53 protein-coding genes, 2 tRNA genes, 1 other RNA gene and 1 riboswitch are annotated in these 57,671 nt (G+C 40.4%); of the genes, 24 read left to right on the top strand and 32 right to left on the bottom strand.

Annotated elements, in window-relative coordinates; all coding sequences use genetic code 11:
* Nucleotides 1-265: 265 nt before the first annotated feature.
* From BO26_RS24725 to BO26_RS19180, 3 genes are all read right to left on the bottom strand, one after another.
* Nucleotides 266-511 (bottom strand): hypothetical protein, encoded by a 246-nt coding sequence (locus BO26_RS24725; protein ID WP_420864720.1) that lies wholly within the window; start codon nt 509-511, stop codon nt 266-268.
* 194 nt (nt 512-705) lie between these two features.
* A complete protein-coding gene (locus BO26_RS19175; RefSeq protein ID WP_036774332.1) occupies nt 706-1,743 on the bottom strand; it encodes an NADP-dependent oxidoreductase in 1,038 nt (345 codons plus the stop codon).
* 60 nt (nt 1,744-1,803) lie between these two features.
* Nucleotides 1,804-2,067 carry a hypothetical protein gene (locus BO26_RS19180; RefSeq protein ID WP_036774334.1) on the bottom strand — a complete coding sequence of 88 codons (264 nt, stop codon included), beginning with the start codon at nt 2,065-2,067 and terminating at the stop codon, nt 1,804-1,806.
* A 1,655-nt stretch (nt 2,068-3,722) separates the two neighbouring features.
* On the opposite strand from BO26_RS19180, the gene BO26_RS19185 reads away from it, so the two are divergent.
* Nucleotides 3,723-4,133: a hypothetical protein gene (locus tag BO26_RS19185; protein WP_036774336.1), complete on the top strand. Its 411-nt coding sequence runs from the start codon at nt 3,723-3,725 to the stop codon at nt 4,131-4,133.
* A gap of 218 nt (nt 4,134-4,351) precedes the next feature.
* Here the strand turns inward: BO26_RS19185 and BO26_RS19190 are convergent, their stop codons facing one another.
* Complete coding sequence (locus BO26_RS19190) at nt 4,352-4,915, bottom strand: LOG family protein (protein WP_036774337.1); 564 nt, start codon at nt 4,913-4,915, stop codon at nt 4,352-4,354.
* 330 nt (nt 4,916-5,245) lie between these two features.
* Between BO26_RS19190 and rhtA the strand changes: the two genes are divergently transcribed.
* The 3 genes from rhtA to BO26_RS19205 all read left to right on the top strand — a co-directional run bounded on the left by rhtA (nt 5,246) and on the right by BO26_RS19205 (nt 7,581).
* Nucleotides 5,246-6,136: a threonine/homoserine exporter RhtA gene (gene rhtA / locus BO26_RS19195; protein WP_036774338.1), complete on the top strand. Its 891-nt coding sequence runs from the start codon at nt 5,246-5,248 to the stop codon at nt 6,134-6,136.
* 499 nt (nt 6,137-6,635) lie between these two features.
* Nucleotides 6,636-7,142, top strand: a complete 507-nt coding sequence (gene dps / locus BO26_RS19200) for a DNA starvation/stationary phase protection protein Dps (RefSeq protein WP_036774341.1) — start codon at nt 6,636-6,638, stop codon at nt 7,140-7,142.
* A 217-nt stretch (nt 7,143-7,359) separates the two neighbouring features.
* On the top strand, nt 7,360-7,581 hold the full coding sequence (locus BO26_RS19205; protein ID WP_036774343.1) for an alkylphosphonate utilization protein: 222 nt from the start codon (nt 7,360-7,362) through the stop codon (nt 7,579-7,581).
* Between the two features lie 64 nt (nt 7,582-7,645).
* On the opposite strand, the gene dinG is transcribed toward BO26_RS19205, so the two are convergent.
* Nucleotides 7,646-9,775, bottom strand: a complete 2,130-nt coding sequence (gene dinG, locus BO26_RS19210; RefSeq protein WP_036774345.1) for an ATP-dependent DNA helicase DinG — start codon at nt 9,773-9,775, stop codon at nt 7,646-7,648.
* Nucleotides 9,776-10,066: 291 nt separating this feature from the next.
* Between dinG and BO26_RS23750 the strand changes: the two genes are divergently transcribed.
* The 6 genes from BO26_RS23750 (at nt 10,067) to BO26_RS19235 (ending at nt 17,426) form a co-directional block, all read left to right on the top strand.
* The gene (locus BO26_RS23750; RefSeq protein ID WP_165602891.1) at nt 10,067-10,231 is read left to right on the top strand and encodes a hypothetical protein; all 165 of its coding nucleotides are present in this window, start codon (nt 10,067-10,069) and stop codon (nt 10,229-10,231) included.
* A 43-nt stretch (nt 10,232-10,274) separates the two neighbouring features.
* The gene (gene sseA / locus BO26_RS19215) at nt 10,275-11,111 is read left to right on the top strand and encodes a 3-mercaptopyruvate sulfurtransferase (protein ID WP_036774348.1); all 837 of its coding nucleotides are present in this window, start codon (nt 10,275-10,277) and stop codon (nt 11,109-11,111) included.
* Nucleotides 11,112-11,771: 660 nt separating this feature from the next.
* The gene (locus BO26_RS19220) at nt 11,772-12,902 is read left to right on the top strand and encodes a lipase family protein (protein WP_036774351.1); all 1,131 of its coding nucleotides are present in this window, start codon (nt 11,772-11,774) and stop codon (nt 12,900-12,902) included.
* Nucleotides 12,903-13,297: 395 nt separating this feature from the next.
* Complete coding sequence (locus BO26_RS19225; protein ID WP_036774355.1) at nt 13,298-14,416, top strand: lipase family protein; 1,119 nt, start codon at nt 13,298-13,300, stop codon at nt 14,414-14,416.
* Nucleotides 14,417-14,753: 337 nt separating this feature from the next.
* Nucleotides 14,754-15,845: a lipase family protein gene (locus tag BO26_RS19230; protein WP_036774358.1), complete on the top strand. Its 1,092-nt coding sequence runs from the start codon at nt 14,754-14,756 to the stop codon at nt 15,843-15,845.
* A 468-nt stretch (nt 15,846-16,313) separates the two neighbouring features.
* Nucleotides 16,314-17,426 (top strand): lipase family protein, encoded by a 1,113-nt coding sequence (locus BO26_RS19235; protein WP_036774362.1) that lies wholly within the window; start codon nt 16,314-16,316, stop codon nt 17,424-17,426.
* Between the two features lie 83 nt (nt 17,427-17,509).
* On the opposite strand, the gene dusC is transcribed toward BO26_RS19235, so the two are convergent.
* Nucleotides 17,510-18,442: a tRNA dihydrouridine(16) synthase DusC gene (gene dusC / locus BO26_RS19240; protein WP_036774364.1), complete on the bottom strand. Its 933-nt coding sequence runs from the start codon at nt 18,440-18,442 to the stop codon at nt 17,510-17,512.
* Nucleotides 18,443-18,445: 3 nt separating this feature from the next.
* The gene (gene rhlE / locus BO26_RS19245) at nt 18,446-19,735 is read right to left on the bottom strand and encodes an ATP-dependent RNA helicase RhlE (RefSeq protein ID WP_036774365.1); all 1,290 of its coding nucleotides are present in this window, start codon (nt 19,733-19,735) and stop codon (nt 18,446-18,448) included.
* A gap of 55 nt (nt 19,736-19,790) precedes the next feature.
* Between rhlE and BO26_RS25015 the strand changes: the two genes are divergently transcribed.
* From BO26_RS25015 to BO26_RS19270, 6 genes are all read left to right on the top strand, one after another.
* Nucleotides 19,791-19,949 carry a hypothetical protein gene (locus BO26_RS25015; RefSeq protein WP_477707054.1) on the top strand — a complete coding sequence of 53 codons (159 nt, stop codon included), beginning with the start codon at nt 19,791-19,793 and terminating at the stop codon, nt 19,947-19,949.
* A gap of 89 nt (nt 19,950-20,038) precedes the next feature.
* Nucleotides 20,039-20,725, top strand: coding sequence for a transcriptional regulator (locus tag BO26_RS19250; RefSeq protein WP_036774367.1), 687 nt, complete (start codon nt 20,039-20,041; stop codon nt 20,723-20,725).
* A 16-nt stretch (nt 20,726-20,741) separates the two neighbouring features.
* A complete protein-coding gene (gene hlyD, locus BO26_RS19255; RefSeq protein WP_036774368.1) occupies nt 20,742-21,734 on the top strand; it encodes a secretion protein HlyD in 993 nt (330 codons plus the stop codon).
* A 9-nt stretch (nt 21,735-21,743) separates the two neighbouring features.
* Nucleotides 21,744-23,480 carry an ATP-binding cassette domain-containing protein gene (locus BO26_RS19260; RefSeq protein WP_036774371.1) on the top strand — a complete coding sequence of 579 codons (1,737 nt, stop codon included), beginning with the start codon at nt 21,744-21,746 and terminating at the stop codon, nt 23,478-23,480.
* The gene (locus tag BO26_RS19265) at nt 23,477-24,634 is read left to right on the top strand and encodes an ABC transporter permease (protein WP_036774372.1); all 1,158 of its coding nucleotides are present in this window, start codon (nt 23,477-23,479) and stop codon (nt 24,632-24,634) included. Before BO26_RS19260 ends, BO26_RS19265 begins: the two co-directional genes overlap by 4 nt.
* 12 nt (nt 24,635-24,646) lie before the next feature.
* Nucleotides 24,647-25,753, top strand: a complete 1,107-nt coding sequence (locus tag BO26_RS19270) for an ABC transporter permease (protein WP_036774374.1) — start codon at nt 24,647-24,649, stop codon at nt 25,751-25,753.
* Between the two features lie 58 nt (nt 25,754-25,811).
* Here BO26_RS19270 and BO26_RS19275 read toward each other — a convergent pair whose 3' ends face one another.
* From BO26_RS19275 to moaA, 5 genes are all read right to left on the bottom strand, one after another.
* Nucleotides 25,812-26,522, bottom strand: coding sequence for a Bax inhibitor-1/YccA family protein (locus BO26_RS19275; RefSeq protein WP_036774375.1), 711 nt, complete (start codon nt 26,520-26,522; stop codon nt 25,812-25,814).
* A gap of 305 nt (nt 26,523-26,827) precedes the next feature.
* Nucleotides 26,828-27,283 (bottom strand): molybdopterin synthase catalytic subunit MoaE, encoded by a 456-nt coding sequence (gene moaE / locus BO26_RS19280; protein WP_036774377.1) that lies wholly within the window; start codon nt 27,281-27,283, stop codon nt 26,828-26,830.
* A 3-nt stretch (nt 27,284-27,286) separates the two neighbouring features.
* Nucleotides 27,287-27,532 carry a molybdopterin synthase sulfur carrier subunit gene (gene moaD, locus BO26_RS19285; protein WP_036774379.1) on the bottom strand — a complete coding sequence of 82 codons (246 nt, stop codon included), beginning with the start codon at nt 27,530-27,532 and terminating at the stop codon, nt 27,287-27,289.
* Nucleotides 27,532-28,008: a cyclic pyranopterin monophosphate synthase MoaC gene (gene moaC, locus BO26_RS19290; RefSeq protein ID WP_036774380.1), complete on the bottom strand. Its 477-nt coding sequence runs from the start codon at nt 28,006-28,008 to the stop codon at nt 27,532-27,534. The genes moaD and moaC overlap by 1 nt, the downstream gene beginning before the upstream one ends.
* A gap of 39 nt (nt 28,009-28,047) precedes the next feature.
* A complete protein-coding gene (gene moaA, locus BO26_RS19295) occupies nt 28,048-29,028 on the bottom strand; it encodes a GTP 3',8-cyclase MoaA (protein ID WP_036774382.1) in 981 nt (326 codons plus the stop codon).
* Nucleotides 29,018-29,163, bottom strand: a riboswitch (molybdenum cofactor riboswitch). It overlaps the preceding gene by 11 nt.
* Nucleotides 29,164-29,418: 255 nt before the next feature.
* On the opposite strand from moaA, the gene yvcK reads away from it, so the two are divergent.
* Entirely contained in the window at nt 29,419-30,327 is a 909-nt protein-coding gene (gene yvcK / locus BO26_RS19300) for a uridine diphosphate-N-acetylglucosamine-binding protein YvcK (protein ID WP_036774383.1), read from the top strand.
* Between the two features lie 16 nt (nt 30,328-30,343).
* On the opposite strand, the gene uvrB is transcribed toward yvcK, so the two are convergent.
* The 5 genes from uvrB to bioB form a co-directional block, all read right to left on the bottom strand.
* Nucleotides 30,344-32,353 (bottom strand): excinuclease ABC subunit UvrB, encoded by a 2,010-nt coding sequence (uvrB, locus tag BO26_RS19305; protein WP_036774384.1) that lies wholly within the window; start codon nt 32,351-32,353, stop codon nt 30,344-30,346.
* A gap of 758 nt (nt 32,354-33,111) precedes the next feature.
* Nucleotides 33,112-33,792 carry a dethiobiotin synthase gene (gene bioD, locus BO26_RS19310; RefSeq protein WP_036774386.1) on the bottom strand — a complete coding sequence of 227 codons (681 nt, stop codon included), beginning with the start codon at nt 33,790-33,792 and terminating at the stop codon, nt 33,112-33,114.
* Nucleotides 33,785-34,552 carry a malonyl-ACP O-methyltransferase BioC gene (gene bioC / locus BO26_RS19315; protein WP_036774387.1) on the bottom strand — a complete coding sequence of 256 codons (768 nt, stop codon included), beginning with the start codon at nt 34,550-34,552 and terminating at the stop codon, nt 33,785-33,787. The genes bioD and bioC overlap by 8 nt, the downstream gene beginning before the upstream one ends.
* Nucleotides 34,536-35,687 (bottom strand): 8-amino-7-oxononanoate synthase, encoded by a 1,152-nt coding sequence (gene bioF / locus BO26_RS19320; RefSeq protein WP_036774389.1) that lies wholly within the window; start codon nt 35,685-35,687, stop codon nt 34,536-34,538. Before bioF ends, bioC begins: the two co-directional genes overlap by 17 nt.
* Nucleotides 35,687-36,724, bottom strand: coding sequence for a biotin synthase BioB (gene bioB, locus BO26_RS19325; protein ID WP_036774390.1), 1,038 nt, complete (start codon nt 36,722-36,724; stop codon nt 35,687-35,689). The genes bioF and bioB overlap by 1 nt, the downstream gene beginning before the upstream one ends.
* A gap of 95 nt (nt 36,725-36,819) precedes the next feature.
* Between bioB and bioA the strand changes: the two genes are divergently transcribed.
* Nucleotides 36,820-38,091, top strand: coding sequence for an adenosylmethionine--8-amino-7-oxononanoate transaminase (gene bioA, locus BO26_RS19330; RefSeq protein WP_036774392.1), 1,272 nt, complete (start codon nt 36,820-36,822; stop codon nt 38,089-38,091).
* Nucleotides 38,092-38,204: 113 nt separating this feature from the next.
* On the opposite strand, the gene pgl is transcribed toward bioA, so the two are convergent.
* Nucleotides 38,205-39,194 carry a 6-phosphogluconolactonase gene (pgl, locus tag BO26_RS19335; protein ID WP_036774393.1) on the bottom strand — a complete coding sequence of 330 codons (990 nt, stop codon included), beginning with the start codon at nt 39,192-39,194 and terminating at the stop codon, nt 38,205-38,207.
* A gap of 147 nt (nt 39,195-39,341) precedes the next feature.
* Here pgl and BO26_RS19340 point away from each other — a divergent pair, with 147 nt between their 5' ends.
* Complete coding sequence (locus BO26_RS19340) at nt 39,342-40,160, top strand: pyridoxal phosphatase (RefSeq protein ID WP_036774395.1); 819 nt, start codon at nt 39,342-39,344, stop codon at nt 40,158-40,160.
* 111 nt (nt 40,161-40,271) lie between these two features.
* Here BO26_RS19340 and modC read toward each other — a convergent pair whose 3' ends face one another.
* The 4 genes from modC to BO26_RS19360 form a co-directional block, all read right to left on the bottom strand.
* Complete coding sequence (gene modC / locus BO26_RS19345; RefSeq protein ID WP_036774396.1) at nt 40,272-41,336, bottom strand: molybdenum ABC transporter ATP-binding protein ModC; 1,065 nt, start codon at nt 41,334-41,336, stop codon at nt 40,272-40,274.
* Complete coding sequence (gene modB, locus BO26_RS19350) at nt 41,330-42,022, bottom strand: molybdate ABC transporter permease subunit (RefSeq protein ID WP_036774397.1); 693 nt, start codon at nt 42,020-42,022, stop codon at nt 41,330-41,332. The genes modC and modB overlap by 7 nt, the downstream gene beginning before the upstream one ends.
* Nucleotides 42,023-42,039: 17 nt before the next feature.
* Entirely contained in the window at nt 42,040-42,810 is a 771-nt protein-coding gene (gene modA / locus BO26_RS19355) for a molybdate ABC transporter substrate-binding protein (protein ID WP_036774398.1), read from the bottom strand.
* Between the two features lie 249 nt (nt 42,811-43,059).
* Nucleotides 43,060-43,242, bottom strand: a complete 183-nt coding sequence (locus BO26_RS19360; RefSeq protein ID WP_036774399.1) for an AcrZ family multidrug efflux pump-associated protein — start codon at nt 43,240-43,242, stop codon at nt 43,060-43,062.
* Between the two features lie 135 nt (nt 43,243-43,377).
* On the opposite strand from BO26_RS19360, the gene modE reads away from it, so the two are divergent.
* The 4 genes from modE to gpmA all read left to right on the top strand — a co-directional run bounded on the left by modE (nt 43,378) and on the right by gpmA (nt 47,660).
* Nucleotides 43,378-44,169 carry a molybdenum-dependent transcriptional regulator gene (modE, locus tag BO26_RS19365; RefSeq protein WP_036774450.1) on the top strand — a complete coding sequence of 264 codons (792 nt, stop codon included), beginning with the start codon at nt 43,378-43,380 and terminating at the stop codon, nt 44,167-44,169.
* 88 nt (nt 44,170-44,257) lie between these two features.
* Complete coding sequence (gene modF, locus BO26_RS19370; RefSeq protein WP_036774401.1) at nt 44,258-45,733, top strand: molybdate ABC transporter ATP-binding protein ModF; 1,476 nt, start codon at nt 44,258-44,260, stop codon at nt 45,731-45,733.
* Nucleotides 45,734-45,907: 174 nt separating this feature from the next.
* Complete coding sequence (locus BO26_RS19375) at nt 45,908-46,735, top strand: CPBP family intramembrane glutamic endopeptidase (protein WP_036774402.1); 828 nt, start codon at nt 45,908-45,910, stop codon at nt 46,733-46,735.
* A gap of 172 nt (nt 46,736-46,907) precedes the next feature.
* Complete coding sequence (gene gpmA / locus BO26_RS19380) at nt 46,908-47,660, top strand: 2,3-diphosphoglycerate-dependent phosphoglycerate mutase (protein ID WP_036774404.1); 753 nt, start codon at nt 46,908-46,910, stop codon at nt 47,658-47,660.
* Between the two features lie 94 nt (nt 47,661-47,754).
* Here gpmA and aroG read toward each other — a convergent pair whose 3' ends face one another.
* From aroG to BO26_RS19400, 4 genes are all read right to left on the bottom strand, one after another.
* On the bottom strand, nt 47,755-48,807 hold the full coding sequence (gene aroG, locus BO26_RS19385; protein ID WP_036774405.1) for a 3-deoxy-7-phosphoheptulonate synthase AroG: 1,053 nt from the start codon (nt 48,805-48,807) through the stop codon (nt 47,755-47,757).
* 260 nt (nt 48,808-49,067) lie between these two features.
* The gene (pnuC, locus tag BO26_RS19390; RefSeq protein WP_036774407.1) at nt 49,068-49,793 is read right to left on the bottom strand and encodes a nicotinamide riboside transporter PnuC; all 726 of its coding nucleotides are present in this window, start codon (nt 49,791-49,793) and stop codon (nt 49,068-49,070) included.
* A gap of 43 nt (nt 49,794-49,836) precedes the next feature.
* A complete protein-coding gene (gene nadA, locus BO26_RS19395; RefSeq protein WP_036774408.1) occupies nt 49,837-50,889 on the bottom strand; it encodes a quinolinate synthase NadA in 1,053 nt (350 codons plus the stop codon).
* A gap of 905 nt (nt 50,890-51,794) precedes the next feature.
* Nucleotides 51,795-52,709, bottom strand: coding sequence for a tail fiber protein (locus BO26_RS19400; protein ID WP_036774410.1), 915 nt, complete (start codon nt 52,707-52,709; stop codon nt 51,795-51,797).
* 515 nt (nt 52,710-53,224) lie between these two features.
* Here BO26_RS19400 and BO26_RS19405 point away from each other — a divergent pair.
* The gene (locus tag BO26_RS19405) at nt 53,225-54,076 is read left to right on the top strand and encodes an aminoglycoside 6-adenylyltransferase (protein ID WP_036774411.1); all 852 of its coding nucleotides are present in this window, start codon (nt 53,225-53,227) and stop codon (nt 54,074-54,076) included.
* A gap of 277 nt (nt 54,077-54,353) precedes the next feature.
* Here the strand turns inward: BO26_RS19405 and BO26_RS23605 are convergent.
* The 6 genes from BO26_RS23605 to tolB all read right to left on the bottom strand — a co-directional run bounded on the left by BO26_RS23605 (nt 54,354) and on the right by tolB (nt 57,541).
* Nucleotides 54,354-54,486, bottom strand: a non-coding RNA gene (locus BO26_RS23605) — RtT sRNA.
* A gap of 43 nt (nt 54,487-54,529) precedes the next feature.
* Nucleotides 54,530-54,669, bottom strand: a tRNA-Lys gene (locus BO26_RS23610).
* 36 nt (nt 54,670-54,705) lie between these two features.
* Nucleotides 54,706-54,781: transfer RNA gene (locus tag BO26_RS19420), tRNA-Lys, on the bottom strand.
* 147 nt (nt 54,782-54,928) lie between these two features.
* Entirely contained in the window at nt 54,929-55,696 is a 768-nt protein-coding gene (gene cpoB, locus BO26_RS19425) for a cell division protein CpoB (RefSeq protein WP_036774413.1), read from the bottom strand.
* A gap of 9 nt (nt 55,697-55,705) precedes the next feature.
* Entirely contained in the window at nt 55,706-56,206 is a 501-nt protein-coding gene (gene pal, locus BO26_RS19430) for a peptidoglycan-associated lipoprotein Pal (RefSeq protein WP_036774414.1), read from the bottom strand.
* 42 nt (nt 56,207-56,248) lie between these two features.
* Nucleotides 56,249-57,541 (bottom strand): Tol-Pal system beta propeller repeat protein TolB, encoded by a 1,293-nt coding sequence (gene tolB, locus BO26_RS19435; protein WP_036774415.1) that lies wholly within the window; start codon nt 57,539-57,541, stop codon nt 56,249-56,251.
* Nucleotides 57,542-57,671 lie beyond the last annotated feature (130 nt).

Genomic DNA, 57,671 nt, shown 5'->3' on the forward strand with positions numbered 1-57,671 from the left:
CAATATATCTACAAGCTAATATGACATATACCTAAAATTTAGGTCTGATGTGGAAATCCCAATAATATTTAAAAGTTAAATGCCAGTTTAAATCGTGACAAATATAAATTAATAGAAAAGAAATCATAACTTACTATATCCCCTTCATCTTTCAAGTTGCTGCTTTGTTGGCTGCATTCACTTACCCCAGTCGCATTGTTATCTATGCTCCTGGGTCCTATTTTATCGCAGAGAAGCCCCGGGCAACCCGAGGCATTCTTCCAGCTCAAAGACTTGCTTGTAAGATGCAACGGCTAATGTCCAACGTGATATCTCTGTTTGCGCCCAAGTGGGTCATTCCATGAGCTTCTAGCTGTTTCACTACACAATCAATGTCATCAATACCGAGGTTGTAATCCGACAGGCAGGTCTGAACCCCCAGATTTTCGAAGAAACTGCGAGTACGAGCAATAAGGCTCAATACCGCCAAATTCCTGGATAGCTCGGCTAGCCAATGTGTTCTTGACCTCATCCAAAGTCCCAGTTTTCTCAGTACTGCCGTCACCGTAGAGAATCAGAACCCGCGCATCTTGAGGAACTAAGCCGTCAAGACAACCAATAGTCTCTTTACCAAAAACTATTTTAGTTGGGTTGTAATACTCAAAATTTTGCATAATTATCTCGCCATGTTAGTCGGATATAATCTTTTAATCTTCCCCACGGAATTTAATTATCAGGGCCAACCCGGACAACTAACTTACCGAAATTATGACCTTGCAACAGACCAATAAGCGCCTCCGGAGCATTTTCCAAACCTGTCACTATATCTTCACGGTATTTGATCTGCCCTCCAGAGAGCCAAATGGACATATCGTGCCAGAATTCATCAAAACGCAGAGCATAATGATCAGAAACAATGAATCCCTCCATTCGAATTCGCTTCTGTAGCAATTGCGCCATTAATAAAGGCACACGATCTGGCCCTTTAGGAATACGAGTCGCGTTGTAGAAAGACACCATTCCGCAAACCGGAACACGAGCAAAGGTATTTAGCAACGGCAAAACTGCGTTGAAGACCTTCCCTCCTACATTTTCAAAATAAATATCGATACCTTTAGGACAAGCACGGCACAATTGGTCAGCAAAATCTGGATCATGGTGATCAAGACAAACATCAAACCCCAATACATCAACAGCATAACGGCATTTCTCTGTACCACCGGCAACACCAACAACATAACAACCCTTGAGCTTACCGATTTGACCCACCGTAGCCCCCACCGGACCTGTTGCAGCAGCGACAACCAATGTCTCCCCTGCTTTAGGTTGGCCAATATCTAATAGTCCCGTATAAGCGGTAAAGCCAGGCATACCCAGCACGCCTAATGTATAGGACGGATGAGAAGGCGATTGTCCTAAATTGGTAAGAGCACTACCCTCGGAAATGGCATAATCCTGCCAACCACTATCCGCTAACACCCAGTCACCAACCTGATATCCCGAATGATTTGAAGACACCACCCGGCTTATCGTTGAACCAACCATGACATCATCAAGCTCTACTGGTGAAGCATAAGAAGCTTCATCATTCATGCGTCCACGCATGTAAGGGTCCAAGGAAAGAAAAACACTGCGTAACAGAAGTTCGCCTTCTTTAGGCTCTGGAATAGGTTGCTGTTCTAGACGAAAATTAGCGGGTGTAGGGGAACCATGCGGACGTGAAGCTAATACGATACGGCGATTTATCTGTTGTGTTTGAGACATTGATATTTTCCTTCAACATAAAGTTGGTATCTTGAGGTACCTAAAAAGTAGACCAGCCGCCTAATTCTTAGGAATAAAAAACACTAATAAATAGTGGTATCTCCTAAATGTATTTTTATCTTTATATGCATCCAACAAACGCTTCGTAGTCACCAAAGCACTCTGTAACAGTGCACTACTCCGCGTGATCTTAACCATCAAATTAGCGCTCAACCAAATCTGGTATAACGCTTCAGCCAATGGAAAAGTTTCTTCCGCAGTACAATTCAACCCACCTTCACGGACAACACCATTTACCAAAGGCTCCAATCCTGTCAGTACCACATTAGGTTTTCCTTCACAGTCCCTTTACGCACCATGATGTTGTCCATCTTTTCGGGATAATACGTAAAGTAATCTTCAAGCATAGCGGCGCCAAATGTCTCTATTTTTGACGAAAAATAATAAAATGAACTTTTGGCACTTCTGTCGCTTTCAAAATTTCATTGTGTCCGACCACCGCAAAACATTTACACCGAATAATTTCCTGAACGATTTCTAGAATATTCTGACAGATATCTTGGGGCTTTCTATTCGGTGAATCAGTATAGCCTACACATTATTAGACACGTCGTCTATGATCAGGCTAAAATTTTACTTCCGATAAAGAAAAATATAAAATTACATTCTAATTTAACTTATCACAATATTCCCTCTGATTTATAACTTCATTCTGAAACATAATTACCATTCAAAAATTCCATTAATAAAGCAATCTGTTAACAGCGGAAGATTTTGATTTTCACTATTAACCAAATAGAGGGAAGCTCCTTATTTAATTTATATTGTAAATTATAAGGCTATATCGTTATAGACACATATTTAAGGCAAAACGTAACCTTAAATTATAAACAATAAGAAAAATAAATTAGCGGCACACCATCTTATTTCAAAAACATTAAATACTAATAACACTACGTTTACATTAATTTCCCTTTTTCTGATATTTTTATCAAACATGCAATAATACCTACAGTAAATAAATAAGGCTTCATAATTCTGCCACACGTGGCTTTCTTCAACCAATTGTTATACATAGAGTTATATGTTACATAGCGTGTGTAAGGTGTAGCACTATTTTGGAAAGCTATTTATAATCTAGCATCATTATGAAAATTTCTTTGAATCAATAAATTTATAAGCAATAACCCGGATTTATAAAATTAACGTATATGATTATCTCTGCCCTTAATAAATACAGTTTATTGCCAAGTTACACTCATCCAATATCACAATCCATTAACATTTCACCAATAAAATTGCAAACCAATGTTCGATGTATAATAAAATTATTATTAATTAACCATAAACTTAAAAATCTACCTTTATTTGCCATTACAATCATTTTATATATTATCTATTAAAAACATAGATATATTTTATCATCTATATTTATGTTTTTAATTACAAATATATAATTAATCTCTTATTATTTTATAATAAAACTCAAAGGGCAAAAAAATTGACATTCATCTCAAAGAAAAGGTATCTTTTAAAAACACCGAAATTATAGAAACTTTTATTTTCATAGTTAATAATTTTCATAGTTAATAGATAGTTTATTTTAGTCTTTTAAATTAGATGAAAATTATCACTAACTATATTCAAGATGTATCGCGACGGCAAGGGAGCGAATCCCCGGAAGCATAGATAACGATGTGACCAGGGTGAGTGAGTGCAGCCAACAAAGAGGCAACTTGAAAGATAACAGGTATATAATGAAGATGGCTACAACAGTGAGTAAGCAGTCCCAAATAAAAATAAATTTTCTTTAAGGAAGAATCATGAAATGGAATTCTAATAAAGCAGTAAAAAATTAGCCATAAAATATGATCTAGAAGGTCGGTTCCACTCAAGATATTTAGTTAACCCAATGGGTTAAATTATAATCTTGGCATTTATTAAACATATTTTTAAAATTAATTACAAGAGGTAATATCATGTCAGAGATCGAAGCTATTACATTAAAAGCACCAATCAGCGTTATTGCAAAAGTAACTAATAAATCAGTATATAAACTCAAACTTATCCAAGACTCTATTCGTTTGGATCAAGGTGAGTGGACAACTCTTCCTCCTCAAGTAATTAATAGAAGCAATGATAATACGCCAGGAAAAGCTATTTGGAGAAGTGATTCAAATAGTATTCTTAGTGGTGTTGCAGGACGTTGTACTTATGTATTTGTAGATAGCAAAGGAGAAATCTATAGCATTTTTATTACATGGAATAACCCTCTGATTGGCAGCAGCAGCTACTCAATATCAACAGACTATGAAGGTGATGATTTACATCTGTCTTATACAGCAGATGTTGGTAATAACCCAATAGTAGAATATACTATTGTAACCTAATATTTAGTCACTTATATTAACAACCATTCCTGTTAAATTAATATTTATTCAACAGGAATGGTTTATTTATTTGAAAAGGTAACATTTTCCATTTCAATCAAAGACTAATTTACATTATTCTACCCATCGCTAAATAATTCCTTCTTTCACAAGCGGGTTCTATTTGTATTGTTTCCCTATAACCTCATCGATACTACTTTCTTATTATTAAATTGTCATCAATAGGTTTTTACAGATGGCGCCTGGTAAGTGTTAAAACGATTAAGTAAGGTGACAGGATCTTGCTCGATTATTGCCATATGACGATATTTTTCATGTAAAAATTGTTCATCGGCCATTCTATTAATCATAGCAACTAGTGGATCGTAAAAGTTATTAATGTTCAGAATACCACAAGGCTTAGTGTGCAACCCTATCTGGCTCCAGGTAAATACTTCACTAAATTCCTCTAACGTACCAAAACCACCAGGTAAAGCAACAAAAGCATCAGCAAGCTCAATCATCTTATTTTTACGCTGATGCATAGTTTCGACAATATATAATTCTGTCAGATTTTTATGTGATATTTCACGCTCTTCTAACAATGTTGGAATAACACCAATAGCCTTACCACCCTCTTTTAGAACAGTATCAGCAACAGTTCCCATAATGCCCACACTGGCCCCACCATAAATTAAGGTCATATCTCGCTTAACTAATTCCTTCGCAAAGACAATGGCATTTTCTTTATATATTTCAGATGCACCAAGACTTGAGCCACAATAAACAGCAATACTTTTCATTATCTGAGTTCCCGCCACTTCATATCTACTGTAAAAAATACAATTGTACATTATAATAACTATTATACAACTCATTTATGTATAGATATAATATAACTTAAAAAATTAATTATCAGTCATCGATAAATTATCAATATTTCATAATACAATTTGATTTCTCATAGAATGATCCCCTAATACTGAAGAATAATTTCACTATTTGATATAATATAATCTAATGCATGGGAAATATTTATTTAAAATTATATTCTTCAAATCTATTGAGTTATCTGCATTTCACTGAGAAGATTACCAACCAGATCATTTGATTTTAATAGAGGTTTTGCCCGGATGTCTTCTTCCAAGCTCCAAAGGAGTACTTTTCCGTTAATACCTGTAATATTGTTATTACTCTCCATGGCATCAATTCAGAGCGGTGCCTCTCTTGCCAAAACTCTATTTCCAGTCATCGGTGCACCTGGTGTTACTGCTCTGCGACTGGGCCTTGGGACTATCATTCTCTTTCTTATTTTTAAACCCTGGCGTCTGCGTTTTCGCCGAGATTCAATTATGCCACTGCTGACCTATGGTATTGCTCTCGGCGCAATGAATTACACGTTTTATATGGCACTGACGACAATTCCTTTAGGTATTGCCGTCGCTCTTGAGTTCACTGGCCCACTGGCAGTCGCCATGTTCTCATCACGCCGACCAATAGATTTTCTCTGGGTTGCCCTAGTTATCGCTGGTCTGGCTTTCCTATTACCCATTGGTAATAATATTGATGGGCTGGACCCTGTGGGGATTATCTATGCACTCAGTGCGGGTGTTTGCTGGGCACTGTATATTATTTTTGGTCAACGCGCTGGGGCCGGTTACGGAGCGGCAACAGTTTCTATCGGCTCACTTGTCGCGGCCTTGATATTTTTCCCTGTCGGGTTAATACAAACAGGACCAGAGCTGCTATTTGATATGTCGATTATGCCTCTGGCACTAGCAATCGCTATTCTGTCTACTGCGTTCCCATACACATTGGAAATGATTGCTCTGACCCGTTTACCCGCACAAACATTTGGTACTCTGATGAGTCTTGAACCAGCCCTTGGTGCTTTATCTGGTATTATTTTTCTCAATGAACATCTAACTACAACTCAATGGCTGGCCCTATCTTGTATTATTTTTGCCTCTATCGGTTCTACATCAACCATTAAAGGGAAGCCTAAAATCACAGAAGTCGGCTAATAATTTTATTTATACCTGATATCTTTCAAGTTGCCTCTTTGTTGGCTGCACTCACTCACCCCGGTCACATCGTTATCTATGCTCCCGGGGATTCGCTCCCTTGCCGTCGCGATACATCTTGAAATCTATTGGGTATAAAACCGTTATTATTTATCACCAAGCTGGTCATGAGTATTTTCCAAATAATCATTATTTTTTTCTTAATCATTCCATAAAAATATAATTATATTACTTCATTATTAATAAATAGCTTTCCAAAATAGTGCTACACCTTACACACGCTACATAACATATAACTCTATGTATAACAATTGGTTGAATAAAGCCACGTGTAGCAGAATTATGAAACCTTATTTATATCTGCTCTAATTTTTACCTGCAATTTATAAGAATGATCTATTGATTTAATAGGAATAAGCTATGTGATTCAAGATTAATATCAAGTTATATTCATTCCCATAAATGAGAAGCTCATTATTAATATTAAGGGAAAACTATTATGGATACAGCCAAATTAATTAAAACAAAATCATCGACACTTCTTTATACTCGTAATGATGTCGACGATGATATTAAGCAGGAAACAATTGAAATTCTTAACCATATGGTGGTCCATTTTATTGATCTTTCCCTGCTCACCAAACAAGCACATTGGAACATGCGCGGTAACAATTTTATTTCTATCCACGAAATGCTGGATAATTTCTATACTACTATTGTTGAACATATAGATATTTTCGCAGAAAGAATTGTGCAATTTGGTGGAGTAACGCTCGGAACGGTGCAAGCAGTAAATAAACACACTTCACTGAAAAACTACCCAACAAATATCCATAACGTACAAGATCATCTAAAAGCACTAGCTGACCGCTATGCCATTGTTGCTAATGACATCCGTACAACTATTGATGAAATTGAGGACGAAAATACCGCAGATATGCTTACTGCTGCCTCCCGTGACCTCGACAAATTCTTATGGTTTATTGAAGCAAACATTGAGCAATAAAATTAAAGGGCCATCATATAAGAGCCCTGTGTCACCTACAGGACCAGCTAACAATGTGGTCCTGTTTATATCAACATTCCATCATTCAAGACTCTAGCATTGCAAAACATCATAAAACTCCCATCATACAGACAAATTTCGTCATATCCTTTAAAAATAAGCATAAATTGTCTATAATCTATGCTTATTTTCATAAGCAACTTGAGGAAATAATAAAATGGATGCCGAAGTAAAAGATAGCAACGGTACTGTGCTCAATGAGGGTGATTCTGTACAAATCATCAAGGATCTGAAAGTAAAAGGCACATCAACGACTTTAAAACGTGGTACCGTGATTAAAAATATCCGCCTAAACCATCGTGAAGATGAAATCGAATGTAACGCAGACAAAATCAAAGGGTTGGTATTGAAAACCTGCTTTCTGAAAAAAGTAGGATAAACAACCCCTTCTGTCGATTTTATTGATAAAGGATAAATAAATTACAAATTTTCGTGTAAGTTATTTATCCTTTCATTTGTCTGATTTCAGCTTCTGAAGGAATTTTCGGTTGTTCAATAGGGAAAACCGGCAAAGCATTTAGCAACCTCAACCCATATTTTTTACTCAACAAACGCCGGTCATAGATAACCACATCACCATAACATTCATGACTACGAATAAGCCTTCCTACCTGCTGAATAAGGCTGAAAGAAGCACTCGGCAAACTTTGTATTTCAAAGGGATAACGTCTAAGCGATTTCAACCATTCACCTTCAGTAATAATTACCGGATTGTTAACTGGAGGAAATGTGATTTTATGAATGTGAACCTGAGACAAATAATCACCCTTTAAATCCAGACCTTCAGCAAAAGATTGCAACCCAACCAACACACTACATCGCCCTTCATTTATACGCTGACAATGTGTTTCAACTAATCGATAACGTGGCTGATCTCCCTGAACAAGTAACATCAAACGTAAATCCGTCACATAAGTGAGAAAGGTATCCATCGCCCTCTGACTACTGAACAGAATCAACATTCCTTTATGTTGCTGACTCAATAATTGAGTTCTGAAATAACGTGCCATCTCTTCCAAATGAGCAGCTTCATTGTCAATTGTCGGCTCCAGCGACATTTGGGGAATAACCAGTTTTCCCTGCCGCACATGATCAAAAGGTGATGATAACGTGACAAAACGATCACCTGCTTTTTCAGTTAATCCCGTCAATTCCTGAATACGGGAAAAACTATTCAGAGAACGAAGTGTTGCTGATGTCACAACCACATGAGGAATATTACGCCAAAGCAGTTGATTGAGCTGTTCACTGACTCTGATACCTGCACAGTAGAAATAGAGATGTGACTGATTTTTTTCATAGCGGCGTCTCAACCATTTTGATACCGGCGCACCAGATAACTCTTCCAATGAGGCCAATCGCCATAATTTGGTCATATTTTCAAAGTATCCAAGCGTGCGACTCGTATGCAAAATAGACCGATGCAATCTGCCAATATCCTGTTTAGCTGTCCGTTCAGTCAAATCATTAAGTATCGCTTCTGCCAATCCACGTAAGCCATCAGTCAATTTGAACAATTGCTGACAGCAAAGTAGCAAATTATCCGGCAACTTACCCATCTCAAACAAATGCTCATCTATTTCACTTTTTTCAGGTAAAAGTATCTGAGTGATCGTAGCAAGCTCTTTAAAATATTCCCTTATTTTTTCACTATGTTCATTAAGACGACTGGCATTAGCCAAACGCGGAGGCTTTACAGGATGAAATTGCACCAGATATTGCTCAACATGGCGGATAAAAGTATCTAACTGACCATTGAGCTGAAACAGGGTAATTTCCCCTTCAACTTCCAGAGAATCTCGAGCAACATCAGGTATATGATGTCCTTCATCAAGTACTAATAACAAATTCCTGGCATCGGGTAGTACCGATTCGCTCTCCAATGCTGCCATCACCAACGCATGGTTAGCAACCACGACATCCGAATTTTCTATCTCACGACGCGCAATAAAAAACGGGCAACGATGATAATATTGACAATTACGACCAAGACAGTTTGCTTTATCTGTACTCACTTTCGACCATAAAACATCAGACAGAGCCAGTTTATGGTGATCACGCAATCCATCCCAGGCAAAAGTTGTGTAGTCACTGTGCAACTTGCGGCACAGTTCCTTTTCTTCACTGTTAGCAAGTTCTGTTTTGTCCTCAACCAAAAACATTAAATCTATCTGTTCACCATTGTGTGCACAGATGGCTTCAAGATTACGTGGACAGACATAACGCCCACGCCCAAAAGCACCTGTAAATTTCAAATCAGGAATAATTTTGCACAATAAAGGAAGATCTTTACTGTAAATCTGATCCTGCAAAGCGACATTGGCGGTACTTATGACTAAAGGCTTGCTTTCTGCTCTGCCAACCGCAATACCAGGGATCAAATAGGAAAGGGTTTTACCAATTCCGGTTGGCGCTTCAATCACTAAATGGCGCCCTTCTTGACCAGCAAGATTTTTTGCAACTTCAGCAATCATCTGCCTTTGTGGAGCACGGGAAATAAAGCCATCAATGTGTTGAGGTAACGCCTTATACCACTGGCTTATCTGATTTTTTATTGAACTGGAAAGTGCCATTGCGTTCTGCTGTCATAAAACTGATGCGCTATTTTCCCACAGAGCAGAAACGAAATCAGCTCAATATCGAGATTACAAGGTCTAGTCAATAATTTAATACCAAATTCAGTAAATTATCATGCTAATAAGAACCAGGCTAAATGTTCTGACAGTATAAGGTAATGATATTAATTTCATCGATTCATCAATTCAAAGCATTATTCATTATCCATAAAGTAAATTGGTTATTGCCTTGTCAGCTATTCAGAACCCTATATACTTCCTATTTTCTAGATCACCAGAGAATAATAAATGAAAAAACCACTTCTCACTTTCATCGCTATCCTTTTTGCATTTGGTTCAATTGGCGGCGTATTCCTGGCGGGCCTCAACATGTATACCCGCTCAACTACACCGATAGAACCACCAACCAGCCAGCAGCAAGAAACAACCACAGCGCCGGTACAGCAACGATAACGGACCGAGACACTATTTTAACTTTTATATAAATGAGGGCCCCATGAATAATTCATACTTCGTCAGTGCTCAATGGCTAAAAGATCATTTTGATGATGAGAATCTCGTCATCATTGATGCAACCGCACCACCGCCACCTCAACAAATCGATTGCCATAAGCTCTGGCTAGATATACACATTCCTGGCGCCCAATTTTTTGATTTGGATAAAATTGCAGATCATCAAAGCGGATTACCTCATATGTTGCCAGATCCGCAAATTTTCAGTCAGGCTGTTGGGACAATGGGTATTAGCGAGAACCATTTAGTCGTGATTTATGACCAAGGTAATATGTTCTCCGCCCCTCGCGCATGGTGGACATTTAAGGTATTCGGTTGCCACAATGTTCGTATTCTTGACGGGGGTTTACAAGGCTGGCAACAAGCAGGATTTCCAACAGAATCAGGTGAAGTGACACGCAATCCTCAAATTTTTAATACCGATTTCGATACCAGCAAAGTGAAATCACTGGAACAAATTCTGACTTCACTCCATGATCCACAATTTCAAATCGTGGATGCCAGAGCAACAGACCGTTTTCAGGCTAAAGCACCTGAGCCGCGTCCTGGACTAAGGATGGGCCATATTCCTGGTAGTAAAAATGTTCCGTGGACTATGCTGGTAGAAAATGGTCATTTTAAATCAGTAACCGAAATTACAGATATTTTTCGCAAGCAACATGTTGATTTAAGCAAACCTGTTATTACCAGTTGTGGTTCAGGTATGACAGCCGCTGTTTTAGTACTAGGTTTAGATATAATCGGCAAAAAAGATGCTTATTTATATGACGGTTCATGGGCTGAATGGGGAGCAGATGATACCCTGCCACTGGAGAAATAATTAACACCAAAGGGCATATTTATCCTATGCCCTGAAATAAATAAACGACTGAACATTAGCTTTGTAAATAGTATATACCCAATAGATTTCAATATGCATCGCGACGAGAAGCAACTTGAAAGATAACAGGTATAACGACTATTTATTACGAACATTCTGATATGCATTTTCGGCAATCAATAACATCCCATCCAATAATTTCCATATCGTTATTATTTAACTTATTAATTAATGTTGTTTTTATCAAACAAAGTTACATAAAATAATTAAACAAGTATATTTGTAAGTTTAAATATTATTATCATTAACTTAAAATTCAACTCTATATTTTATTTAAAAATAATATTAAGCTATTATTCCAACAAGAGTTATTGTTGCAAGACATTCTTGTTAATAAATCGTAGATATGGACAGCGGGTAGAAACAAGAATAATAAATAAAATATCCTAGTGAAATAGGTTATACCCAATAGATTTCAAGATGGATCGCGACGGCAAGGGAGCGAATCCCCGGGAGCATAGATAACGATGTGACCGGGATGAGTGAGTGCAGCCAACAAAGAGGCAACTTGAAAGATAACAGGTATATAAGAGAGTTGAATATTAATATTCTAACCAGGACATAATATCATTATTTATATCATAAAAACGGAGAATGAAAATGACTATTTCCCTTCAAGATCAAAGAATAAATCTTGCGCTAAGCTTTATTAGTGGCTCAGGAAGCATAACCACCGAGCAATCAGAACCAACTCTCGTCGCAGAAAACATTAAAGAATCATTGGAAAATAGTATAATTACAGCTAATAGATTCTCTATCGTTTGGGGTCCTGCTGTTTTTCGTATTGATAATAGAAAAAATGCCAAGGATAACAAAGACGACCATGTATTATTCATTGTAAAAAACCGTAGATTTCCATATGACTATCGAATCGTTATTCGTGGATCATGGTCTGACGTTAATTGGCAAATTGAAAATTTTGCTGTACACGAAACTGTAAACTGGTCACTTTGGGATACCAATATTCCCGAAGACTTCAAAGACGCTAAGATTTCTTATGGAACACACTTAGCATTAGACTATATTGTTAACCAGGCAAAAAGTAATAATACTCCTGGCTATGGGGAATCACTGATTGACGCAATTGATAAAATTTCCCAAGAAAAAGGAATACACAATATTACTATTACAGGACATAGTTTAGGGGGGGTACTGGCCTCTACCCTTGGATTATACTTAAAACGGTTGTACCTTAATAAAGGAAAAAATCATATCCGTATTAATGTCTGCGCTTTTGCCAGTCCAATTACTGGCAACAATGTTTTTTCGTCCTACATTAAATCTATTTTTAATTCCATATCTACAAAAAGCTATAAAAGTCATTTCTTACGAGTCCATAATCGTAAGGATATCATTTCTTTAATCTGGCATCTCGATGGATTAGAACAAATTCCTACTATCTATGAACCACTGATTAAAATTGATAAAGAATTAATGAATAAATTTCAAAAAATTGTCCTTATTGTAAAAGATAAAAATTATACAAAACTTATTCCAGATTTACCTTTTACTGCACCGCTGTTAGAATCATTACCAGATTTAAATAATCAGGTCGTTTTCCAACATATTAAAGCATACGCTAATCAATATGGTATGAATTTAGTTGAAGTTAATGACGGAACTAAACCACCTATTGATGATATTGTTGTTATTAATGGTAATTTATCTCAAGATATCATCGCCTATTTATCACGTATACCTCTACCTGGCGATGACACCAATATTGCATAATTTAGTTTATATTAATTTCTTATCCAAAAAATGGAGCCTTTATTAACGGCTCCATTAAACATAATAATATTTAATTAAATATAACAATAGAATTATCTCTTTCCAAATAATACTAATTCATTATCATTTATTTAGATATTCATAATAATATTCACATGTAATCATTCAACATATAGTCATTACTATTTGATTTTAATTTTACTATAAATAATTCAAACCTCATCGAACAAAATAATATAAAATTTCCACACGTTTATTTGACAGATTTAGAAGATATCATTAACTTTAAGTTAAATACCACTTTTTACCTGAATAGAAGATTAAAAACATTGATTCTTAATGTTTAAACCTAAGCATCGATTTAACATTTATCATATAAAAAATAGGGAGTAAAAATGACTATTTTTCGTGAAGACCAAAAAGTAAATCTCGCGCTCAGCTTTATTATCAACTCTGGAGGTATAAAAACTGACAAATCAGAACCCGGTATCGTTTCAGAAAATATTCAAAAATCACTGGAAAGCAGCAAGGCCACAGCGAATAAATTCTCTATCGTTTGGGGGCCTGCTGTATTTCGTGTTGACGATATTGATCAGAAAAAAAGTGTTATAGACAAAAAGGACGATCACGTTTTACTCATTGTGCAAAATCGCCATAATCCAAGTGACTACCGTGTTGTCATTCGGGGATCATGGTCTGATATTAACTGGCTTAATGAAGATGTCATTGTCTGTAAAACTAAAGATTGGAAACTATGGGATTCAAACTCACCCGAAAATGCGAAGATTGCTTATGGAACAAACATGGCATTGGATTACATTATTAACCAAATGAGAAGCAACAACCCTCCGGGTTATGGAGAGTCGCTCACTGATGCAATTGATAAAATCGCTCAGAAAGAAGGAATACAAAATATTACTATCACAGGTCATAGTTTGGGAGGGGTTCTGTCTGCTACCATTGGTCTATATCTAAAGAGACGGTACCTTGATAAAGGAAATAATAATATTCGTATTCATGTTTGTGCTTTTGCAGGACCAACTGCTGGTAATGATATTTTTGCATCCTACTCTGAATCTATTTTCAATGAAACATCAGTAGCCGGCTATAAAAGTAATTTTCTGAGAATTCATAATAGCATAGATGTCGTTCCCCTGGCCTGGTATATAAAAGGTTTAGAGGAAGTTAAAGCTATCTATCCAGTATTAACTGTAACAGTTAATGCGCTTATCATTTCTGTCCTTGATAAGAATTACACGCAAATTTTCCCAGATTTACCTATTCACTCACAGATTCCAATATTACCAATAGCGTCGTTTGACGATTTATTGGTTAATATTGGAAATCAACATACTAAAGCTTATACCAAAGAGTATGGAATGAGTTTCATCACTATTGATGATAATTCAAATATACCGACTGATTACGACATTGTTGTAGTTAATGATAGCCTATCCGAAAGTATCGTTGATCTCTTCAAATTTTTAACCAAAGGTAAAATCAGTATTACATGATGAGATAAGTGGAACCTTTATTAAAGGTTCCATTCACTGCAATTAATTAAACAAACATTATATATAACCGTCCAAAGATGTATGGTATTTCCATGAAATTATTTTACACATCATTTTTATCACTCATATTTAATTTCAAAATAAATAGTTTACATGTTGCCAAATAAAATAATATTAAAAAAATCTTTGTACACATTTGACAGATACAAAATTCATTATTAACTTTAAAATTAACTATATTTTCCATTTAAACAGAAGATGCAAAAAATCAAACTGTGATGTTTGAACCTAAACACCAAATCAACATTTATCATATGAAAAAATTTGGGAGGTAAAAATGCCTATATCTTGTGAAGATCAAAAATTAAATCTCGCATTAAGCCTTATCATTAATTCTGGAGAAACCGATAAACCGGACAAAAAAAGCACCATTAAGACAGATATTTATACATCACTTAACAACAGTAAGGCAACAGCGGGTAAATTCTCTATCTGTTGGGGACCGGCTATATTCCGCGCCGATAAAAAATACCATGATAAAAGATATGATCATGTTTTAATGATTGTGCAAAATTGTACTGATTCAAGTGATTATCGCCTTGTCATTCGGGGAACATGGTCTAATATTAACGCGTTTAATGAAGATCTTAATGTATTGGAAACTGTAGATTGGTTAAAATGGGACCCAAAAGCACCTAATAATGCTAAGATTTCTAAGGGAACAGACAAAGCATTAAACTATATTCTCAACCAAGTAAAATATAACCCTACAGACACAGGCCCGGAAGAATCGATAATTGATGCAATTGATAAAATTGCCCAGCAAAAAGGAATACAGAACATTACTGTCATAGGGCACAGTCTGGGTGGTGTAATGGCTTCTACCCTTGGTTTATATCTTAAAAGGCACTACATCAACAATAAAAATATACGTATTCATGCTTGTACCTTTGCAGGCCCCACTGCTGGTAATGATATTTTTGCATCCTATTCCGACTCTTTCTTTAAAGGAACATTAGACTCTGATTCTTATGAAAGTAATTTTCTGAGAATTTATAATATCAATGATATCGTTCCATTAGCATGGGCTAAAAATGATTTAAAGACAATTGAAAAGCTCTATCCTAAGCCAATAGTAATAATTGGCGTTAAGATTTACATCCATAAAACCCGCCATATACACTATACTCAACTCTCCCCAGCGTTATGTTTTCCAAAGAAGTTAGATAAATCACTAAACTTCCCTAAAAGTATAATGGAGCAACATATTAAGGCATATCCCCACTGTTATAACATGTCCTACAAAGAATTTAAGTGTAATTCAAATGTACCTGACAATTACGATATTGTTGTGGTTGACAGTGATTTATCTGAACATATTCCTGACTGTTGTACATCTCTAATTAAAGATGAGAGCGACATGACATAACTTTACTATGTCACATATATTTTTTTAATTCATCATAAATGGAACCTTTATTAAAGGTTCCATTCATTGAAATAAGTTTCGTCTGAATAGAGTAAGCACATTGCTTCTTCCTACATATCACTAAAATTACGCCAATTCACTATCACTCGCTTTTGTAGATACCAATTTAAATCATTTTCCATAGAAAATATCATCACTACTTTCTCCATATGATCATTACTAATAATTAACATAATCTTACAAAAACATAGCGTAATTTTTATCGCTTATTTTAAACCTCATAATAGATAATTTATTTTGTTAAACAAATTAACATTAAAATACTCTATACTTATATGTAGCTAAATTAAAGGTTATCACAAACTTTAATTTTGTTTTTAACTTTTATTTAAAATAAAAAATCGGTTATTAATGTCAATACCGAAACATTAAATTAACATTTATCATATAAAAAAGTTGGAAGTAAAAATGACTATTTCTATTGAAGATCAAAAAATAAATCTAGCGTTAAGCTTTATTAGCAGCTCAGGAAGTATATTAACTTATAACTCAGAACCGGCTATCGTCGCAGAAAATATTAAAAAGTCATTAGAAAGCAGTAAGATAACAGCAAATAAGTTCGCCATCGTTTGGGGACCTGCTGTTTTTCGTGTTGGTAGTGTTGATGTTAATAAGAAAAAAAGTGTTATAGATAAAAAAGATGATCATGTTTTATTCATTGTGAAAAATCTCACAATCCCAAATGATTATCGGATTGTTATTCGTGGATCATGGTCTGATGTGAACTGGCGTGATGAAAACTTTAATGTAGGTACAACTGAAAGCTGGTCAATTTGGGACCCCAAAGCCCCTAAAAATGCTAAAATTTCGAAAGGAACCCACATCGCCTTAGACTATGTTATTAATCAAATAAAGAGTAATAACATACCTGGCTATGGTGAATCACTGATTGATGCAGTTGATAAAATTGCTCAGGAAGAGGGAGTAAAAAATATCACTCTTACCGGACACAGTTTAGGCGGTGTACTAGCTTCTACTGTTGGCCTGTATTTAAAGAGGCGGTACATTGATAAAGGAAATAATAATATCCGTATTCATGTTTGCGCCTCTGCTAACCCAACTACTGGTAACGATATTTTCGCATCCTATGCTGAATCTGTTTTTAACGGAACATTAGTACCGAGTTATAAAAGTGATTTTCTAAGGATACATAATCGTAAGGATGTCGTTACTTTAGCCTGGCACGTAAAAGGGTTAGAAGAAATTAAAGCGCTCTATCCAATATCATTTTTATTAGTTAATGGGCTTATCTATCTTGTGAAGGATAAAAACTATACCCACCTTACCCCAGATTTACCTTTTACTAAATCTCATTCAAAACCTTCTCCAGGATTAATTGAACAACTCGTATTTCAACACATTAATGCCTATACCGAGCAGTATGGTATGAGCTTAGTTTCAGCTAAAGATAGTTCTAATCCGCCTACTGATCATGATATTGTTGTGATTAACGATGGCCTTGCTCGTAATATTGGTGAGCTTTTCTCATTTATAGCCCAAGGTAGCAACGATACTAAATAAATTTATCGTATTGTCCCTCCGCTGATTAAGAAAATGGAACCTGATTAAAGGTTCCATTACAATAATGGGTTCTTAATCAATAATTAGGTTAAAGAAATTACATGTGCTATATCAGCAGACGTTTTTAACTTCCTTATTTCTTCAAAGAGAGCGGTTGCTTCTTCGTATTCTTTCCGTAAATAACCGAGCCATTGTTTAATACGAGCAACATGATATTGTCCGGTATCACCTTGTTTTTCCAATCGAACATATTTTTGCAACAATTGAACAACTTCATGCCAGTGCATTTTTGGCTCGTTATATTTTACTACCCTGCTCAAATTGGGAACATTAAGCGCTCCACGTCCAATCATGACAGCATTACAACCTGTAACATCCATACAATTTTGTGCACTTTGCCAATCCCAAATCTCGCCATTGGCAATCACCGGAATAGAAAGACGCTGACGAATTTCACCAATCGCTTGCCAGTTAATGCGTTCCGCTTTATAACCATCCTCTTTAGTCCGCCCATGAATAGTAATTTCCGTTGCACCCGCTTGTTGCACGGCATCAGCAATTTCAAATTGCCGTTCACCACTATCCCAACCCAGACGAACTTTGACTGTCACAGGCAAATGAGAAGGTACAGCTTCACGCATGGCTTTTGCCCCCTGATAAATCAGCTCCGGATCTTTTAGCAACGTCGCTCCACCACCGCTACCGTTGACCGTTTTCGACGGGCAACCACAGTTTAAATCGACACCATAGGACCCTAATTCAACTGCTCGCGCCGCGTTTTCTGCCAGCCATTGCGGATATTGGCCCAAGAGTTGAATCCGTACCAAAGTACCGGATAGTGTCCGGCTTTGGTTACGCAGTTCAGGGCAAAGCTTATAAAAAGATTTTACTGGCAACAGGCTATCAACAACTCGCAAGAACTCCGTAATACACAAATCATACTCATTGATTTCACTCAGCAGTTCTCTGACTAAAGAGTCCAGCACGCCTTCCATCGGAGCCAGTAAAACCCGCATTAATTAACCTCTGATGTTAGGCGCTTTCTTTGATGCATCCGCATGATTGTGGCTACGCTGACGCGAAGGTGATCCAGAACGACGATGGCTATTTTTCTGACGACTATCACCACGTGCCTGACGGCCATTCTGAATAGGTTCAGCTTTGATGGTTGGATCTGGCTCATATCCGGGGATTGCCATGCGGGGAATCTCCCGTTTCAACAGCTGCTCAATATCTTTCAGCAATTTATGCTCATCAACACATACCAGAGAAAGTGCCTGCCCCGTAGCATCTGCCCGCCCAGTACGACCAATACGGTGGACATAATCTTCAGATACATTGGGTAATTCAAAGTTCACGACATAAGGCAGTTGATCGATATCCAGACCACGGGCAGCAATATCTGTCGCGACTAACACTCTGATCCGACCCTCTTTAAAATCAGCCAGAGCACGCGTTCTTGCTCCCTGGCTCTTGTTACCATGAATAGCAGAGGCTGTTACGCCATCTTTATTCAACTGTTCTGCCAAACGGTTCGCTCCATGTTTGGTACGAGTAAAGACCAAAACCTGCTGCCAGTTACGGCTGCCAATCAGGAAAGAAAGCAACTCGCCTTTACGCTTTTTATCTACAAAATGGACAAATTGTTCAATCTGTTCAGAAGCAGAGTTACGGCGAGCAACTTCAACACTGACAGGATTATGCAGTAATTTATTAGCTAATTTTTTGATATCGTCAGAGAACGTAGCAGAAAACAGTAGATTTTGTCGTTTCGGTGGCAACTTATTCAGTACCCGACGGATATCATGAATAAAACCCATGTCCAGCATACGGTCGGCTTCATCCAATACCAAAATTTCTACCCGCGATAGATCAACCGCATTCTGGTGTTCAAGATCCAGTAAACGACCCGGTGTTGCGACCAAAATATCTACACCACCACGCAATTTCATCATCTGAGGGTTAATGCTAACTCCCCCAAAGACAACCAGAGAACGCAATCTAAGATATTTGCTGTAATCACGTACATTTTCGCCAACCTGAGCCGCCAACTCACGGGTTGGTGTCAGAATCAATGCTCTGACTGGTCGACGTCCTTTCGTTTGAACAGGGGAATTATTTAGCAATTGCAACATCGGTAATGTAAAACCTGCGGTTTTACCCGTGCCTGTTTGAGCACTGGCTAATAAATCTTTACCAGCTAATACGACAGGGATTGCCTGCTGTTGGATTGGCGTTGGCGCTGAATAACCTTGTTCTTCAATGGCACGCAAAATATCAGCACCTAAGCCGAGTGATTCAAAACTCATAAATAAGAAATACTCCAGACTTCACCATTCCTGAACTACATTCAGGGGCAGTTTTATGGGAAGAAAATCAGACGCGGTAAATACCACAAAGGAAATAACACAAACTGCAATGCACCATATCCGAACTATTATATCAGATATATTTTCTGATGATGCAACTAAAACTACAGGTATTCACCCGGCAGTTTTCATGATCAGTGACATTTTTCTGTAATTTACATTGATTTACTATAAGTATAAGGTTAACCATATGATTGATATTTTGTTTAAGTCTTTTGATTATTTGCAACAGGATCCCTATCCATGTCAGTCAACAACATTCAAACCCCCAGAGGCGAACAGGCCAAACAACAGCTACTTAAAGCAGCCCTTGAGATTTTCGGTAAATCCGGACTGGCTGGAGCAACGACCAGGGAAATAGCATGCCGTGCTCGACAAAACATTTCCTCCATAGCTTATTATTTTGGCTCTAAAGAAGGACTTTATCAGGCGGTGGCCCAATATATTACTGACACAATAAAGACTGAATTTACTGATCTTTTTAAAGAAATTGATGATTTTTTTTCATCACCAACTCCTTATTCACCAGAAAATATACTGAGACTAATTCATGAAGGATTTCTTGGAATTAATCGTCTGATGATTGAAAAAGAAAGTATCAACATCAGCCTAATAATGGCCAGAGAGCAGTTAGTCCCAACCGATGCCTATACTTTGATCCATGAGCAGGCATTAGCTCCTCTCCACAATAGATTAAATAAGCTAATTGCCAACTATATCGGTGCTGATGAACATCAGCTTTCTACTATGCTCCATACACACGCTTTGATGGGTGAAATTCTCTCTTTCCGAATGGCACGGGAAACCTTATTACGCCAGACAAGCTGGGATAATATCGGGCCAAACGAGTACAAACTGATTGACCAAATCCTCATTCAACATATCGATTTATTATTAAACGGACTTAAAAAATACAATTCATACAATTAGAACAATAAGGCATATCATGTACAGCAAAAAACTGGTACTAATAATATTGGTAGTCTCTGTTATTCTTGGCACTATTTTAGGAAGTTACTATTATCAGAGTAAAAATGATAATACGTTGACACTCTACGGTAATGTAGATATACGCACGGTCAATCTTAGCTTCCGGGTTGGTGGAAAACTCTCCAGCCTGCAAGTTGACGAAGGCGATACTATCACCGCAAATCAGGTAATTGGCCAATTGGACAATACGCCATTCGTTAACGCACTTAATAAAGCAAAAGCCACACGCAACAGTGCTAAGGCGCATCTGGCGATGATGGAGTATGGCTATCGTACTGAAGAAATTGCACAAGTGCGTTCGGAAGTTGCACAACGTGAAGCGGCCTGGCGTTTTGCTGATAATTTCCTCAAGCGTCAGCAAGGTTTGTGGCAAAGTAAAGTTATTTCAGCCAACGAATTAGAAGATGCCAAGACTAACCGCAATCAAGCACTAGCCGCTTTACAAGCGGCAAAAGATAAACTGAATCAGTTCCAGGCCGGCTATCGTAAAGAAGAAATTGCAGAAGCAAAAGGCCAACTTGCTCAAGCCGAGGCGGCTGTTGCTCAAGCTGAATTGGAGTTACAAGATACTCACCTGACCTCCCCCTCACCCGGCACCATCCTAACCCGTGCAATTGAGCCAGGCACGATGCTGGCAGCAGGTAATACCGTGTTTACTCTTTCTCTGACTAATCCAGTTTGGGTGAGAGCTTATATCAGTGAAAACCATCTTGGACAGGCGACTCCTGGACGTGAAATCTTACTCTACACTGACAGCCGCAAAGATAAACCTTATCACGGCAAAATTGGTTTTATTTCGCCAACAGCTGAATTTACGCCAAAGAATGTCGAAACACCGGACCTACGCACCGATTTGGTCTATCGGTTACGCATTATTGTTACCGACCCAGATGATGCTCTACGTCAAGGTATGCCAATTACCTTGCATTTTCCTGACTCAGACAAATAAGGCGCTGTCATGAACAGCTCTGCATATACGATAAAATTGGAAAAAGTAGAGAAAACTTTTCCCGGTCTGAATAATCCTGCGGTATCCCGCCTGACGGCAGAGATTTACGGTGGTTCTGTCACCGGACTTGTAGGACCCGATGGCGCGGGAAAAACCACACTGATACGCATGTTAGCTGGCCTATTAAAGCCAGACAGCGGTTCTATTGAAATAATGGGACTGGATCCAATTAAAAATGGCGTAGAAGTACGATTTGAATTGGGTTATATGCCACAGAAATTTGGTCTGTATGAAGATCTGACCGTATTAGAAAATCTGAATCTGTACGCAGACCTACGCGGAGTATTGGGTAACGAGCGTAAAGAGACCTACGAGCAATTACTCGCTTTCACTGACCTTACCCGTTTTACAGGACGACTGGCCGGGAAGCTTTCAGGAGGTATGAAGCAAAAATTGGGGCTGGCCTGTACACTGCTTGGCAAACCCAAAGTGCTACTATTGGACGAACCCGGAGTTGGCGTTGATCCGATAGCCCGCCGCGAACTCTGGCGGATGGTTCACGAACTGGCAGATGATGGCATGCTGATCCTCTGGAGTACTTCCTATTTGGATGAAGCTGAGCGATGCCGCGACGTCCTGTTACTTAGTCAAGGAAAACTACTCTACAGTGGGCAACCGCAGAAATTAACCCAAAAGATGTCCGGGCGTTCTTTCCTGCTCGGTACCAAGCAGGATTCCCGTCGAAAAACACTGCAACACGCCCTTACCCTACCATTGGTAACAGACGGCGTGATTCAGGGTAAATATGTGCGTCTTATCCTCAAACCTGATGCTTCCCCACAAACTCTGCTTAACCAACTTGAGCTACCTGATGCCGAAATTATTAAGACTTCTCCTCGCTTTGAAGATGCTTTTATAGACTTACTCGGTGGCGGCCCTGCCCGCCACTCAGAACTGGCAGAAATCATGCCGCAAATTAACGTCAACCCTACAGAAGTAGTGATTGAAGCACAGGATCTAACCAAAAAATTTGGCGATTTTGCTGCTACTGATCACGTCGATTTTCAAGTAAAACGTGGAGAAATCTTTGGCTTACTTGGCCCGAACGGCGCCGGTAAATCGACGACGTTTAAAATGATGTGCGGACTCATGGTACCGACTGGAGGTAAGGCGCTGGTATTAGGAATGGATCTCAAGATCAGTTCAGGGAAAGCTCGTCAACATCTGGGTTACATGGCTCAGAAATTTTCACTATATGGCAACCTGACCGTTGAACAAAACCTAAAATTCTTTTCAGGCATTTATGGCTTACGTGGGCGTAAACAAAAAGAAAAAATTGATGGTATGGTCGATGCATTTAATCTCAAATCCGTTTTACATCAGGCGACCGACGAATTGCCTCTGGGATATAAACAACGTCTTGCCCTATCCTGCGCACTCATGCATGAGCCAGATATTCTATTTCTGGATGAACCAACTTCTGGTGTTGATCCGCAGATACGGCGTGAATTCTGGTTGCATATCAATGGTATGGTAGATAAGGGCGTTACCGTTATGGTTACCACTCACTTTATGGACGAAGCAGAATATTGTGATCGAATAGGGCTAATATTCCGCGGTAAATTGATTGCTGCCGGAACGCCAGATGATTTAAAACAGCAAGTTGCTACTGACGAAAATCCTGACCCATCAATGGAACAAGCATTTATTGATCTGGTTATTAACTATGATGAGGAGCCGCAATGAACCTAAAGCAACATGCTCCACAGAAAGCGGTTCACTTCTCCTGGTGGCGACTAAAAGCACTTTGTGTAAAAGAAACCAAACAGATCTTACGTGATCCCACCAGCGGGTTAATTTCTATTGTCATTCCACTGATTCTGCTGTTTATCTTCGGGTACGGTATTAATCTCGACTCCAGTACAGTGCGTATTGGTATTCTGGTGGAGCAGCAAAGTAAAGATGCCCGTGAGCTAATACATGCTTTTGCCGGTTCTCCATACATAGAACCCAAGATCAGCGATAATCGCCAACAATTAATTAATATGATGCAATCAGGAGAAATACGCGGACTCATTGTTATCCCTGTAAATTTCGATGCCCAACTTGCCCGCCCTGATGGTAAGGCTCAGATACAAGTCATTACTGACGGTAGTGAACCTAATACAGCAAGTTTTGTACAAAGTTACGCTAAAGGAATATGGCAAATTTGGCTGCAACAAAAGGGACAGGATCTGGGAAACTCTGCTACGCCATTAATTGATATGCAAGTCCGTTATTGGTTTAATCCCGCGACAATCAGCCAGCATTTCATTATTCCCGGCGCAATAACCATTATCATCACCGTCATTGGTGCAATCCTGACATCATTAGTCGTTGCGCGGGAATGGGAACGCGGTACGATGGAGGCCCTACTTTCTACACAAATTACCCGCACCGAACTACTGCTTTCCAAACTCTTGCCTTATCAAGTACTGGGATCTCTCGCCATGGTGCTCTGTATGCTAGTGTCAGTATTCATACTGGGTGTACCATTCCGCGGCTCACTGTGGATACTATCTGCAATTACCAGCCTCTATTTAGCCACTGCGCTTGGTATCGGGCTACTAATCTCTACCGTTACACGTAATCAGTTTAATGCAGCAATGATCGCGTTGAATGTCGCTTTTCTGCCGGCAATTATGCTTTCTGGCTTTATTTTCGAAATAAACAGCATGCCTGCATTTATTCAGGTAGTAACCTATTTCATCCCAGCACGTTATTTTGTTAGCAGCCTGCATACTCTATTTTTGGCTGGAAATATCAGCACGGTGTTGATGATAAACCTGCTACTACTGATTGCCTCTGCAGTTTTATTTATTGGTCTGACTGCATGGAAAACTCGGCGTCGTTTGGATTAGAAAGGAACTGTCATGTTTTATCGTCTTTACACACTGATTATTAAAGAATTACAGTCTCTGCTCAGAGATCCTCAGACACGAGCTATATTGGTTATGCCGGTTATCTTTCAGATGATCCTATTCCCACTATCAGCAACACTTGATGTAACTAACGCAACTATTGCTATTTTTGATGAAGATAAAGGCAAAGCTTCCATCGAACTCACTCAGCGGTTAGCAAAATCAAAAGCATTTCCTGATGTGATATCACTGAGTAACTCACAAGAAATACAGTCAGTCATCGATCACCAGAAAGCCTTGCTAGTGGTACGTTTCCCTCAAGATTTCAGTGCTAAAATTGCCAATCATGACCCAATTTCCCTCCAGGTATTGCTAGATGGGCGTAACTCAAACAGCGCTCAAATTGCTGCAAGTTATATCCAGGAAATTGTCATGAACTATCAACAAGAGCTAACGGGTAATATACCAAAAGCTAATAATAGCGAGTTGGTAATCCGCAACTGGTATAATCCTAATCTCGATTATAAATGGTTCGTCGTACCGTCTTTAGTTGCACTGATTACCACCGTTGGAATATTAACTGTCACTGCACTGTCAATTGCTCGTGAAAGGGAACAGGGAACATTGGATCAATTGCTGATTTCACCAATGACCACCTGGCAAATTTTCATTGGCAAAGCCGTTCCTGCTGTAGTTGTGGCTACCTTCCAGGCAACATTAGTTTTGGCTATTGGCATCTTCTGTTATCAAATTCCATTCTCTGGCTCACTATCGCTGTTTTACTGCGCTATGCTGATATACAGTTTATCGCTGGTGGGATTTGGCCTATTAATATCTTCCCTTTGTTATACTCAGCAACAAGCATTTATTGGTGTATTTGTCTTTATCATGCCTGCCATCTTAATCTCCGGTTATATTTCCCCGGTTGAAAATATGCCTGGGTGGTTACAAAATCTCACCTGGATTAATCCTATCTGGCATTTTAATGACATAACCAAGCAAATTTATCTCAAAGACGCAGATTTTACTGTCATCTGGAGAAGCCTGTGGCCTCTTCTTGCGCTGACTGCCACAACTGGCAACCTCGCCTATTGGTTGTTTCGACGGAAAATTGCTTGATAAAAACAGCCCTGCATGCTGATTGTGCAGGGCTTTTTATCAGAGGAAGTTAGTGAATTTAGCGGCGATCGCCAAAGATACGCAACAGCATTAAGAACATATTGATGAAATCCAGATATAGAGTCAGTGCGCCAACAATAGAGAATTTACGCAAATTCTCTTTATCATTCACATCCAGCTCTTCCCCCATCTCTTTCAGCTTCTGAGTGTCATAAGCGGTCAAGCCTGCAAAGACAACCACGCCAATGTAGGTTACCGCCCACATCAGCGCTTCACTCTTTAACCAGAAGTTAATCAGAGAAGCCAAAATGATACCGATCAAGCCCATAAACAAGAAGCTACCAAGGCCACTCAAGCTACGTTTGGTGGTATAGCCGTAAAAACTCAACGCACCAAACATCCCCGCCGTCACGACAAAAGTGCTCGCAATGGAGCCGAGAGTATATACAACGAAAATACTGGAAAGCGTCAGGCCGGTCAGAGCTGAATAGAGCATAAACAACCCTGTGGCTAACGAAGCTCCCATGCGGTTAATCATGCCAGAGAGGACGAAAACCAACCCAAACTGGGCAATAATCAATCCATAGAATAGTATCGAGTTTGAGAAAATATATACAACAACATTCTGATTTTGTGACACATACCAAGCCACAAACGCGGTTAACAACAGACCACAAGTCATCCAACCATAAACCTGGGCCATATAAGCTTGCAGTCCGGTTCCCGCCTGTTGGATTATCGAACCATTTGAGCGTGGATATCGCTCCATAACGCTTACCTTTTATGACAATGTTTAAAGATTCAGGCTGTTTAACAGCAACAACCCATTCAAGTTTTATACATTATCACAGAATATAATCAAAACAATTAACCATTCAATAATTACTTGTATACCCGTCATCTTTCAAGTTGCCTCTTTGTTGGCTGCACTCGCTCACCCCGGTCACATAGTTATCTATGCTCCCGGGGATTCGCTCCTTGGCCGTCGCGATGCATCTTGAAATCCATAGGGTATATAGCCGTTTATTTACCTCATCAGTTCTCGAAGCGTTTCGCAAAAAATAGGAAATAGCTTCATAACCAGCGTCTCGCTGCTTCCTGATCGCTTTCACGGGATTCAACCCAACGCTCACCATCAGGCAAGAACTCCTTTTTCCAGAAAGGCGCCTTTGTCTTTAGGTAATCCATAATAAATTCAGCAGCGTCAAAAGCCATGCTGCGATGCGCACCAGTGACACCAACAAACACAATTTCATCACCAGGATAAAGCGTACCTACCCGATGGATAATACTGATTCGCTGCAATGGCCAGCGATTGCGTGCTTCAACAACAATACTTCGCAGCACTTTTTCCGTCATTCCGGGATAATGTTCCAGCCTTAATTCACTTACCCTATCCCCCAAATTATGATTACGCACTTTACCCGTGAAAGTGACGATAGCCCCATCTTCATCACATTGAGAAAGCCACTCGTACTCATCCCCTACATTGAAATTTTCCAGGCCAACAAAAATACGGGTGTTTTCCATTAATCAACCCCCAGTCACTGGCGGGAAAAAAGCCACTTCATCACCATCTTGCAATTGATGTTCACCATGAACAAAAGATTGGTTTACAGCTGACAACAATTTTCCATCTTCCAGCGCCAAAGCCCAACGCTCTCCTTTCGATATTAATGCATTCCTTAAACTATCAACGGTTGTGTAACTATTATCTAAATCCAGTGAATCAGTACCTACCAGCTCCCGTATTTGAGCAAAAAATAGTACCTTTATCATTATTCCACCTTAAAATGGCCTAATTTCCCGCCTATTTTCTCGAGCAAACGAATTGGCCCGATGACCATATCTTTTTGTACGGCTTTACACATATCGTAAATTGTCAAAGCCGTGACTGATGCCGCTGTCAGTGCCTCCATTTCAACGCCGGTTTTCCCCGTCAGACGGCAACAGGATTCAATTCTCACCCGGTTGTGTTCTGGCTGGGCTTCTAGCATGATTTCTACTTTAGTTAACGATAATGGATGACACAGCGGGATTAATTCCCATGTGCGCTTTGCCGCCTGAATACCCGCAATCCGGGCAGTCGCAAATACATCACCTTTATGATGACGACCATCAATAATCATTGCTAATGTTTCCGGTTTCATTTCAACAAAAGCTTCTGCCCGGGCCTCGCGTGACGTTTCGGCTTTCGCAGAAATATCAACCATATGGGCTTCACCAGTAGAATTAATGTGAGTCAATTGAGACATTACTCGCTCCTGAAAAAAACAATATAAAAGACAGTCAAATTAACCGCCGATGACAGAAAGATTTGGCGTGATACCACTGTCACCTTGATGAAGGAAATGAGTTTCCCGTTTATAACGTAACCCTCCCTGAATACGCAATTTCAGATCATCCAGTTGTGCTTCACTCGATAACAAATCACGCAGTGGTATCCCTTGCTCACCAAACAGACATAAGTGAAGATTACCTATCGCGGAAACACGCAGACGATTACAGCTTTGGCAGAAATTTTTTTCATAAGGCATAATCAGACCAATTTCCCCCTGATAATCAGGATGACTGAAAACCTGAGCCGGGCCATCACTACGTGAGCGTTGAAGTTGATACCATCCATTGCGTAACAAACGCTCACGAATTGTTTCACCAGAAATATGATATTTTCGAAACACTTCACCACCGTCACCGGTTTCCATCAATTCGATAAACCGCAATTGAATTGGGCGATCTTTTATCCAATGCAGGAAAGCTGGCAGACTGATATCATTCACATTTTTCATCAGCACCACATTGACTTTCACTTTACTGAAACCTGCGGCAAATGCCGCATCAATTCCTCCCATTACCTGAAAAAATTTATCCTGTCCGGTAATCGCATGAAACTGGCGGGGATCAAGCGAATCCATACTGACATTCACCGCAGTTAAACCCGCCTCTTTCCACTTAGCAATATCCCGTTCCATCCGATAACCGTTGGTCGTTACAGCAAGAGTTTTAATCAACTGATTTTCACGGATAGAAGAAATGATATCAGTGAAATCACGGCGCATGGTCGGTTCGCCCCCCGTCAAACGGATTTTCTCTGTACCAAGAGCAGCAAACGCCCGACCAACAAGACGGATTTCAGATAATGTTAAAAAGGAGTGATGTCCACGGGGTTTATAACCCTCCGGCAGACAATAAGTGCACCGAAAATTACATACATCAGTAATTGATAGCCTCAAATAGTAAAATTTGCGGGCAAAAGTATCTATGAGTTGTTCCACAATAACACCTTTCCAGACATGGCAGACGCAGGCATTTCTGCCTCACATCCTGGTGACTCAGTGGTCACGGCCAAGACATCATATCGCTGTGCAAAACGGTGACTTAGATGCAAAGACCAGGAGTTAAATTCCAACACCTATGATTTAGTGTAAAGCGACATTCCAATATAAATTCTAGCGCTTAAAAAAGAAAAACGCGAATATCCACATTCGTTATATAATTTATTATACAATGACTTAGCAAAACATAAGAACAAATAATAGACAACCATCTGGCCATTGATAAAAACATCGCACTAAATCACGACATTGATCCAATTAATCGTGTTTTATAATAAATTACGCTAAAATTATTCGGTAAATATAAGTTCAGTCAGGAACAGGAATTCTATGCGAAACCGCACATTAGCCGATTTAGATCGGGTAGTTGCCCTGGGCGGAGGTCATGGCCTTGGACGTGTCATGTCCTCTCTTTCATCACTAGGCTCCCGCCTGACAGGCATTGTCACCACGACAGATAATGGTGGATCTACAGGAAGAATCCGACGTTCTGAAGGTGGTATTGCCTGGGGAGATACCCGCAATTGTTTAAATCAGCTCATTACCGAACCCAGCGTTGCATCAGCAATGTTTGAGTATCGTTTTGGTGGTAATGGAGAACTGGCAGGGCATAACCTAGGTAATCTGATGCTTAAAGCGTTAGATCATTTAAGTGTCAGACCGCTTGAAGCGATTAATTTAATCCGCAGTTTGTTAAAAGTTAATGCTCATCTTATTCCAATGTCTGAGCAATCCGTTGACCTGATGGCAATAGATGACCAAGGCAACACTATTTATGGAGAAGTTAATGTTGATCAATTGAATTGTATCCCTCAAGAGTTGATGCTTTATCCTCCTGCAACAGCAACAAAAGAGGCACTGGATGCAATTACTCAAGCAGATCTGATTATTATTGGTCCAGGCAGCTTCTTTACCAGTCTGATGCCATTACTGTTACTCGAAGATTTAACTCAGACACTACGCCGTAGCAACGCCAATATGATTTATATCGGTAATCTTGGAAAAGAATTGAGTCCTGCTGCAGCCGAGCTAACACTGAAAGATAAGCTGGAAATAATGGAACACAAAATTGGCTGCCGGATGATTGATGCAGTTATTGTTGGTCCCTGTACAGATACGAGTGAACTCAGCGATCGCATTGTTATTCAGCAAATACTGGAAGCACAGGATATTCCCTACCGCCACGACCGTGAATTACTGCATCAGGCGTTAGAAAATACCCTACAAAATCTTGGCTAATTAAGGCGTTGGTCAATCAGGCACTGGCAATAAACTGCTCACGCAATATTTGAACCTGATCGCGAACATTAGCCGCCAATTCGAATTCAAGATCCTGCGCATGCTGGTACATTCTCGCTTCCAGCTCGCGGATTTTGTTTTCCAACTCTTTGGCGGATAGCTTGCTAAATGCTTCTGTTGCAGTAACCGCTTTGCCTTTGGTTTTCCCTTTACCGCCAGTAGGCTGTCCAATTTGCAGAATATCACCGATCTTCTTATTCAGACCTTTTGGAACAATACCGTGTTCTTCATTAAATATTTGCTGCCTGGCACGACGCCGTTCCGTTTCACCAATCGCTTTTGCCATTGAATCTGTGATCTTATCGCCATAAAGAATCGCTTTACCATGCAGGTTACGAGCGGCACGTCCAATAGTTTGAATTAATGAACGTTCAGAACGCAGAAAGCCTTCTTTATCAGCATCAAGAATTGCCACCAGAGAAACTTCCGGCATATCTAACCCTTCCCTCAGCAAGTTAATGCCTACCAATACATCAAACTCACCTAAACGAAGGTCCCGGATAATTTCCACCCGTTCAACGGTATCAATATCTGAGTGCAAATAACGAACACGCTCACCGTGTTCTTCCAAATACTCAGTTAAATCCTCTGCCATTCTCTTAGTCAAGGTAGTGACTAACACCCGCTCATTTTTCACCGCCCGAATACGGATTTCAGATAATAGATCATCAACCTGAGTTGTTACCGGGCGGACTTCCACTTCAGGATCAAGTAAACCAGTAGGACGCACCACTTGCTCCACTACATCACCACCAGACTTTTCGAGCTCATATTTACCTGGCGTCGCAGAAACATAAATTGTCTGTGGAGCTAGTGCTTCAAATTCTTCAAAGCGCAATGGTCGGTTATCCAGTGCGGAAGGCATACGGAAACCATATTCTACTAACGTTTCTTTACGGGAACGATCTCCTCGGTACATACCACCAATTTGCGGGATAGTAACATGCGATTCATCCACCACCAGCAAACCATCAGCAGGGAGATAATCAAACAATGTTGGGGGTGGTTCTCCTTCGGTACGGCCAGAAAGGTAACGGGAATAGTTTTCAATGCCAGAGCAATAACCCAGTTCATTCATCATTTCCAAATCGAACTGAGTACGCTGAGTAATACGCTGCTCTTCCAGCAACTTACCATTTGCCAGCAATACTTTGCGGCGCTGCTCAAGCTCAATTTTAATCTGTTCCATCGCCTGAATAATGCGATCACGCGGGGTAACATAGTGAGTTTTTGGATAAACAGTATACCGGGGAACATTGTATTGAACCTGTCCTGTCAACGGATCAAACAGTGACAACCGCTCCACTTCATCATCAAACAGTTCAACACGCAGGGCATGCTCATCAGATTCAGCCGGGAAAATATCAATTACCTCACCACGTACTCTAAATGTACCCCGCTGAAATGCCTGATCATTACGGGTATATTGCAGTTCGGCCAAACGCCGCAGAATTGAACGCTGATCAATGAGCATACCATTGGTCAGGTGGAGCATCATTTTTAAGTAACTGTCCGGATCACCCAAACCGTAGATAGCCGATACAGATGCAACCACTATCACATCCCGCCGTTCTAACAAAGCCTTAGTAGCAGATAAGCGCATTTGTTCGATATGTTCGTTTACCGAGGCATCTTTTTCTATAAAAGTATCAGAACTCGGGACATAAGCCTCAGGTTGGTAATAATCATAGTAGGAAACAAAATATTCTACCGCATTCTCAGGGAAGAAATCCTTCATTTCACTGTAAAGCTGAGCCGCCAGTGTCTTGTTTGGAGCAAGTACCATGGTTGGTCGGTTTAAATTAGCTATCACATTAGCAATAGTGAATGTTTTACCTGACCCCGTAACTCCCAGTAGAGTCTGATGGGCAAGCCCGTCCTCTAACCCTTCCTGCAATTGACGAATAGCCTCTGGCTGATCACCACCAGGCTCGAAGTCAGAATGTAATTTGAACACCTTACTCATTAGGTATCTCACTTTTCCAAAACTAATCCATCTATAATACTGGATAAAAAACCAGCTTCAAGCCTGTTTTACAAAAACATACTCAATTCAGGTAACTCCTCTATTAATTAGTTCACTAACATCAAAATAAATATAATTTTATCCCCAAAATCATCTTGATTTTTCCATTTTTTATCTAATCAACTGAAAGGTGACAACACGAAACATCATTACCAAACCACCGGGCTTGATTTTAATTAAGTTATTGATATTAAATAGAATTAAAACAAAGACGAGAATAACATCAACCTCAACGAAAGCCGCGTATTTTCTTGCATTGCGCAACTTTTCTAAGTCTAATACACAAGGTTATCCACAGGAATAGTGGATAACTCAACAAACCCTATTAACAATACGAAGTTGCAACATCATCCCATAAAAGAGGTAATCTCTATCAGTAAAAATTTTTACCATTCTTTTAACCTTTAATTCTAATTATTCATTGCAGGAAAATGAATCAGTCCGCTAAAAGAATAAGAATTTTCTTATTGAAATTTGGCGCAAAATGAACTAGAGCTATTCGATTCTATCCGCATAAAAGTATCTGTTACGGCAAGCTGCCTTAAACAGCAAATAATGCTAATTTCCAAAACAGAACTTTTAATAATGCAAGATCAAGATATAGCAAAGCTACCTTTGTTAAACGATAGAGAATTTGTTGAAAAATATAATCTTTTATGCCGGAAAACACTTCCGGCATATTAGCTATAAATAATAATTCAATTAATCAGTAATTTTAAATCTATATACTCACCTGAATGGTTAAAATAATCTCCCGTCAAATGAGGAATAACGCCTAATAAAGGGGCAGGTAATATATGTTCTAATGTCGCCAAATATTCTTTCTGACGTTTACCCGCAGGCTCAACCTCATTAGCTATCCAGCCTGCAAGATGTAATTCTGAAAGTTTAATAGCTTCTGCGGTGAGCATCGCGTGATTAATACAACCTAGTTTTACACCAACTGTCAGAATAACGGGTAATTGCTCTTTAACTACCCAGTCAGCAAAAGTCGCCGATTCCGATAAAGGAGTATACCAACCGCCAGCACCTTCTATCAAAACCCAATCCGCTTTATTTTCTAACCAACGCAATCCTTCAGACATAACAGAAAAATCAATGGGTTGCCTCAAATCAGCACTGACAATATGGGGTGATGTCGCTTCAACAAATACCAATGGATTAACTTCATCATATTGCAAAGGTACAGAACTATTTGCCATTAATGCCAGTGCATCCGAATTACGAATACCTTCCGGTGTTATTTCACTCCCCGAAGCCACCGGCTTATAACCCGCAGTCTTATATCCCAATTTATTCGCAGCCTGGAGCAAAGCACAGCTTACAACTGTTTTACCCACTTCAGTATCTGTACCCGTTAAAAACCAACTCTTAGTCACGATAAATGACTCCAAAAATAATCTGATAACTGAGAGGTAAATATTTATTTTCTCGTGGATAAGCCTGTTCCAGAGCTGTCAATCGTCCTCGGGTCATCAGTCCCTGCTGGCGCCCACAATGAAGATGAGTCGCGCCAATCCCTTTCAAGGAGGCCAACAGGGGAAGGATATTAGGATATTGCTGACGATAAACCTGACTAATCAAGCGATGTCGGAAATCTTGACAGGCATCTTTAATTGTCTGTTGTGACAGAAAGTGATTAATATGCTGATAATTATCAACTCCACGCCAGGCTTGCTTCAATTCATCCAACGAACCTTGCGCCAACGTGGAAAACAGAATCAATCCGCCAGGACGGGTTACCCTGTAAAGTTCTTTTAAGGCACTGGATAAATTATCACACCATTGAACAGCCAAATTACTAAAACAGATATCAACACTGCCATCAGCAAGTCCTAAACATTCAATATCCCCTTGCAGGTAATAGTCAGCAGCCCGTTGTTTACGGGCATGATCCAACATACCCGCTGCCAAATCTAGTGCAATCACCTGCTTCCCCTGTTGCCGCCAACAGTGACTGAAGAAACCAGTACCACAGCCAGCATCCAATACTAATTTTCCAGGATGTCCATCCACTTGTTGCATGAGGAATTCACCTGTTTGCTGCTGTAATTTTGCCACAACATCATAATTGGCAGCTGCTCGTCCAAATGCTCCGGCAATCGCCCGCTTATTAACAGATTCAGCAACGGAACTCATCCAACACCTCCGTCAACATATCAATATCCTGTTGCGTATGACTGGCAGTCAATGTGATACGTAGTCTGGCGCTACCCGGAGGTACAGTTGGTGGGCGAATAGCTTTGACCCAAATACCTTTTTGCTGCAGATATTGGGATAAAGACACACTTAATTCATTATTGCCAACAATCAATGGCTGGATAGCCGTGGCTGAATCTGTCAAGGTAAATGGCAATTTCTGTGCTCGCTGACGGAAATAATCAATATTCTGTTGTAATTGTTGACGCAATTCATCACCAGATTGTATCTGCCGAATCGCTTCAGAAATAGCCTGCGCTTGTGCCGGAGGCATAGAAGTACTGTAGATAAGATGACGTGAGTATTGAATCAGATATTCTGCTGTCTGTTCATCACAAAGCACCGCGGCACCACTCAAGCCAAATGCTTTGCCAAAAGTCACAATCAGGATTTCTGGTTTTACTTTCTGTTGCCAGCAGCTTCCTCTGCCCTGTTCACCACAGACACCAATACCATGAGCATCATCCACCATTAACCAGTTTCCAGAAGCGCTGGTTTGCTGATAAATATCAGACAATGGCGCCTTGTCACCATCCATACTGAACACCCCTTCCGTCACTACCAACGTTTTTCCAACACGGGGTTTTGCCAGTAAATCCTTAAGTGATTCTGGTTGATTATGCAGAAAACGCCGTAGTTGAGCGGGAGAATGCATGGCAGCTTCCATTAATGAAGCATGACTCAGACGATCTGCAATAATTCGATCCTGTTTCGTCATTAACGCCGCAATTACCCCTTGATTAGCGGAATATCCTGAAATAAACAGTAATGCTTTTGGATAACCCAACCAATCAGCCAACTGTTGTTCCAGTACCTGATGAGCGTTTGTATAACCGATAATATGGCCTGAACCACCACTTCCGACACCATATTGTTCCGCTCCTTGCTGCCATGCGGAAATAACTGCGGGATTTGTACTTAATCCAAGATAATCATTACCGGAAAAATTGTGATATTTGCCCTCGGTGGTATATAAAAATCGTCCGTCTGATTTCTGATTAACCTGGCGCTGACGCCATAAAGAAGAGTCCCGGAACTCAGACAATTGTCGGGAGAGATAAGCTGACCAATTCATCATAATGCCGCATTATAAAATTGTTCGTTATCTGCATTAATGATGGCTTCAGTCAAATGCTGTTGCTGCTGATTATCACCGAATGCTGTCTGCGTCTGCTGAGGATTAATACCTAATTTGCGGAATAGTTGTAAGTCCTTATCTTCAGCCGGATTAGGCGTAGTCAATAACTTGCAGCCATAAAAAATAGAATTGGCGCCAGCCATAAAACACATTGCCTGCGTCTGCTCATTCATCTGTTCGCGGCCTGCGGATAACCGAACATGAGAAGCCGGCATCATGATCCTGGCAACGGCAATCGTGCGGATAAAATCAAAAGGGTCTACATCTTCATTATCAGCCAGTGGAGTACCTTTGACTTTTACCAGCATATTGATTGGTACACTCTCCGGCGGTTTTGGCAAATTCGCCAGTTGCACCAGCAAAGCGGCCCGATCACGAATCTCTTCACCCAAGCCGACAATACCACCAGAGCAAACTTTTATTCCCGCGTCCCGTACTTTATCGAGAGTATCCAACCTGTCTTGATAGGTCCGGGTAGTAATAATGTTTCCATAAAATTCTGGTGAGGTATCAAGATTGTGGTTGTAATAATCTAATCCCGCATCCGCCAATCGCTGAGCCTGTGAACCATTGAGCATGCCAAGTGTCATGCAAGTTTCCATCCCTAATGCTTTGACTTCCTTAACCATTTTTTCCAGATAAGGCATATCCCGTTCATGAGGATTTTTCCACGCCGCCCCCATACAAAAACGAGTAGAACCAGCGTTCTTAGCTTTACGAGCAGAATCAATGACCTGTTCTACTTCCAACAGCCGTTCTTTTTCAAGACCTGTTTTATAACGGGAACTTTGCGGGCAATATTTGCAATCTTCCGGGCAAGCGCCCGTTTTGATGGAAAGTAATGTACTGACCTGTACCTGTTGTGGGTCAAAATGCATACGGTGAACCTGTTGTGCTTGAAATAATAATTCAAAAAAAGGCTTACCGAACAGTTCTTGTGCCTGCTTAATTGTCCATTGCTTGCGTTCAATCACAATGACATCTCCAATGTGAAAAAAGTCTCGTCAGTTTAAATAATGTCGTTATACTGTCAACCAATTTTAAATAAATTAGTTTACATATATCCATTATGATTTCTTCTGATATTGAATTTGATCTGCGCCATATCTGGCATCCTTATACCTCCATGACTAAACCGCTTCCGGTTTACCCTGTTGTTCGCGCTTCTGGGATAGAACTAGAATTAGCTGATGGTCGTAAGCTGATAGATGGTATGTCTTCATGGTGGTCTGCTATTCATGGATACAACCATCCAGTACTGAATCAGGCCGCTAAAGCTCAGATTGATAAGATGTCTCATGTGATGTTTGGTGGAATAACTCACCCATCTGCGATCGCACTATGCAGGCAGTTAGTGGCGATCTCTGCACCAACGCTCGAATGTGTATTTCTGGCTGATTCAGGTTCTGTTGCGGTGGAAGTAGCGCTGAAAATGGCATTGCAATACTGGCAAGCAAAAGGTGAAAAACGTCAGCGCATTTTGACACTACGTCATGGTTATCATGGTGACACATTCGGCGCTATGTCTGTCTGTGATCCCGACAATTCGATGCATAATCTTTACAAAGGCTATCTCCCCCCCCATCTGTTTGCCGAATCGCCTCAGTGTGGCTTCAATTCTCAGTGGGATCAACAGGATATCGTCCCATTCAGCACATTGCTGGAGCAGTATTCCCATGAGATTGCTGCTGTGATCCTGGAACCTGTTGTGCAAGGTGCCGGGGGAATGCGGATTTATCATCCCGAATATCTACGTCAGGTTAGAACGCTCTGTAATCAACATCAGATTCTGCTAATTGCGGATGAAATTGCCACCGGTTTTGGGCGCACCGGGAAATTGTTCGCCTGTGAACACGCTGAAATTGAACCGGACATTTTATGTGTAGGAAAAGCACTAACAGGCGGTTATATGACACTATCAGCAACGCTGACAACGCGTAAAGTAGCCGATACTATCAGCAACGGTGAAGCAGGCTGTTTTATGCATGGCCCAACATTCATGGGAAACCCATTAGCGTGTGCTGTAGCAGAAGCCAGTTTAAAATTGTTACTACAAAGCCCCTGGCAACAGCGAATTAAATCTATTGAAAACCAATTAAATACTGAGCTGATGCCACTAAAATCCCATGAAAAAGTCGCTGATGTCCGGGTATTAGGTGCTATTGGCGTGGTAGAAATGAAACAGCCTGTAGATATGGCTATACTACAACACCATTTTGTCTCTAAAGGCGTCTGGATTAGGCCATTTGGCAAACTGATTTATTTGATGCCACCTTATATTATTCAACCAGAGCAGCTTTCGCATCTGACAAAGGCTATTTCCAGTGCGATCAATTTGTGATTTCCTGTTATTAAACAAATTTCCTGAAGTTACGGATAACGCATAAGTTCAGCCGGTGATAATGGAACAAAAGAGCAAACATCTGCTATCTGTCCATTATCACCATTAACATATTAATTTATTGCCAGCACTGTTACCCACATTGGACCTTTCCCAACAGGATAACGGTTTAATTCAGTCAATTTACCGGTATATTTATCAATAGAAGAAACTGAGATATGGTCAGATTTCTGACCGGATACAATCAAGTATTTCCCACTGTGATCGATGGCAAAACCGCGGGGTTGAGTTTCAGTTTTATAATGCCCTGCCAGAGTCAGATTAAAACCATCCGGTGAAATAATAAAATGACTAATCAGGCTTGAGGTGCGTTCACTAGTATAAAGGTGGCGACCATCCGGTGTAATATGAATATCCGCGGACCAACGAACACCAGTAAAATCCTTCGGCAATGAATCGATAGTCTGAACAATCCGGTATTTTTCCCACTTACGATAAACATCAACAGTCGCGTCCAATTCATTAATACCATAAACCACCTGTTGATTCGGGTGGAAAGCCATATGGCGAGGACCAGCACCCGTTACTGTAGTCACTTCCTCCGCACGCTTCTCGACCAGAAAACCCTCTGCTGTCATCTCAAAAATACGCGTGTGATCTTCTTTCAGACAAGGAATCAATAACTGTTTATTATCCCAATCAATATTGGCTGAATGCGGAGCTTGCAAGCCTTCAATGACCTGAACAGGCGCACCGACAATGCCTTGATCATCAATTGGATTGACACTCAAATTGTTATAGCTATAAGAAGCAGAGAACAAAAAACGGCCTTGCTTATCAGTAGAAATATACGTCGGGCTGCCTGGTATTGGTGAGATTCCTTGCTGCACTAACTCTCCATTAGCGCCAATCTGGTAAGTGACAATACTAAATTGTGGACGGACCCCAACATAAAGGTGCTTACGATCCGGACTCACCACCATGGGCTGCACTTCTCCCGGCACATCAACTACCTGAATCAACGATAACTCACCCGTATTATTCAGGTTCCAAACATGAATTTGACGACTGTTTGGACTCGCTGTATAAACCACTTGTTTCATCTTCACTCCTCAATTATCCGTTACTATTCTATTGACCTGTAACGACTCTTTAATCAATTTATCAGTTAAACTCATAGCACAATTGGCTTAACTTTATTCAGTTACAGTGTAATATTGTTACATTATATATAGTTATGAGGCTAATCTATGACATATCGCGTTATTGCCTTGGATCTTGATGGTACATTACTGGCTCCCCAAAAGAATATCTTGCCAGAATCACTCGTTGCCGTGAATGAAGCCCGTCAGGCGGGTGTTAAGGTACTGATTGTTACTGGCCGACATCATGTCGCTATCCACCCTTTTTATCAGGCTTTGCAGCTAGATACTCCTGCTATCTGCTGTAATGGTGCTTATCTGTATGATTACCACGAAAAGAAAGTATTAGCCTCAGATCCGCTATCATCTCAGGAAGCCATAAAAGTTCTCACATACTTGCAGGGCACAGATATTCAGCATCTGATGTATGTGGATGATGCCATGCTATATGAAGAACTGCATGACACAATTGCCCGTACCATGAAATGGTCTGAAACCCTGCCTGAATCTCAACGCCCAAATATGCAGCATGTCAGTAGTTTTCAGCATGCCATTAGCAAAGTGCGATTTATCTGGAAATTTGCCACCTGTTCTCCTGATTTGGTCAAACTACGAGAAATTACTGAACAGATCGAAAATGATATAGGTCTGGAATGTGAATGGTCATGGTTTGATCAAGTAGATATCGCCAAAAAAGGCAACAGTAAAGGAATGCGTTTGAAACAGTGGGTTGAATCACAGGGAATGAGCATGAAAGATGTTATCGCCTTTGGTGATAACTTTAATGACCTGAGCATGCTGGAAACCGCCGGCTTGGGTGTTGCTATGGGTAATAGTGTGGATGCTGTCAAGGAATGTGCTGATCTGGTAACTCTGGATAATACTCAGCCCGGTATTGCCGAAGTTATTCGCAAATATGTCCTTTAACTGCTGATAACGATACCCACAAAGCTACTCTCAGGAATATTCTCAAAGGGACCCACAATAGCGTCAGTGGGTGTCCCTTTCGGGGAAAAGATGGCAAATCAAGGACAAATATTACAGTTGCCGGTTTAGAGAAACGCTTTTTATTTGAGCATAAAGCCATTGCCCTGGCCGCAAATTAAGTTCATGCTTTGCCCACGGAGTAATTCTTGCCCATAAATAATGACCGCTCAACGTCAATTTAACATCTACCTGTCCATCATCATCAAAAAATTCAACCACTTTCGCCGCCAAAATATTACGGATACTGCTACCACGAGGCGGTTCCAATACTAATGAAACATCTGAAGCATCTATTCTGATACGCAAATCAGTTCCCGGTTGAACATCAATTTTCGGCAACCATAAAGCCTGGTCAGCTAGCGCTACCGCTGTCATTGCATAACGAGTATGATGTTCCACCATTGAAACATTCAAAATACTACTAAGCGTCTCTTTTTGTAACCAAAGGCGTAGTGCATTGCTGGACCAAACTTCTTCCAATTTCCCGGTAGCCCTGACTTTTCCGTTATCCAACACAATCACATTTTCAGCCAGGCGAAGAATTTCATCCAAGTTGTGGCTAACATACAAGATCGGAATTTTGACATCCTCAGAAAGTCTTTCAAGATAAGGCAACAATTCCCGTTTACGGGGAAGATCTAAAGATGCTAGCGGCTCATCCATTAAAAGCAGCTCAGGAGCAGTCAACAAAGCTCGACCAATAGCGACCCGCTGTTTTTCACCACCGGATAATGTCATAGGAAAGCGAGATAATAAGTGCTCAATCCCTAGCAAACCAATAATGCTATCAAATTTCGGCTTCATCACCGGAGACATACCGTATTGAAGATTACCTTTTATCCGATAATGAGGAAAAAGCCGCGCATCCTGAAAAACATAACCTATACGACGCTGCTCTGGTGACAAGCAAATACCTTTTTCAATATCCACCAATGTACGATCATTGAGAATAACCCGCCCTTTCTGTGGACGTATCAAGCCGGCAATAACATTTATCAGTGAAGTTTTCCCGGCACCTGAAAGACCAAAAACAGCCGTGATACCTTCTGTTGGCAACTGCGTGTTAACCTGTAAATGCAGATCACCAAGTTGTTTTCCAAAATCCAACGCTAACATACTGCCCCCAGACGTTTCCTGCCCCAACGGGTTAACCACTCAGAAATCATCAGTGACACCAATGCAAGAATAATCGCAATGATACATAAACGAGCCGCAGCAATCTCTGTTCCAGGCGTTTCAATCAGGGTATACATTGCCAAAGGGATTGTCCGTGTTTCACCTGGAATATTAGATACAAAGGTAATAGTTGCCCCAAATTCACCTAATGAACGAGCAAATGCCAGAATAGTACCCACAATGACACCTGGCAAAGAAAGGGGAAGTGTAATGGTAAAAAATACTCTAAATGGATTGGCTCCCAGAGTACGGGCAGCCTGTTCCAAACGTCGGTCAACACTTTCCAGCGCCAGACGTATTGATCTGACCATCAGCGGAAAAGCAACAACAGCAGAAGCCAGCGCAGCACCACACCAACTGAACGCAAAACTTATTCCAAACCAATCATATAACCATTCACCAATAAATCCACGACGCCCCATACTGATCAACAGTAAATATCCCACTACCACTGGCGGTAAGACCAGCGGTAAGTGGATGATACTGTCAAGTAAGGATTTACCGGGAAACCGGAAACGAACAAGAATCCACGCCATCAAAATCCCAAATGGCAGACTGAATAACACCGCCATACCTGAAACTTTCAGGCTCAGGATAATGGCTTGCCATTCGTATTCACTCAACATCTCCAAAAGATTTACTCCTAAAGTGGTCGAAAACCGTAGCGTTTGAAAATTGCTGCGGCTTCAGGAGTTTTCAAATATTCATAAAAGCTGAGAACTACCGGATTACTATGATCTTTGATAATTGCCATTGGATATTCAACAGGTTTGTGGCTCTCTTCCGGGAAAATCCCCACAACTTTGACTTTATCACTGGCAACTGCATCTGAACCATAAACAATCCCCAACGGTACTTCAGCACGTTCCACCAATGCCATACCACTGCGCACATTACTGGTACGAGCCAACAGAGGATTAACCGTCTCCCATGCTCCCAAATACTGCAACGATTCTTTGGCATAAATACCTACAGGAACATGATCCGGATCCCCGACTGCAAGGCGACCACCATTCAGCAAAGATCTCCATGTTGTCTCTTTATTAATCTCAACTTGATTGAGCTTGCTGCCTTTCGGCGCAATCAGAACTAATTGATTTCCTAGAATAGTAAAGCGGGTTTTATTAATGATCAGTTGCTTCCCAGCAACATAATCCATCCACTGCTGATCTGCGGAAATAAAAATATCTGCCGGAGCGCCTTGTTCAATCTGACGAGCCAAAGTAGAAGATGATGCATAAGAAGCCACCACATCCCCTTTTGTCTCTTGCTTATATTGTCTCGAAATATCATCCAGTGCATTGGTCAGTGAGGCAGCAGCGAATACTGTTACTTTTTCCGTAGCCCACACCTGCCACACCAAAGAAAAAGAAAAAACAACTCCCGTCAACAGCTTACTAAAACTCTTTTTCATCTGTTTCCCACCTGTTTATCACCAATTAGTTCGTTGTATATAACAAGATATAGCGTTAAATGGAAGACTATCTCAATATTAATCGGCAAGTTGTGAGCAACTTTCACTATCTGATTTAATTTGAATTAATATGCTATAACAATAAAATCATGTGAGTAAAAATGAACTAATTGCAGCGAGCTAAAACAAATTACCCGACATACCGTCGGGTAATTAAAATCGCATCTGGTGTGCAAAGAAATATTAATTTTACTTTTCAGAATGACCAATACGGGAAATCATATTAAACAGTTCCCCAAAGCCATAAATTAAACATAAAATTCCGGCTGTCACTACTGGTACCATAACCAGTGCGAAAGTCATACTTTTAATCAATTCAAACATAATAGCCTCACATAATGGCTCATAAAATGAGCCGACAACATAACACATTTTTAACCATAGCAAGTAATAGCGCTATAATTGGTATCATTCTAAACAAAGACAAACAACTATAACCGGCTAAACGTGCGTTTTTGCGGGTTAACCAATAAAAATTTACAATTTTATTTCCTGAAAAAAATTATTATGCAAGCAGAAATTCTATTAACACTGAAATTACAACAACAGTTATTCGCAGATCCGCGGCGAATATTATTACTAAAACAGATTAAAACAACTGGTTCTATCAGTCAGGGAGCAAAACTGGCTGGCATCAGTTATAAAAGCGCTTGGGATGCCATCAACGAAATGAATCAGCTGGCAGATGAAATATTGGTAGACCGAGCTACCGGAGGCAAAGGTGGCGGCGGAGCAAATCTGACTAATTATGGTGAACGTCTGTTACAACTTTATGATTTACTGACACAAATCCAACAAAAAGCCTTTGATGTGTTGAAAGATGATAAACTTCCCCTCAATAGCTTATTAGCTGCGATTTCCCATTTTTCCCTACAAACCAGCGCCCGTAATCAATTTTTCGGCACAATTACTGATCGTGACCACAATCAGGTACAGCAGCATGTCCGCATATTGTTGGCAAATGGTCAAACATCACTGAATGCAGCCCTGACAAAGCAAAGTGCTAACCGCCTTAGTCTGGTAAAAGGTAAGGAAGTATTGGCCCTGATTAAAGCGCCTTGGGTGAAACTAACCAAAGAGCAATTCCCAGTCAGCCATTTTGATAATGCACTGACAGGCCAAATCAGCCAAATCGAAACCGGAGAAGAGAGCACAGAAGTCATCATCGTTCTCGATGGTGGAGAAACCCTTTGTTCTACTCTGTCTAATCAAGAAGCTGACAATTTGAAACTACACCCTAAAGATAAAATCACGGCGCTTTTTAATGCTGATCAGGTAATTATTGCAACTCTTTGCTAGAATGTTAATTAAAAGTTAATATTGACATTCAGCGTCAATTCCGCTTATTTGTGGGAACTTATTTGCGTTGCTTAAAAAGGAATAAAAGATGTCTGAATTGCAAATAACGCAAGGCAATTTCCGTTTAAGTAATACCCATACTTTACAATTGCCGTCACTGAAAATCATCTCTGGCGAAAGTTGGGCGTTTATTGGTGCTAACGGCAGCGGAAAATCATCATTAGCCCGCGCGCTTTCAAATGAATTAATCCAACTTTCTGGTGAGCGCAACTGCTCATTTCGCACATGTACCCGAGTCTCTTCTGAACAATTACAAAAACTGATTGAAGAAGAATGGCAGCGCAACAACACTGATCTATTAAGTGATGATGAAGATGACACCGGTCGTACTGCGGCGGAAATTATTCAGCTTCATCATAAAGATAATGAACTCTGTCTGGAGCTGGCAAAACAGTTCGGCATTATGGATTTACTTTCCCGTCGTTTTAAATATCTTTCTACCGGTGAAACCCGAAAAACAGTACTTTGCCAGGCACTAATGGCTTCACCTGATTTACTCATCCTTGATGAACCTTTTGATGGTCTTGATGCATTTGCCCGTGGTCAATTTGCTGAATTATTGGAAACATTGTCATCAAAAGGTATCGTTTTAGTACTCATTCTTAACCGATTCAGTGAAATCCCAGATTTCGTTAATCAAATTGGAGTACTGGCAGATTGCCATTTAACATCTGTTGGCTCGAGAGAAAAAGTGATGGCAGATTCACTGGTTGCTCAACTCATACACAGTGAAAAACTTGATGGAGTTCATCTACCCAAAGTGGATGAACTCCGCATTGATGATCGATTAGCACCTGATCAGCCGTTAATTATTCTACGTAATGGTGTCGTTCAGTATAATAACCAGCCCATTTTATATGGACTGAATTGGCAGGTAAATCCAGGCGAAAACTGGCAAATTATTGGTCAAAATGGGGCAGGAAAATCGACACTTCTCAGCCTGATCACAGGCGATCACCCTCAAGGTTACAGTAATGAACTGATTCTTTTTGGCCGTCAACGTGGCAGTGGCGAAACCATTTGGGATATCAAACGTCATATTGGCTATATCAGTAACAGCATGCATCTGGAATACCGTATTAGCATCAGTGTTCGTAATGTCATTCTGTCCGGCTTCTTCGATTCAATTGGTCTTTATCAAGCGGTATCAGATCGTCAGCAACAACTTGCCAATGAATGGCTAGCCTTACTGGGACTATCAGGCCAGGTTGTTAACGGCCCATTTCATAGCCTTTCATGGGGACAACAACGACTGGTTCTGATAGCTCGCGCATTGGTTAAACATCCTGCTTTATTGATCCTTGACGAACCTCTTCAAGGGCTTGATCCACTAAACCGTCAGCTGGTATTACGTTTCATCGATATCATGATCGCTGACGGAGATACTCAACTCCTGTTTGTTTCTCATCACCAGGAAGATGCCCCACGATGTATCACTCACCGGCTGATGTTTATTCCCGATGGTGATATATACCGCTACAAAACCGAGAAAACTTCCGATTGATTCCTGATAATTACCCGTTGTTATCAACGGGAATACTTATCCGACCAGTGAAAAAAGCATCGCAATTTAATCGTCATACATTATTATTTTTTGCTCACTAATAACATCCATCATCAATTTTTGATCTACTTTTCTGATTTTTTCTTTTAACTTATTAAAAATAAAGGGAAACATATGATTTGGGGTTTACTTGCCATATCACTGGCGTTATTAGCTATACACCGCACTGCTGCACTTATTGTTCTACTAGCCTCCGTTATTACCGGATTTGTCACGCAGACTGTGATTTATCCGGCGATTGCCACTATTGCCATTATTTTTGTGTTAGGTGCGCTACGTATCTATTTTCAGCAAAATAACGTCATCAAAATTACCACTGAGCTGCTATTACTCGCTTTTGGTGTCGCATTATTCCTGCATCTGATTCCTGGCTTTAATAACCTGAAATATCTCGATAAAGTTCAGGCAGGTCCTCATAGTGCGCCATTTTCGATGTATTTCAACTTTGATAAAGCACTTATTCCTTTCCTGCTGTTATGTTGCATGCCTGGATTGTTCACAACAAAACCTCTGGCAAAAGTTCGGCCTTATGCATGGATAATCTTAGCTATTACTATTCCTGTACTATTAAGCATAGCAACGGCTCTCGGAGGACTTGCGGTCGAACTGCATATGCCACAATGGTTACCCACATTTATTCTGGCCAATATTTTCTTCGTTTCTCTGGCAGAAGAAGCGCTATTCCGTGGTTATATTCAACAGAGGCTGAGTCAGTGGGTTCACCCATATTTTGCACTGATTATCACTGCCTTAATTTTTGGAGGAGCTCACTTCGCTGGTGGTCCATTGTTAGTGATTTTCGCAACACTCGCAGGATTAATATACGGATTGGCCTGGATGTGGAGTGGCCGCCTGTGGGTAGCTGTTGGGTTCCATTTCACTCTTAATTTGGTTCATTTATTGTTCTTCACTTACCCAATCAAACTGGTGACAACGTTGTAACACATCAAATTTACCCGATATATATTTACCATTTGTAAAAGATTAAGGTTTTCAGGCAAATAAAGTTATCGAACAAGACTATTGATTGCTGTTGTAGTGTATAGGGCAATATAATGCGCTCAGTTATCATTTAAGTTCGGTTTTTTAAAAGTATTGATAGGAGTTTAAGCTAATGGCTGTAACTAAACTGGTTCTGGTAAGACATGGCGAAAGCGAGTGGAACAAAGAAAACCGTTTTACTGGCTGGACTGACGTTGCTTTATCTGAAAAAGGTCGTGCCGAAGCTCAGCAAGCAGGCCAACTGTTGAAAGAAGAAGGTTTCGTTTTTGATTTTGCCTACACCTCTGTTCTGAAACGGGCTATCCACACTTTATGGAATATTTTGGACCAGGTTGATCAACAATGGTTACCTGTTGAAAAAAGCTGGAAACTAAACGAACGTCATTATGGTGCTCTGCAAGGTCTGGACAAATCAGAAACTGCCGCTAAATATGGTGATGATCAAGTTAAACTATGGCGTCGTGGTTTTGCTATCACTCCGCCAGATTTAACTAAAGATGATGAACGTTTTCCAGGTCACGACCCACGTTACTCAAATCTGAAACCAGAAGAATTACCTGTGACTGAAAGCCTGGCAACCACTATTGAACGTGTCATTCCTTACTGGGAAGACGTTATTAAACCTCGTGTTGCTAAAGGTGAGAAAGTCATTATCGCTGCTCACGGTAACTCTTTGCGCGCTCTGGTTAAATATCTGGACAACATGAGTGAAGAAGCCATTCTTGAGCTGAACATCCCAACAGCAGTACCTCTGGTTTATGAATTCGACGAAAACATGAAACCAATCAAACATTACTATCTGGGTAACGCTGATGAAATTGCAGCGAAAGCAGCGGCTGTAGCAAACCAGGGTAAAGCGAAATAATTAATTACCTATAAAATTTGCTGGCACTGACTTTGTTCAGTAAATGTAAAAACCGGAGTTGTCTATTCCGGTTTTTTACATTCGAAAAACACTATCAACCACGACGTGCTTTCACCGCCAACGACAATTGACGTAATAAAATTTCCGTATCAGCCCAACCAATGCAAGCATCAGTAATGCTTTTGCCGTATACCAATGGTTGATCACTCTCTGGGTCCTGATTTCCTTCCTCTAAATGACTTTCCACCATGACACCAATAATCGCCTTCTCTCCTGCCGCAATCTGCTCGCTGACATTTGAGCTCACATCCATCTGCTTTTTAAATTGTTTGCAACTATTAGCATGACTGAAATCAATCATAATTCTTGCTGGCAACCCTGCTTTTTCCAAACCTTGTTTCACAGCAGCAACATGTTCAGAGCTGTAATTCGGTTCTCTACCACCACGCAGAATAATATGACAATCGCAGTTTCCAGTGGTATTCACAATCGCAGAATGTCCCCACTTAGTTACAGAGAGGAAACAATGAGGTGTGCTCGCCGAATTGATAGCATCAATTGCGACTTTAATCGCACCATCAGTACCATTCTTAAAACCGACTGGGCAAGAAAGACCAGAAGCCAGTTCACGATGGACCTGAGATTCCGTTGTACGTGCGCCGATTGCTCCCCAGCTCATCAGATCTGCCAAATACTGTGGAGAAATCATATCCAGATATTCACCCGCAGCCGGTAGCCCCATGTCATTGATATCCCGTAACAATTGGCGGGCCAAACGCAAACCATCATTAATATCAAAACTATGATTCATATGAGGGTCATTAATTAACCCTTTCCACCCAATCGTAGTGCGGGGTTTTTCAAAATAAACCCGCATGACAATTTCCAAATCATCTTTTAGTTCCTCACGCAATTTATTCAGTCGTCCAGCATATTCCATTGCCGCTTTAGGATCATGAATAGAACATGGCCCAATCACAACTAACAAGCGATCATCTTCACCTACCAAGATCTGGTGAATAGTCTTGCGGGCCTTACGTACTGTAGATGCAGCCTTTTCAGTTGCTGGAAATTTTTCAAGTAGTGCCACAGGAGGTAATAATTCTTTTATTTCTCTAATCCTTATATCGTCATTCTGATAATTCATAACCCTCTCATCCAATATCGCTGTATTTTTATCTAAAACAATCTTGAGATTTTAATCTAACTGTTAGAAGCCAAACTGTAAATATTCTTTGTGGATAATAAATAAAGCAGCATCTAACATAGAGCATGGAAAAATATAGTCAAATGTGGTCATAGCTATTTTTATTAGTTAAAGCATCTTTAGAAATGATAATTATCAAAGTAAATATCTAAAAATATGCCAGAGATCGATAAAACAACTCTCTGGCATGATTAAAAAATTTATTCCACGCGAGATAATGGTCGCGAATGGTTTTTCTTCGCTGCCTGAATCCACAAACGAGAACCATTAAGTGCAATACCGGTGAGAACCACATACTGCAACGACATTGCTAAAACTCCCTGATGGAAATAGATAACAACACTTATCACGTTGATAACAATCCATACTAGCCAATTTTCAACATATTTACGGGTCATTAGAATCATTGCCACAATAGACAACACCGTCATTACCGAATCCCAGAACGGGAACGCATCAGGCTCTAATACAGGCATTTGAACATTAAAGCCAAATCCTTGCATAATCGTAATAGTAACCTGAGTCAAATAATCAAATATCTGATCGATATTAAAAGTCATAATGGCAATCAATAGCACAGAAATAAAACCAATTATTATCGTCTTGTTTAGGCTTAACCAGCGTATTTTAAGTTCAATCTGCTGCTGATCATTAATCCGACTCCAAGCATACCAACCATAAATATTTGCAGAAAAGAAAAACAATTGCAGCAATAAGCTAGCATATAGTTGGATCTGGAAAAAAATTACGGCAAATAACGTAACATTAATCAACCCAAACAGATAGTTAATTATCTTTTCCTGACTGGCAAACCAAATACATAACAAACCAGCAATCGTACCCACTGCTTCAATCCATGATAAATCATAACCATTCTTACCTAGTGGTATGCTGACTAATATATTGTTAATACTGAAAAAATCCATCTGTTATATCCCAATTATTATCTATAGCAAAGTATTATACTTACTATTTGTTTCTCCATTTTAACTGAGTTACAAAATCGAGCATCCTGTTTAAAGGAATAATCGCCTTTTCACGTAACTCTTTGTTAACAAATATTTCATGCTGACTTCCCCCCAGTTCCAATCCCTGAACAATAGACTGTAAGCCATTCATTGCCATCCACGGGCAATGAGCACAACTACGGCAACTTGCCCCTTCTCCAGCGGTAGGCGCTGCAAATAATTGCTTCTCAGGACATGCCTGCTGCATTTTATAGAAAATACCTTTATCTGTTGCCACAATCAGTTTCTGATGTGGCAGAGATTGCGCTGATTTAATTAACTGACTGGTTGAACCAACAGCATCAGCCAGATCAATAACGGCTTGCGGTGATTCAGGATGAACCAATACCGCAGCATCGGGATATAGACCTCGCATCCTAATCAAAGCCTGAGTTTTAAATTCATCATGGACAATACAAGCCCCCTGCCAACAAAGAATATCCGCTCCTGTTTGCTTACGGACATAATTCCCCAAATGCCGATCCGGCGCCCAAATTATCTTTTCTCCTTGACTGTCTAAATGATCTATCAACTCAACAGCAATACTTGAAGTCACAACCCAATCAGCTCGTGCCTTAACCGCGGCTGATGTATTTGCATAAACCACCACAGTACGATCAGGATTGTTATCACAAAACTCGGAGAACTCTTTTTCAGGACAACCCAGATCCAGAGAACACTCAGCTTCCAACGTAGGCATTAAAACACGCTTTTCAGGATTGAGAATTTTGGCGGTTTCTCCCATAAATCGTACACCGGCCACTAATAAAGTAGAAGCTGAGTGATTATTGCCAAACCGCGCCATTTCCAGCGAATCTGCCACACATCCTCCGGTCTCTTCAGCTAAAGCTTGAATCTCTGGATCAGTGTAATAGTGCGCAACCATAACGGCATCCTGCTGTTTCAAAAGTTGTTTGATTTTTCCACGGCAGTGCTTTTTTTCTTCAGTACTGAGAAGAGCGGGCTTCGGTGGGAATGGATAAATGGTTGAATTAAAATCAATATACTCACTCATTACTTTAGTCTCTGTTTAGTATCTATACCCGTTATCTTTCAAGTTGCCTCTTTGTTGGCTGCACTCACTCATCCCGGTCACATAGTTATCTATGCTCCCGGGGATTCGCTCCCTTGCCGTCGCGATCCATCTTGAAATCCATAGGGTATAGTTTAAAAATCGATAATTTTGGTTTTTATCCCGAGAAATTTTTCAACCTTGTTTAATATACTAAACAAAACAACTTATTTATAGTCATTTATCGCGAAATATTTTATTTGTTATGACTAATTTAAAGAGTTAAATCATGAGAGTTGTTGTTTTTCATGCCATCAGGAAAAAAGGCAAACATATTCATGAAAAAAACAGGTAAAAACTTTATACCGATTAAATCCAGAAGTTAAAACAATGACTTTCATAATCGTTTAAAACCCAGCCCATCATAGAACTATCAGTGAAGAATAAGAAACAAAAATTTCTTTTGTTAATGCTTATGTACCATGTAAAAAGGATAAATATACCCAATAGATTTCAGATTGCAGCGCGGCGGCAAGTGAACGCATCCCAGGGAGCATAAATAACTATGTAACTGGGGTAAGTGAAAGCAGCCAACAAAGCAGCAACTTGAAAGATAAAGGGTATAAAGATATAAGTAAGTTAATCAGATAATCCATTTTTCAAAAAGAACTGGTTTTAATAACGTTTTCAACCAGAAAATAAATTTCTCATAAACCAATTGAATCATCAACCATGAAAATATAAATAATAAAATACTCAAACAAATGATTTAATAGAATACGACTCAGTATTCACAAAGCTAAACATGGCATATAATGGCACATTACCCTTTCTCTGTTTTCAGAATAAAAAAATAAAGCCGGACTAACCGGCTTTATTCTTACTTCAAGTTGCTTCGTCCACTAAAATTATGCCGCCCTTACAACGTAATTAAATGCGATATTACGGGGCCTATTTTCGTGAGCAGTTGGGACTTGTCTTGATGCATCAATGTCAAAAAATGTAAGATCAGTACTACTACCGCCATTTGCTGAACGTGTTTCTCGCGTACCATATCGCAACGATGCCATGACCCCATTCACAATAGGCGTCTGGGGAAGGCCAGCCATCTGGGCATGTACAGCTTGAGTTGTCCCTGTAATATTTCTGATTGCATCTCCCTGCCAAGACAAAAGCTCACGACCACTATCAACGCCTCGATTATCATCCCATCCGCGGATAAATTCTCCTCTTAAATCAGGTAATCTACCGCTAGGATAAGCCTCCGCCAACTTCGGATATTGTAATTTATTAAAAGGTGAACCATTACAAATGAAATAACCGATAGGTGGATAGGACAACGGCCACGGAATAGGGGAACCAGCAGGAATTTCATTGGCAGATTTAATCCGGTTATCTATCTCTTCACGGGTATAAGTATACTCACGTAATGAATTTATTTCTTTCTGAACAAGCTTTTGCGTCACTGCCAACGTGTCACTATTACCAATCACATTTGTCAGCTGAACAACACCTTTTTGTGTTAACGAAGCACTGGGAATGTCTGCTGTAATTTTTTGTTCTAATGCTTTATTTAATTGAGCGGTGAGTTTGTCTATATTTCCATCATCAATAACATCATTGCCAGATCGTGTTGCAATAAAATCAGCGACAACAGATGATATGGTTGATGACTGACGTAACACCTTATTTAACAAATGGGTGGGAACATCATTCGGAAGAAATCCGGTTTGCAAACTTTGGTTCTCTTCATATTTTTCCTGACTCACCACATTCGCATTATTACTAATAGAAAAAGCCTTAAAATCATTTTTAGGACTCATATACACCCCTTGAATAAAATAATATTTTCTCATAAAAAACATATAGAATTATTGTAAAGACGATCCCTCGTAATTCATATAAATCACAGTCTAGTTCAGAAAAATAACAATGGCGTGTTCTTATTACTTATAAGGTTAACTGTTTTTGTATTATTGGCAGCAATAAACAGTTCAACATTTTAGAATCTAAAATATATCCCCAATTTATATGGAACTAGCTACTTATCAAAAAATCCACACAATTTTGTTTTATATACTAAACAAAATAACCAATTTATAACAATTTGTCGCGGAGTATTTTACCTGTTATAAATTACTACATTACCTGCTAATTTATGAGATTAGGCTTATACCCGTCATCTTTCAAGTTGCTTCTTTGTTGGCTGCGCTCACTCACCCCGGTCACATAGTTATCTATGCTCCCGGGGATTCGCTCCCTTGCCGTCGCGATGCATCTTGAAATCCATAGGGTATATTCATCAATCATCACTAAAGTTAAATAGGAACTTCATATAATGGAAGACCCAGTAATCCTTCTGGAAAAAATCCTGACTTTTGCCCATAACGATCCCCGTATTGATACAGTTATCCAAACAGGTTCCCGTGCCAGAAATGCACGTGTAGATAAATTCTCAGATTTAGATATAGAACTGATTGGTTCAGGAACAGATGAATTAATAGGCAACGATTTATGGTTTAAGCAGTTGGGTGATATTATGGTTGCATTGCATCTGGCTAATGAAAAAGAGGATGAACCAGATTGGCCAACTTGTCTGGTCGTTTTTAACGGCGGTCGTAAGGTGGATTTCACACTGGCAAGTGTTAAACGCCTGAAAGATATGAAACAAAGAGGCTTAGATGAACTTTATCAACGCGGCTATAAAGTCCTCCTTGATAAGACGGGCGTTACAAACGGGCTTCCTGAAATCACTCACCAATTGACTAAATCTCATATTCCATTATCAGTAGAATTTAATAAAAACCTGCGCGAGTTTTGGTTCGAGGCAACACAAGTGCCTGTTTATATCGCTCGTGGTGATTTATGGCCTGCAAGAATGAGGGATAATGAGATGAAAGAATTATTGCTGGCAATGATGGAGTGGTACGTCTCGATAAAAAGTGATGGAAAGGCGGATGTCTGGTACAACGGTCATCATTTGCATGAATGGCTGCCTGAGAAGTTCAGCAAACATATTCAAGGGATTTTTGGCAGTTATGGCAAAGAAGAAGCGATACGAGCATTGCTGAAAACCACAGAGCTTTATACGGAGATTTCTACTGAAGTGGCAGAAATGAAGGGGTTTGAGTTCGATAGTGAGTTACCCAGTAAAGTCAGGAAGCATATTGTGCAAGTTTGTTATGGTTAAATAATCTCGAACGCCACAAAAACCTGTGAGTGTAATCAAGAGTAAGCGAAACAGCTCAATGAGGAAACTAGAAAAAAATGAAAATGCAAAAAGGGCTCTTCTCATACAGTTACGATCAAAGAGGAAGTACTCTGCATAGAGCTCGGATGTCAGCATTGAACCCATCTGACACCGTTGATACAACGCTCACTACAGGATACTGATTAAAAGTCAACTGCTCTACCGACTGTACTAACAACCCATCCAGGGGAATTTGTTTTTGACCGAAGCTTCAAGATGGTGGGTCGTGCCGGATGACTCGGCCTACGGCCTCGCCCTTCGGGCCAACGCTGCCGCGTTGTTGTCTCGCTTCGCTCGGCTCGAACCTGCGACCAATTGATTAAAAGTCAACTGCTCTACCGACTGCGCTAACAACCTATCCAGGGGAATTTGTTTTTGAATGAAGCTTTAAGATGGTGGGTCGTGCAGGATGACTCGGCCTACGGCCTCGCCCTTCGGGCCAACGCTGCCGCGTTGTTGTCTCGCTTCGCTCGGCTCGAACCTGCGACCAATTGATTAAAAGTCAACTGCTCTACCGACTGAGCTAACAACCCATCCAGGGGAATTTGTTTTTGAACGAAGCTTCAAGATGGTGGGTCGTGCAGGATTCGAACCTGCGACCAATTGATTAAAAGTCAACTGCTCTACCGACTGAGCTAACGACCCATCTTGTGACTTCTCTCGGCAACGGCGGCATATATTACTGATTTCTCAGAACAGCGCAACGATTATTTTTTCAAATTACGTTTAAATGCCTACTAAGCACCCAATCAACCCCGAAAACGTATTAATACGCCCTTCCGGGGCCAAAAATTACAGCGTAGAAAGCTTTTTTTCAGCCAATTTAGCTGCGTTCGAACCAGGATATTGCTTCATAACCTGCTGGTAAACAGATCTCGCTTTATCCTTCTGACCCTTGTCCTGCATGATCAAACCAACTTTGTAAAGCGATTCACCACTCTTCTGCGACTTCGGATACTCTTTTACCACCGTAGCAAAGTAGTAAGCAGCCTCATCTTTCTTACCTTTGTTATAGTTAAGTTGCCCTAACCAATAGTTAGCATTAGGTATATAACTCGACTTCGGGTAATTCTTTACAAAACGCTGAAAAGAAACTATCGCTTTATCATACTCTTTGGTATTCACTGCTAAGTGAACAGCTGCATCATAATCGCCTTTCTCGCTGCCAGTGCTGACAGATGAAGACTCTTGATTGCCACTATTATTTGTAGTTGAAGAAAGAGCAGTCGCCGTAGGTTTACTGTCTGAGGAACCAGTAGCACCTTCCAGTTGCTGATAAATATCCTTCTGCCGCTCTATAATCTGATTGAGCTGATACTGATTCTCCTGAATCTGCCCTCGGAGCGTATCAATATCACGTTGAGAATCAGCAAGTTGCTGTTGAAGCTGAGTTAATAGCTGACTGTGAGCGTTAGAAATACGCTCTAATTGGGTAAGGCGCTCATCGGTAGAACCTGAGCCGACATTACTGATTGGCGCTTGGGCAATAGCGGCCCAAGGAACCGCTACGCCAACCAGTAACGACAGACCCAGAAAATGATGTCTGAAGTTACTGTTCATGAACTACTCTTAATATGCCAGTACTGCGCGACGGTTTTTAGCATAAGCCGCTTCGTCGTGACCCAGTACAGCAGGTTTTTCTTTACCGTAAGAGACGATAGAGATTTGCTCACCGGAAACACCTTTGCCTTGCAGGTACATTTTCACTGCATTCGCACGGCGTTCACCTAATGCGATGTTGTACTCAGGAGTACCACGTTCGTCAGCATGACCTTCTACAACAACTTTATAAGATGGGTTGCTGCGCAGGAATGCTGCGTGAGCGTCTAACAGCTGAGAAAAATCTGAGCTGATGTCGTATTTGTCAAAACCAAAATATACGATGTTGTTGTTTTGCAGCTCTTGCATTTGCTGACGAGCTAATTCCTCTGCTGACAGACCCGCATTAGTTTCGTTAACAGTGCCTACACCAGTCTGATCGTTATCAGCATTCTTGTTAGAACTACACGCTGCTACGGCCATAACTGGTAAAGCTAACATCAGCCCTTTTAGCACTTTGTTCAGTTGCATCTCTTTGATCCTTTTAAAGTTTGCCATACATATTATTATGCATCACAGATACGGCGACCAGGCAGGAAATTTTACCTGTCCATCGGTTGCCGGAAGACGCGCTTTGAAACGCCCGTCAGTCGAAACTAGCTGCAATACAGTCCCCAACCCTTGGGTAGAGCTATAAATCACCATAGTGCCGTTAGGTGCGATACTCGGCGTTTCATCCAGGAACGTATCCGTCAAAGTTTGAACGGCTCCCGTTGCCAGATCTTGTTTAGCAATGTGCTGCTTACCACTCTCTGAGCTGACCATTACCACAAAATTACCATCTGCACTAACATCAGCATCTTGGTTTTGTGTGCCTTCCCAAGTGAGGCGTTGCGGAGCACCGCCATTAATATTGATTTTATATAACTGTGGACGGCCACCCTGGTCAGAGGTATAAACCAATGTTTGGTTATCCGGCATCCAACTTGGCTCAGTATTGTTACTGCGGCCATCTGTAACCTGACGGATCTGAGCTGAACTCAAATCCATCACGTAAAGATTCAAACTACCCGATTTAGACAGCGCAAATGCCAATTTACTGCCATCAGGCGAAAACGCAGGCGCACCATTATGACGCGGGAAAGAAGCGACCTGACGTACCTCACCACTCGCCAAGGTCTGAATCACCAAGGCAGAACGACCACTTTCAAAAGTGACATAAGCCAGCTTGGCTCCATCAGGAGACCACGCCGGTGACATCAACGGTTCCGGCGAACGGTGAACGGTGAACTGGTTGTAACCATCGTAATCCGATACCCGCAGTTCATACGGATATTTACCGCCATTGGTCTTTACAATATAAGCCAGACGGGTACGGAATGCGCCTTTGATGCCAGTCAGTTTTTCAAATACTTCATCACTGGCGGTATGCGCAGCATAACGCAACCACTGTTTCGTTACTTTAAACTGATTCTGGGCAAGCACTGTGCCTGGAGCACCCGCAGTATCAACCAATTGATAAGAGATCAAGAAACTCCCATCTGCACTTGGCTGAATCTGTCCGACAGCAACAGCATCAATACCTAGCGCTGACCATGCAGCAGGCGTCACCTCAGATGCAGTCGTTGGCTGCTGTGGCATACGACTAGCATCAATAGGATTAAATTTGCCACTGTTGCGAAGATCGGCTCCAACAATGGTTCCTATCTCTTCAGGCGCATTGCCAGCCCCAGTCCATTTAAATGGCACAATGCCAATAGGACGAGCAGAATCGACCCCTTGGGTAATTTCAATTCGAACTTCTGCATGAGCCACTGTGACCCACAACATCAAAATACTTAGCATTACTTTAAAAGTTTGCTTCATCATGTCTCCCTTATCGCGATGGAATCGCCGCAATAATTCGCGGATATTAACAAACGTCAACAAACAAAACTAGATATACCCGTTATCTTTCAAGGTTGGCTGCACTCGTTCACTCCCTTGCCATCGCGAA

Source organism: Photorhabdus australis DSM 17609 (genome assembly GCF_000711895.1).
GTDB classification, from domain to species: Bacteria; Pseudomonadota; Gammaproteobacteria; order Enterobacterales; family Enterobacteriaceae; genus Photorhabdus; species Photorhabdus australis.

What these genes read in the sequence shown, in the direction of transcription:
- BO26_RS24725 (WP_420864720.1), bottom strand. Translation starts at nt 511, where the DNA reads ATGAGGTCAAGAACACATTGGCTAGCCGAGCTATCCAGGAATTTGGCG.
- BO26_RS19175 (WP_036774332.1), bottom strand. Translation starts at nt 1,743, where the DNA reads ATGTCTCAAACACAACAGATAAATCGCCGTATCGTATTAGCTTCACGT.
- BO26_RS19185 (WP_036774336.1), top strand. Translation starts at nt 3,723, where the DNA reads ATGTCAGAGATCGAAGCTATTACATTAAAAGCACCAATCAGCGTTATT.
- BO26_RS19190 (WP_036774337.1), bottom strand. Translation starts at nt 4,915, where the DNA reads ATGAAAAGTATTGCTGTTTATTGTGGCTCAAGTCTTGGTGCATCTGAA.
- rhtA (WP_036774338.1), top strand. Translation starts at nt 5,246, where the DNA reads ATGTCTTCTTCCAAGCTCCAAAGGAGTACTTTTCCGTTAATACCTGTA.
- dps (WP_036774341.1), top strand. Translation starts at nt 6,636, where the DNA reads ATGGATACAGCCAAATTAATTAAAACAAAATCATCGACACTTCTTTAT.
- BO26_RS19205 (WP_036774343.1), top strand. Translation starts at nt 7,360, where the DNA reads ATGGATGCCGAAGTAAAAGATAGCAACGGTACTGTGCTCAATGAGGGT.
- dinG (WP_036774345.1), bottom strand. Translation starts at nt 9,775, where the DNA reads ATGGCACTTTCCAGTTCAATAAAAAATCAGATAAGCCAGTGGTATAAG.
- BO26_RS23750 (WP_165602891.1), top strand. Translation starts at nt 10,067, where the DNA reads ATGAAAAAACCACTTCTCACTTTCATCGCTATCCTTTTTGCATTTGGT.
- sseA (WP_036774348.1), top strand. Translation starts at nt 10,275, where the DNA reads ATGAATAATTCATACTTCGTCAGTGCTCAATGGCTAAAAGATCATTTT.
- BO26_RS19220 (WP_036774351.1), top strand. Translation starts at nt 11,772, where the DNA reads ATGACTATTTCCCTTCAAGATCAAAGAATAAATCTTGCGCTAAGCTTT.
- BO26_RS19225 (WP_036774355.1), top strand. Translation starts at nt 13,298, where the DNA reads ATGACTATTTTTCGTGAAGACCAAAAAGTAAATCTCGCGCTCAGCTTT.
- BO26_RS19230 (WP_036774358.1), top strand. Translation starts at nt 14,754, where the DNA reads ATGCCTATATCTTGTGAAGATCAAAAATTAAATCTCGCATTAAGCCTT.
- BO26_RS19235 (WP_036774362.1), top strand. Translation starts at nt 16,314, where the DNA reads ATGACTATTTCTATTGAAGATCAAAAAATAAATCTAGCGTTAAGCTTT.
- dusC (WP_036774364.1), bottom strand. Translation starts at nt 18,442, where the DNA reads ATGCGGGTTTTACTGGCTCCGATGGAAGGCGTGCTGGACTCTTTAGTC.
- rhlE (WP_036774365.1), bottom strand. Translation starts at nt 19,735, where the DNA reads ATGAGTTTTGAATCACTCGGCTTAGGTGCTGATATTTTGCGTGCCATT.
- BO26_RS25015 (WP_477707054.1), top strand. Translation starts at nt 19,791, where the DNA reads ATGGGAAGAAAATCAGACGCGGTAAATACCACAAAGGAAATAACACAA.
- BO26_RS19250 (WP_036774367.1), top strand. Translation starts at nt 20,039, where the DNA reads ATGTCAGTCAACAACATTCAAACCCCCAGAGGCGAACAGGCCAAACAA.
- hlyD (WP_036774368.1), top strand. Translation starts at nt 20,742, where the DNA reads ATGTACAGCAAAAAACTGGTACTAATAATATTGGTAGTCTCTGTTATT.
- BO26_RS19260 (WP_036774371.1), top strand. Translation starts at nt 21,744, where the DNA reads ATGAACAGCTCTGCATATACGATAAAATTGGAAAAAGTAGAGAAAACT.
- BO26_RS19265 (WP_036774372.1), top strand. Translation starts at nt 23,477, where the DNA reads ATGAACCTAAAGCAACATGCTCCACAGAAAGCGGTTCACTTCTCCTGG.
- BO26_RS19270 (WP_036774374.1), top strand. Translation starts at nt 24,647, where the DNA reads ATGTTTTATCGTCTTTACACACTGATTATTAAAGAATTACAGTCTCTG.
- BO26_RS19275 (WP_036774375.1), bottom strand. Translation starts at nt 26,522, where the DNA reads ATGGAGCGATATCCACGCTCAAATGGTTCGATAATCCAACAGGCGGGA.
- moaE (WP_036774377.1), bottom strand. Translation starts at nt 27,283, where the DNA reads ATGGAAAACACCCGTATTTTTGTTGGCCTGGAAAATTTCAATGTAGGG.
- moaD (WP_036774379.1), bottom strand. Translation starts at nt 27,532, where the DNA reads ATGATAAAGGTACTATTTTTTGCTCAAATACGGGAGCTGGTAGGTACT.
- moaC (WP_036774380.1), bottom strand. Translation starts at nt 28,008, where the DNA reads ATGTCTCAATTGACTCACATTAATTCTACTGGTGAAGCCCATATGGTT.
- yvcK (WP_036774383.1), top strand. Translation starts at nt 29,419, where the DNA reads ATGCGAAACCGCACATTAGCCGATTTAGATCGGGTAGTTGCCCTGGGC.
- uvrB (WP_036774384.1), bottom strand. Translation starts at nt 32,353, where the DNA reads ATGAGTAAGGTGTTCAAATTACATTCTGACTTCGAGCCTGGTGGTGAT.
- bioC (WP_036774387.1), bottom strand. Translation starts at nt 34,552, where the DNA reads ATGAGTTCCGTTGCTGAATCTGTTAATAAGCGGGCGATTGCCGGAGCA.
- bioF (WP_036774389.1), bottom strand. Translation starts at nt 35,687, where the DNA reads ATGAATTGGTCAGCTTATCTCTCCCGACAATTGTCTGAGTTCCGGGAC.
- bioA (WP_036774392.1), top strand. Translation starts at nt 36,820, where the DNA reads ATGATTTCTTCTGATATTGAATTTGATCTGCGCCATATCTGGCATCCT.
- pgl (WP_036774393.1), bottom strand. Translation starts at nt 39,194, where the DNA reads ATGAAACAAGTGGTTTATACAGCGAGTCCAAACAGTCGTCAAATTCAT.
- BO26_RS19340 (WP_036774395.1), top strand. Translation starts at nt 39,342, where the DNA reads ATGACATATCGCGTTATTGCCTTGGATCTTGATGGTACATTACTGGCT.
- modC (WP_036774396.1), bottom strand. Translation starts at nt 41,336, where the DNA reads ATGTTAGCGTTGGATTTTGGAAAACAACTTGGTGATCTGCATTTACAG.
- modB (WP_036774397.1), bottom strand. Translation starts at nt 42,022, where the DNA reads ATGTTGAGTGAATACGAATGGCAAGCCATTATCCTGAGCCTGAAAGTT.
- modA (WP_036774398.1), bottom strand. Translation starts at nt 42,810, where the DNA reads ATGAAAAAGAGTTTTAGTAAGCTGTTGACGGGAGTTGTTTTTTCTTTT.
- BO26_RS19360 (WP_036774399.1), bottom strand. Translation starts at nt 43,242, where the DNA reads ATGTGTTATGTTGTCGGCTCATTTTATGAGCCATTATGTGAGGCTATT.
- modE (WP_036774450.1), top strand. Translation starts at nt 43,378, where the DNA reads ATGCAAGCAGAAATTCTATTAACACTGAAATTACAACAACAGTTATTC.
- modF (WP_036774401.1), top strand. Translation starts at nt 44,258, where the DNA reads ATGTCTGAATTGCAAATAACGCAAGGCAATTTCCGTTTAAGTAATACC.
- BO26_RS19375 (WP_036774402.1), top strand. Translation starts at nt 45,908, where the DNA reads ATGATTTGGGGTTTACTTGCCATATCACTGGCGTTATTAGCTATACAC.
- gpmA (WP_036774404.1), top strand. Translation starts at nt 46,908, where the DNA reads ATGGCTGTAACTAAACTGGTTCTGGTAAGACATGGCGAAAGCGAGTGG.
- aroG (WP_036774405.1), bottom strand. Translation starts at nt 48,807, where the DNA reads ATGAATTATCAGAATGACGATATAAGGATTAGAGAAATAAAAGAATTA.
- pnuC (WP_036774407.1), bottom strand. Translation starts at nt 49,793, where the DNA reads ATGGATTTTTTCAGTATTAACAATATATTAGTCAGCATACCACTAGGT.
- nadA (WP_036774408.1), bottom strand. Translation starts at nt 50,889, where the DNA reads ATGAGTGAGTATATTGATTTTAATTCAACCATTTATCCATTCCCACCG.
- BO26_RS19400 (WP_036774410.1), bottom strand. Translation starts at nt 52,709, where the DNA reads ATGAGTCCTAAAAATGATTTTAAGGCTTTTTCTATTAGTAATAATGCG.
- BO26_RS19405 (WP_036774411.1), top strand. Translation starts at nt 53,225, where the DNA reads ATGGAAGACCCAGTAATCCTTCTGGAAAAAATCCTGACTTTTGCCCAT.
- cpoB (WP_036774413.1), bottom strand. Translation starts at nt 55,696, where the DNA reads ATGAACAGTAACTTCAGACATCATTTTCTGGGTCTGTCGTTACTGGTT.
- pal (WP_036774414.1), bottom strand. Translation starts at nt 56,206, where the DNA reads ATGCAACTGAACAAAGTGCTAAAAGGGCTGATGTTAGCTTTACCAGTT.
- tolB (WP_036774415.1), bottom strand. Translation starts at nt 57,541, where the DNA reads ATGAAGCAAACTTTTAAAGTAATGCTAAGTATTTTGATGTTGTGGGTC.